This window comes from Streptomyces sp. H39-C1 (assembly GCF_027158125.1).
Taxonomy (GTDB): Bacteria; Actinomycetota; Actinomycetes; order Streptomycetales; family Streptomycetaceae; genus Actinacidiphila; species Actinacidiphila fildesensis.
In genome coordinates this window covers 162,593-217,596 of sequence record NZ_JAPVLS010000002.1, presented here as the reverse complement: position 1 = coordinate 217,596, position 55,004 = coordinate 162,593, and the positions used below count along the sequence as shown (strand labels likewise).

At 70.0% G+C, this 55,004-nt stretch carries 57 protein-coding genes and 3 pseudogenes (1 of these 60 cut by a window edge); 38 read left to right on the top strand and 22 right to left on the bottom strand.

All coding sequences use genetic code 11. The annotated features are described in order from the left end of the window. On the bottom strand, window positions 1-143 hold the 5' end (the start) of the coding sequence (locus O3W51_RS02475) for a hydrogenase maturation nickel metallochaperone HypA/HybF (RefSeq protein ID WP_138351534.1). It extends 187 nt beyond the left edge of the window; the window shows 143 of its 330 coding nt (coding positions 1-143); it begins with the start codon at window positions 141-143; the stop codon falls past the left edge of the window. Between the two features lie 276 nt (window positions 144-419). Between O3W51_RS02475 and O3W51_RS02470 the strand changes: the two genes are divergently transcribed. From O3W51_RS02470 to O3W51_RS02410, 14 genes are all read left to right on the top strand, one after another. Then, window positions 420-1,475 (top strand): hydrogenase expression protein HypE, encoded by a 1,056-nt coding sequence (locus O3W51_RS02470; protein ID WP_138351533.1) that lies wholly within the window; start codon window positions 420-422, stop codon window positions 1,473-1,475. Window positions 1,476-1,509: 34 nt separating this feature from the next. After that, window positions 1,510-3,303: a nickel-dependent hydrogenase large subunit gene (locus O3W51_RS02465; protein ID WP_138351532.1), complete on the top strand. Its 1,794-nt coding sequence runs from the start codon at window positions 1,510-1,512 to the stop codon at window positions 3,301-3,303. Between the two features lies 1 nt (window position 3,304). After that, window positions 3,305-4,294, top strand: coding sequence for a NifU family protein (locus O3W51_RS02460; protein ID WP_198357854.1), 990 nt, complete (start codon window positions 3,305-3,307; stop codon window positions 4,292-4,294). A gap of 44 nt (window positions 4,295-4,338) precedes the next feature. Then, the gene (locus O3W51_RS02455) at window positions 4,339-4,944 is read left to right on the top strand and encodes a DUF5947 family protein (protein ID WP_269283376.1); all 606 of its coding nucleotides are present in this window, start codon (window positions 4,339-4,341) and stop codon (window positions 4,942-4,944) included. Next, window positions 4,941-5,582, top strand: coding sequence for a DUF6084 family protein (locus tag O3W51_RS02450; RefSeq protein ID WP_138351530.1), 642 nt, complete (start codon window positions 4,941-4,943; stop codon window positions 5,580-5,582). The genes O3W51_RS02455 and O3W51_RS02450 overlap by 4 nt, the downstream gene beginning before the upstream one ends. Then, window positions 5,579-7,012: a hypothetical protein gene (locus O3W51_RS02445; protein ID WP_232485356.1), complete on the top strand. Its 1,434-nt coding sequence runs from the start codon at window positions 5,579-5,581 to the stop codon at window positions 7,010-7,012. Before O3W51_RS02450 ends, O3W51_RS02445 begins: the two co-directional genes overlap by 4 nt. After that, window positions 7,009-7,128 (top strand): DUF6893 family small protein, encoded by a 120-nt coding sequence (locus O3W51_RS48740; RefSeq protein ID WP_399658072.1) that lies wholly within the window; start codon window positions 7,009-7,011, stop codon window positions 7,126-7,128. Before O3W51_RS02445 ends, O3W51_RS48740 begins: the two co-directional genes overlap by 4 nt. Continuing rightward, window positions 7,125-7,661 carry a hydrogenase maturation protease gene (locus tag O3W51_RS02440; protein WP_244808965.1) on the top strand — a complete coding sequence of 179 codons (537 nt, stop codon included), beginning with the start codon at window positions 7,125-7,127 and terminating at the stop codon, window positions 7,659-7,661. Before O3W51_RS48740 ends, O3W51_RS02440 begins: the two co-directional genes overlap by 4 nt. A gap of 2 nt (window positions 7,662-7,663) precedes the next feature. Further along, window positions 7,664-10,216, top strand: a complete 2,553-nt coding sequence (gene hypF, locus O3W51_RS02435) for a carbamoyltransferase HypF (protein ID WP_269283370.1) — start codon at window positions 7,664-7,666, stop codon at window positions 10,214-10,216. An 83-nt stretch (window positions 10,217-10,299) separates the two neighbouring features. Continuing rightward, window positions 10,300-10,596, top strand: a complete 297-nt coding sequence (locus tag O3W51_RS02430) for a HypC/HybG/HupF family hydrogenase formation chaperone (protein ID WP_138351528.1) — start codon at window positions 10,300-10,302, stop codon at window positions 10,594-10,596. Beyond that, window positions 10,593-11,696, top strand: coding sequence for a hydrogenase formation protein HypD (gene hypD, locus O3W51_RS02425; protein ID WP_138351527.1), 1,104 nt, complete (start codon window positions 10,593-10,595; stop codon window positions 11,694-11,696). Before O3W51_RS02430 ends, hypD begins: the two co-directional genes overlap by 4 nt. Before the next feature lie 8 nt (window positions 11,697-11,704). After that, window positions 11,705-12,769 carry a hydrogenase expression/formation protein HypE gene (gene hypE / locus O3W51_RS02420; RefSeq protein ID WP_198357857.1) on the top strand — a complete coding sequence of 355 codons (1,065 nt, stop codon included), beginning with the start codon at window positions 11,705-11,707 and terminating at the stop codon, window positions 12,767-12,769. Then, window positions 12,770-13,486, top strand: a complete 717-nt coding sequence (locus O3W51_RS02415; RefSeq protein ID WP_164292585.1) for a DUF6390 family protein — start codon at window positions 12,770-12,772, stop codon at window positions 13,484-13,486. Between the two features lie 138 nt (window positions 13,487-13,624). Further along, a complete protein-coding gene (locus O3W51_RS02410) occupies window positions 13,625-15,286 on the top strand; it encodes a hydrogenase maturation protein (protein WP_138351524.1) in 1,662 nt (553 codons plus the stop codon). A gap of 6 nt (window positions 15,287-15,292) precedes the next feature. Here O3W51_RS02410 and O3W51_RS02405 read toward each other — a convergent pair whose 3' ends face one another. Next, window positions 15,293-16,219, bottom strand: a complete 927-nt coding sequence (locus tag O3W51_RS02405; RefSeq protein WP_138351523.1) for an oxidoreductase — start codon at window positions 16,217-16,219, stop codon at window positions 15,293-15,295. A gap of 57 nt (window positions 16,220-16,276) precedes the next feature. On the opposite strand from O3W51_RS02405, the gene O3W51_RS02400 reads away from it, so the two are divergent. Then, window positions 16,277-17,275, top strand: a complete 999-nt coding sequence (locus O3W51_RS02400) for an ArsR/SmtB family transcription factor (protein ID WP_239069444.1) — start codon at window positions 16,277-16,279, stop codon at window positions 17,273-17,275. Window positions 17,276-17,351: 76 nt separating this feature from the next. On the opposite strand, the gene O3W51_RS02395 is transcribed toward O3W51_RS02400, so the two are convergent. Next, the gene (locus O3W51_RS02395) at window positions 17,352-17,834 is read right to left on the bottom strand and encodes an RrF2 family transcriptional regulator (RefSeq protein ID WP_138351522.1); all 483 of its coding nucleotides are present in this window, start codon (window positions 17,832-17,834) and stop codon (window positions 17,352-17,354) included. A gap of 11 nt (window positions 17,835-17,845) precedes the next feature. Between O3W51_RS02395 and O3W51_RS02390 the strand changes: the two are divergent. Next, window positions 17,846-17,923 (top strand): annotated as a pseudogene (locus tag O3W51_RS02390) (LysR family transcriptional regulator); the annotation flags it as partial. On the opposite strand, the gene O3W51_RS02385 reads toward O3W51_RS02390, so the two are convergent. Both O3W51_RS02385 and O3W51_RS02380 read right to left on the bottom strand, forming a co-directional pair. After that, window positions 17,902-18,825, bottom strand: a complete 924-nt coding sequence (locus O3W51_RS02385; RefSeq protein ID WP_269283350.1) for a haloalkane dehalogenase — start codon at window positions 18,823-18,825, stop codon at window positions 17,902-17,904. The pseudogene O3W51_RS02390 and the gene O3W51_RS02385 sit on opposite strands and share 22 nt — an antisense overlap. Window positions 18,826-18,957: 132 nt before the next feature. Further along, entirely contained in the window at window positions 18,958-21,207 is a 2,250-nt protein-coding gene (locus O3W51_RS02380) for a glycoside hydrolase family 3 N-terminal domain-containing protein (RefSeq protein ID WP_198357859.1), read from the bottom strand. Between the two features lie 309 nt (window positions 21,208-21,516). Here O3W51_RS02380 and O3W51_RS02375 point away from each other — a divergent pair, with 309 nt between their 5' ends. Continuing rightward, complete coding sequence (locus O3W51_RS02375) at window positions 21,517-22,758, top strand: PP2C family protein-serine/threonine phosphatase (protein WP_198357860.1); 1,242 nt, start codon at window positions 21,517-21,519, stop codon at window positions 22,756-22,758. Between the two features lie 90 nt (window positions 22,759-22,848). Here the strand turns inward: O3W51_RS02375 and O3W51_RS02370 are convergent, their stop codons facing one another. After that, window positions 22,849-23,544 carry a hypothetical protein gene (locus O3W51_RS02370; protein ID WP_138351518.1) on the bottom strand — a complete coding sequence of 232 codons (696 nt, stop codon included), beginning with the start codon at window positions 23,542-23,544 and terminating at the stop codon, window positions 22,849-22,851. 101 nt (window positions 23,545-23,645) lie between these two features. Beyond that, a complete protein-coding gene (locus O3W51_RS02365; RefSeq protein WP_269283343.1) occupies window positions 23,646-24,236 on the bottom strand; it encodes a TIGR03086 family metal-binding protein in 591 nt (196 codons plus the stop codon). A gap of 161 nt (window positions 24,237-24,397) precedes the next feature. Between O3W51_RS02365 and O3W51_RS02360 the strand changes: the two genes are divergently transcribed. Continuing rightward, a complete protein-coding gene (locus tag O3W51_RS02360; protein ID WP_269283340.1) occupies window positions 24,398-25,177 on the top strand; it encodes a GNAT family N-acetyltransferase in 780 nt (259 codons plus the stop codon). Between the two features lie 46 nt (window positions 25,178-25,223). On the opposite strand, the gene O3W51_RS02355 is transcribed toward O3W51_RS02360, so the two are convergent. Beyond that, window positions 25,224-25,844 (bottom strand): MBL fold metallo-hydrolase, encoded by a 621-nt coding sequence (locus O3W51_RS02355; protein WP_138351515.1) that lies wholly within the window; start codon window positions 25,842-25,844, stop codon window positions 25,224-25,226. A 91-nt stretch (window positions 25,845-25,935) separates the two neighbouring features. Here O3W51_RS02355 and O3W51_RS02350 point away from each other — a divergent pair, with 91 nt between their 5' ends. After that, window positions 25,936-26,160 (top strand): hypothetical protein, encoded by a 225-nt coding sequence (locus O3W51_RS02350; RefSeq protein ID WP_203671839.1) that lies wholly within the window; start codon window positions 25,936-25,938, stop codon window positions 26,158-26,160. Here the strand turns inward: O3W51_RS02350 and O3W51_RS02345 are convergent. Continuing rightward, entirely contained in the window at window positions 26,157-27,110 is a 954-nt protein-coding gene (locus O3W51_RS02345; protein ID WP_269283334.1) for an IS481 family transposase, read from the bottom strand. The genes O3W51_RS02350 and O3W51_RS02345 overlap by 4 nt on opposite strands. A 263-nt stretch (window positions 27,111-27,373) precedes the next feature. On the opposite strand from O3W51_RS02345, the gene O3W51_RS02340 reads away from it, so the two are divergent. Then, window positions 27,374-27,511 carry a hypothetical protein gene (locus O3W51_RS02340; RefSeq protein WP_187144722.1) on the top strand — a complete coding sequence of 46 codons (138 nt, stop codon included), beginning with the start codon at window positions 27,374-27,376 and terminating at the stop codon, window positions 27,509-27,511. 84 nt (window positions 27,512-27,595) lie between these two features. On the opposite strand, the gene O3W51_RS02335 is transcribed toward O3W51_RS02340, so the two are convergent. Then, window positions 27,596-28,282 (bottom strand): formylglycine-generating enzyme family protein, encoded by a 687-nt coding sequence (locus O3W51_RS02335; protein WP_138351513.1) that lies wholly within the window; start codon window positions 28,280-28,282, stop codon window positions 27,596-27,598. A 155-nt stretch (window positions 28,283-28,437) separates the two neighbouring features. Here O3W51_RS02335 and O3W51_RS02330 point away from each other — a divergent pair, with 155 nt between their 5' ends. Beyond that, window positions 28,438-29,442 (top strand): trypsin-like serine peptidase, encoded by a 1,005-nt coding sequence (locus tag O3W51_RS02330; protein WP_269283329.1) that lies wholly within the window; start codon window positions 28,438-28,440, stop codon window positions 29,440-29,442. Window positions 29,443-29,446: 4 nt separating this feature from the next. On the opposite strand, the gene O3W51_RS02325 is transcribed toward O3W51_RS02330, so the two are convergent. The 3 genes and pseudogenes from O3W51_RS02325 to O3W51_RS02315 all read right to left on the bottom strand — a co-directional run. Then, entirely contained in the window at window positions 29,447-30,094 is a 648-nt protein-coding gene (locus O3W51_RS02325; protein ID WP_269283326.1) for a hypothetical protein, read from the bottom strand. Between the two features lie 192 nt (window positions 30,095-30,286). Further along, the gene (locus O3W51_RS02320; protein ID WP_138351620.1) at window positions 30,287-31,282 is read right to left on the bottom strand and encodes a pyridoxal-phosphate dependent enzyme; all 996 of its coding nucleotides are present in this window, start codon (window positions 31,280-31,282) and stop codon (window positions 30,287-30,289) included. Between the two features lie 186 nt (window positions 31,283-31,468). After that, a pseudogene (locus O3W51_RS02315) lies at window positions 31,469-31,870 on the bottom strand (MFS transporter); the annotation flags it as partial. Between the two features lie 42 nt (window positions 31,871-31,912). Between O3W51_RS02315 and O3W51_RS02310 the strand changes: the two are divergent. Beyond that, complete coding sequence (locus O3W51_RS02310) at window positions 31,913-32,476, top strand: GNAT family N-acetyltransferase (RefSeq protein WP_198357907.1); 564 nt, start codon at window positions 31,913-31,915, stop codon at window positions 32,474-32,476. Window positions 32,477-32,541: 65 nt separating this feature from the next. Here O3W51_RS02310 and O3W51_RS02305 read toward each other — a convergent pair whose 3' ends face one another. Then, window positions 32,542-33,621 (bottom strand): alpha/beta hydrolase, encoded by a 1,080-nt coding sequence (locus O3W51_RS02305; protein ID WP_198357906.1) that lies wholly within the window; start codon window positions 33,619-33,621, stop codon window positions 32,542-32,544. A 223-nt stretch (window positions 33,622-33,844) separates the two neighbouring features. Continuing rightward, window positions 33,845-34,441, bottom strand: a complete 597-nt coding sequence (locus tag O3W51_RS02300) for a dihydrofolate reductase family protein (RefSeq protein WP_138351509.1) — start codon at window positions 34,439-34,441, stop codon at window positions 33,845-33,847. A 192-nt stretch (window positions 34,442-34,633) separates the two neighbouring features. Here O3W51_RS02300 and O3W51_RS02295 point away from each other — a divergent pair, with 192 nt between their 5' ends. From O3W51_RS02295 to O3W51_RS02280, 4 genes are all read left to right on the top strand, one after another. Beyond that, window positions 34,634-35,359 (top strand): spermidine synthase, encoded by a 726-nt coding sequence (locus tag O3W51_RS02295; RefSeq protein ID WP_138351508.1) that lies wholly within the window; start codon window positions 34,634-34,636, stop codon window positions 35,357-35,359. Between the two features lie 119 nt (window positions 35,360-35,478). Beyond that, on the top strand, window positions 35,479-36,159 hold the full coding sequence (locus O3W51_RS02290; RefSeq protein WP_187144723.1) for a hypothetical protein: 681 nt from the start codon (window positions 35,479-35,481) through the stop codon (window positions 36,157-36,159). Further along, complete coding sequence (locus O3W51_RS02285) at window positions 36,159-37,445, top strand: nucleotidyl transferase AbiEii/AbiGii toxin family protein (protein ID WP_138351507.1); 1,287 nt, start codon at window positions 36,159-36,161, stop codon at window positions 37,443-37,445. Before O3W51_RS02290 ends, O3W51_RS02285 begins: the two co-directional genes overlap by 1 nt. 224 nt (window positions 37,446-37,669) lie before the next feature. Further along, entirely contained in the window at window positions 37,670-38,089 is a 420-nt protein-coding gene (locus O3W51_RS02280; RefSeq protein ID WP_138351506.1) for a nuclear transport factor 2 family protein, read from the top strand. A gap of 76 nt (window positions 38,090-38,165) precedes the next feature. Here O3W51_RS02280 and O3W51_RS02275 read toward each other — a convergent pair whose 3' ends face one another. Continuing rightward, complete coding sequence (locus tag O3W51_RS02275) at window positions 38,166-38,738, bottom strand: TetR/AcrR family transcriptional regulator (RefSeq protein ID WP_138351619.1); 573 nt, start codon at window positions 38,736-38,738, stop codon at window positions 38,166-38,168. Between the two features lie 383 nt (window positions 38,739-39,121). On the opposite strand from O3W51_RS02275, the gene O3W51_RS02270 reads away from it, so the two are divergent. From O3W51_RS02270 to O3W51_RS02260, 3 genes are all read left to right on the top strand, one after another. Beyond that, a complete protein-coding gene (locus O3W51_RS02270; RefSeq protein WP_232485381.1) occupies window positions 39,122-39,871 on the top strand; it encodes a tRNA-dependent cyclodipeptide synthase in 750 nt (249 codons plus the stop codon). After that, window positions 39,861-41,069, top strand: a complete 1,209-nt coding sequence (locus tag O3W51_RS02265; protein ID WP_138351504.1) for a cytochrome P450 — start codon at window positions 39,861-39,863, stop codon at window positions 41,067-41,069. Before O3W51_RS02270 ends, O3W51_RS02265 begins: the two co-directional genes overlap by 11 nt. Before the next feature lie 142 nt (window positions 41,070-41,211). Beyond that, window positions 41,212-43,755: a discoidin domain-containing protein gene (locus O3W51_RS02260; protein ID WP_244808968.1), complete on the top strand. Its 2,544-nt coding sequence runs from the start codon at window positions 41,212-41,214 to the stop codon at window positions 43,753-43,755. 49 nt (window positions 43,756-43,804) lie between these two features. Here O3W51_RS02260 and O3W51_RS02255 read toward each other — a convergent pair whose 3' ends face one another. Continuing rightward, a complete protein-coding gene (locus O3W51_RS02255) occupies window positions 43,805-44,767 on the bottom strand; it encodes a helix-turn-helix domain-containing protein (protein ID WP_138351503.1) in 963 nt (320 codons plus the stop codon). 206 nt (window positions 44,768-44,973) lie between these two features. On the opposite strand from O3W51_RS02255, the gene O3W51_RS02250 reads away from it, so the two are divergent. Then, window positions 44,974-45,546, top strand: coding sequence for an ATP-binding protein (locus O3W51_RS02250; RefSeq protein WP_164292601.1), 573 nt, complete (start codon window positions 44,974-44,976; stop codon window positions 45,544-45,546). Here the strand turns inward: O3W51_RS02250 and O3W51_RS02245 are convergent. Beyond that, window positions 45,457-46,407, bottom strand: a complete 951-nt coding sequence (locus tag O3W51_RS02245; protein WP_138351501.1) for a GlxA family transcriptional regulator — start codon at window positions 46,405-46,407, stop codon at window positions 45,457-45,459. The two genes, O3W51_RS02250 and O3W51_RS02245, sit on opposite strands and share 90 nt — an antisense overlap. A 212-nt stretch (window positions 46,408-46,619) precedes the next feature. On the opposite strand from O3W51_RS02245, the pseudogene O3W51_RS02240 reads away from it, so the two are divergent. The 5 genes and pseudogenes from O3W51_RS02240 to O3W51_RS02220 form a co-directional block, all read left to right on the top strand. Continuing rightward, window positions 46,620-47,036, top strand: a pseudogene (locus tag O3W51_RS02240) (DJ-1/PfpI family protein); the annotation flags it as partial. Further along, window positions 47,033-47,371 carry a hypothetical protein gene (locus O3W51_RS02235; protein WP_138351500.1) on the top strand — a complete coding sequence of 113 codons (339 nt, stop codon included), beginning with the start codon at window positions 47,033-47,035 and terminating at the stop codon, window positions 47,369-47,371. The pseudogene O3W51_RS02240 and the gene O3W51_RS02235, both read left to right, overlap by 4 nt. Next, complete coding sequence (locus tag O3W51_RS02230; protein WP_138351499.1) at window positions 47,368-47,835, top strand: DUF2269 family protein; 468 nt, start codon at window positions 47,368-47,370, stop codon at window positions 47,833-47,835. Before O3W51_RS02235 ends, O3W51_RS02230 begins: the two co-directional genes overlap by 4 nt. Before the next feature lie 2 nt (window positions 47,836-47,837). Beyond that, window positions 47,838-48,149, top strand: coding sequence for a DUF3817 domain-containing protein (locus O3W51_RS02225; RefSeq protein ID WP_138351498.1), 312 nt, complete (start codon window positions 47,838-47,840; stop codon window positions 48,147-48,149). Window positions 48,150-48,233: 84 nt separating this feature from the next. Continuing rightward, window positions 48,234-49,202 (top strand): pyridoxamine 5'-phosphate oxidase family protein, encoded by a 969-nt coding sequence (locus O3W51_RS02220; RefSeq protein WP_138351497.1) that lies wholly within the window; start codon window positions 48,234-48,236, stop codon window positions 49,200-49,202. On the opposite strand, the gene O3W51_RS02215 is transcribed toward O3W51_RS02220, so the two are convergent. Further along, complete coding sequence (locus O3W51_RS02215; RefSeq protein ID WP_138351496.1) at window positions 49,192-49,605, bottom strand: hypothetical protein; 414 nt, start codon at window positions 49,603-49,605, stop codon at window positions 49,192-49,194. The genes O3W51_RS02220 and O3W51_RS02215 overlap by 11 nt on opposite strands. Before the next feature lie 10 nt (window positions 49,606-49,615). Here O3W51_RS02215 and O3W51_RS02210 point away from each other — a divergent pair, with 10 nt between their 5' ends. Beyond that, window positions 49,616-50,395, top strand: coding sequence for a hypothetical protein (locus tag O3W51_RS02210; protein WP_244808969.1), 780 nt, complete (start codon window positions 49,616-49,618; stop codon window positions 50,393-50,395). Here O3W51_RS02210 and O3W51_RS02205 read toward each other — a convergent pair. Continuing rightward, window positions 50,390-50,938 (bottom strand): DoxX family protein, encoded by a 549-nt coding sequence (locus O3W51_RS02205; protein ID WP_138351495.1) that lies wholly within the window; start codon window positions 50,936-50,938, stop codon window positions 50,390-50,392. The genes O3W51_RS02210 and O3W51_RS02205 overlap by 6 nt on opposite strands. Before the next feature lie 106 nt (window positions 50,939-51,044). Then, complete coding sequence (locus tag O3W51_RS02200; protein WP_269283297.1) at window positions 51,045-51,629, bottom strand: helix-turn-helix domain-containing protein; 585 nt, start codon at window positions 51,627-51,629, stop codon at window positions 51,045-51,047. Window positions 51,630-51,707: 78 nt separating this feature from the next. Between O3W51_RS02200 and O3W51_RS02195 the strand changes: the two genes are divergently transcribed. Both O3W51_RS02195 and O3W51_RS02190 read left to right on the top strand, forming a co-directional pair. Beyond that, window positions 51,708-52,640: a class I SAM-dependent methyltransferase gene (locus tag O3W51_RS02195; protein ID WP_138351493.1), complete on the top strand. Its 933-nt coding sequence runs from the start codon at window positions 51,708-51,710 to the stop codon at window positions 52,638-52,640. Window positions 52,641-52,705: 65 nt separating this feature from the next. Beyond that, window positions 52,706-54,166, top strand: coding sequence for an MFS transporter (locus O3W51_RS02190; protein WP_198357901.1), 1,461 nt, complete (start codon window positions 52,706-52,708; stop codon window positions 54,164-54,166). Here O3W51_RS02190 and O3W51_RS02185 read toward each other — a convergent pair. Continuing rightward, window positions 54,159-55,004 (bottom strand): UbiA family prenyltransferase (locus O3W51_RS02185; RefSeq protein ID WP_269283288.1); only part of this gene is annotated, 846 nt, incomplete at its 5' end. The two genes, O3W51_RS02190 and O3W51_RS02185, sit on opposite strands and share 8 nt — an antisense overlap.

The following is a 55,004-nucleotide window of genomic DNA, read 5'->3' as shown; positions in this document are numbered from 1 at the left end:
ACCAGATCGAAGCAGAAACGCATCGCGTCGGCCACCACCGCGGTCAGCATTCCCACCCGGACGGTCACCACCCGTACCGGCCGCCCGGCAGCGCGTTCACATACCGCGTCGACGACGCTCTGCGTGATCGACAATTCATGCATCAGCGCCTCGCTCCAGCGTCACCGTCTAATGGCACATTCCGTGACCGGCCGGATCGCATACGACCGGTGGCCTCTCGCGCGTGAATCACTCGTTCGGCCCAATACGAGCCACGGATGATTGTCGATAAGCCCGCGGCCATCGAGCGGATTCCCGTGTTGACAGCGCGCTCTAACGGAGTCTAGATGGTACCAATGTGAGCGACACCACACGTTCGAGCCGAAGGCGATCCCCGTAGCACGGCGGATCTGCCTCCGGCCCCGGAAGGCGGCGGCATTATGCCGACAGAGGCTGCAATAAAAGCGGAAGAAACATTGATCCATGTTCTGTGGATCAATGCGGGTCTCAGCTGTGACGGCGATTCAGTGGCACTGACCGCCGCCACCCAGCCCAGCATCGAGGAGATCGCCCTCGGCGCCCTGCCCGGCCTCCCCCAGGTGGCCGTGCACTGGCCGCTCATCGATTTCGAATGCGGCCCCACCGGCGGCGCCGACGACTTCCTCGAGTGGTTCTTCAAGGCCGACAGAGGCGAACTGGAACCGTTCGTGCTGGTCGTCGAGGGGTCGATCCCCAACGAACAGCTGCACGACGAGGGCTACTGGTCGGGCTTCGGCAACGATCCCGCCACCGGTCAGCCGATGACCACCAGTGAGTGGCTCGACCGGCTGGCCCCGAAGGCCACCGCCATCGTCGCGGTCGGCACCTGCGCGACCTACGGCGGCATCCACGCCATGGCGGGCAATCCGACCGGGGCCATGGGAGTGCCGGACTATCTGGGCTGGGACTGGAAGTCCAAGGCCGGAATCCCGATCGTGTGTGTCCCCGGCTGCCCCATCCAGCCGGACAACCTTTCGGAAACCCTGACGTATCTGCTGTACATGGCCACCGACCAGGCCCCGATGATTCCCCTCGACGACGCACTGCGTCCGGCCTGGCTGTTCGGCCAGACCGTGCACGAGGGCTGCGACCGGGCCGGCTACTACGAGCAGGGCGACTTCGCGACCGAATACGGTTCGCCGAAATGCATCGTCAAGCTCGGCTGCTGGGGCCCCACCGTGAAATGCAACGTGCCGAAGCGCGGCTGGATGAACGGTATCGGCGGCTGCCCCAACGTCGGTGGAATCTGTATCGGCTGCACCATGCCGGGATTCCCGGACAAGTTCATGCCGTTCATGGACGAGCCCCCCGGCGGAAAGCTCTCCACGAACACCGTCGGACTGTACGGCGCGACCATGCGGCGGCTGCGCCACATCACGACGCACACGCTCGACCGGGAGCCCAAGTGGCGCAAGCCCGGAAAAGACCTCACGACCGGTGCCACCCGCACTTGGTGACCCACCGCAACAGACAGAAAGATGAGGCGGCGCAATGACCGCGACGCAACGCAAGGGTGGCAGCGGGACCCAGGGCAAGGACGGCCTGGTGGAGATGGCGTGGGACCCCATCACCCGCATCGTCGGCAGCCTGGGCATCTACACGAAGATCGACTTCAAGCAGCGCGTGGTCGCGGAATGCCACAGCACGAGCTCCATCTTCCGCGGCTACTCGGTCTTCATGAAGGGCAAGGACCCTCGCGACGCGCACTTCATCACCAGCCGGATCTGCGGGATCTGCGGTGACAACCACGCCACGTGTTCCTGTTACGCGCAGAACATGGCGTACGGGGTGAAGCCGCCGCACCTCGGCGAATGGATCGTCAACCTCGGCGAAGCCGCGGAGTACATGTTCGACCACAACATCTTCCAGGAGAACCTGGTGGGGGTCGACTACTGCGAGAAGATGGTCGCCGAGACCAACCCCGGAGTGCTGGAGAAGGCCAATCGGACCGACTCCCCGCACGCGGAAGCCCATGGGTACAAGACCATCGGCGACATCATGCGCTCGCTCAACCCGTTCACCGGTGAGTTCTACCGTGAGGCACTCCAGGTGAGCCGGATGACCCGGGAGATGTTCTGTCTGATGGAGGGCCGCCACGTGCACCCCTCCACGCTCTATCCCGGCGGTGTGGGCACCGTCGCGACGATCCAGCTGATGACCGACTACATCACCCGGCTCCAGCGGTACGTCGAGTTCATGAAGAAGGTCGTGCCCATGCACGACGATCTCTTCGACTTCTTCTACGAGGCGCTGCCCGGGTACGAGATGGTCGGCAACCGCCGCATCCTGCTCGGCTGCTGGGGCTCCTTCCAGGATCCCGAACACTGCAACTTCGAGTACAAGGACATGACCGACTGGGGCCGGAAGATGTACGTGACCCCGGGCGTCGTCGTCGACGGCAAACTGGTCACCACCGACCTGGTCGAGATCAACCTCGGCATCCGCATCCTGCTCGGCTCGTCGTACTACAACGACTGGGAAGAGCAGGAGATGTTCGTGACCCACGACCCGCTCGGCAATCCGGTCGACCGCCGGCACCCGTGGAACCAGCACACCAACCCGCAGCCGCAGAAGCGGGACCTGGGCGACAAGTACAGCTGGGTGATGTCACCGCGGTGGTTCGACGGCAAGGACTATCTCGCCCTCGACACCGGTGGCGGACCGCTGGCCCGGCTGTGGACCACGGCGCTGGCCGGGCTGGTCGACATCGGCTACATCAAGGCCACCGGCCACAGCGTGCAGATCAATCTCCCCAAGACCGCGCTCAAGGGTCCGGTGGAGCTGGAATGGCGCATCCCGCAGTGGAGCAACACCATCGAGCGCAACCGGGCGCGCACCTACTTCCAGGCGTACGCGGCCGCCTGCGCGCTGCACTTCGCGGAGAAGGCGCTCGTGGAGATCCGCGCGGGACGCACCAAGACCTGGGAGAAGTTCGAGGTCCCGGAAGAGGCGGTCGGCTGCGGGTTCACCGAGGCGGTGCGCGGCGTCCTCTCGCATCACCTGGTGATCCGCGACGGCAAGATCGCCAACTACCACCCGTACCCGCCGACTCCGTGGAACGCGAGCCCGCGCGACTCCTACGGCACACCGGGACCCTACGAGGACGCGGTGCAGGGCCAGCCGATCTTCGAGGAGAACGACCGGGAGAACTTCAAGGGCATCGACATCATGCGCACGGTGCGCAGCTTCGACCCCTGTCTGCCGTGCGGCGTGCACATGTACCTCGGCGAGGGCAAGAAGATCGAGCGGCTGCACTCCCCCACCCAGTCCGCGGGCAGTGAATGACGTGGCGGAGCACAGCGCGTCCCCCGCGCCCGAAGTGACAACGGCCGGCTCCGCGCCGTCCGCCTCCGCGCCGTCCGACTGGCGGGTGACCGGTGAGCGCATCGACACCCTGATCGCCGCCAGTGCGTCCGGGGGTGCCATCGCGCGCGAACGCAGCGAGGAACTGGTCCGGCTCGTCACCGATTTCTACGGTGCCGGGCTGGAACGGCTGCTCGACCTGCTGTACGAGCAGGGTCGTCTCAGCGGCGACGTCCTGGCCTCCTTCGCCGCGGACGAGCTGGTGACGAGTCTGCTGCTCGTGCACGGCCTGCACCCGTACAGCGTGGAGACGCGCGTCGAGCAGGCGCTGGAGAGCGTACGGCCCTATCTGGGCTCGCACGGCGGCGACGTGGAGCTGCTCGGTGTGTCCGACGACGGCGTGGTCCGGCTGCGGCTGCTCGGCAGCTGCGACGGCTGCCCGTCCTCCTCGGCCACCCTCAAGCTCGCCGTGCAGGGCGCCGTCGAGGCGGCAGCTCCGGAGATCATCACGATCGAGGTCGAGACCACCACGGACGGGGAGTCCGGAGCCTCCGGGCCGATGGTCCCGGTCGAGGCGCTGTTCTCCCGCCTCCACGAGACGGTTCCCGCTCCTGACGACTCCGGCTCGTCCTGGGAGCTCGTCCCCGAACTGGCCGGCCTCGAACCCGGTGCCGTCACCCGGTTCACCGCCGGGCTCGTCCCGGTGCTGGCCTGCCGTATCGGCTCGGACCTCTTCGCCTTCCGGGACCGCTGTGCCCGGTGCGACCGGCCGCTGGAGGGCGCCGTACTGGCCCGGCGGCTGGGCGGCGCCTCCGATGACGGGGTGCTGCGGTGCCCCGCCTGCCTTGCGCACTACGACGTGCGGCGGGCCGGTGCCTGCGTCGAGGCGGCGGACCTGCACCTGGACCCGCTGCCGCTGCTCGCGGACGGCGCGACCGTCTCGCTCGCCGTACCCACCCCGGCGGCGACATGATCAGCGGAAGCCGCTCGACGTCACCCGTGGCCTCCCTGCTCCGGGTGACGCGCAACCGCCCGCAACCGGTTGCCGGGGAACGCTGCGAGATGTGCGCGGAGTCGATCGACCCGGGTCACTCGCATGTGGTGAACCTGGAGAGCCGGGCCCTGATGTGCAGTTGCCGGGCCTGCTACCTGCTGTTCAGCGATCAGGACGCGCATCTGCGCTATCGCGCGGTCCCCGAGCGGTATCTGTCCTTCGATGGTCCGACCGTCGACGAGCGGACCTGGGACACCCTGCAGATCCCGGTCGGGCTGGCCTTCCTGTTCCGCAATTCCGTCCAGGGCCGCACCATCGCGTTCTATCCGGGCCCCGCGGGCGCCACCGAGTCCGAACTGCCGCTGGACGCCTGGGACACCATTGTCGAGGCCAACCCCGAACTGGACGTCCTGCTCCCCGATGTGGAGGCACTGCTGGTGCGCCGCGGGGACGGCTCCGGCGGGTCCTGTCATCTGGTGCCCATCGACGCCTGTTACGAACTGGTCGGCAGGCTGCGGACCCTGTGGCGCGGCTTCGACGGCGGCCGCGAGGCGCACGACGCGATGGACGCGTTCTTCGCCCACGTGGCGGAGCGCAGCCGGCCCGCGACCCTGGACGACCGGTCGTGACCGGCCTCGGCTTCTCCGTGCTCGACGTCGTCGCCGAGCCGTACGCCGTCGCGCCGCAACTCACCGCGCGGCTGCGGATCGAGGAGGACAGCGGCGAGCGGATCCACGCGATCGTGCTGCGCTGCCAGGTCCGCATCGAGCCGCAGCGACGGCATTACGACGCCACCGAACAGGACGGGCTGCGCGGGCTGTTCGGCGATCGGGAGCGCTGGTCCGACACCCTCAAGCCCTTCCTCTGGATGCAGTGCAACACGACGGTGCAGGGGTTCACCGGTACCACCGAGGTCGACCTCGCCCTGCCCTGCACGTACGACTTCGACGTGATCGGCTCCCGCTATCTGCACGCCCTCGGCGAGGGCTCGGTGCCGCTGACGCTGCTCTTCTCCGGCACGGTGTTCACCAAGGGGACCGCAGGGTTCGGCGTACGGCAGGTGCCCTGGGACTGCGAGGCCCGCCATCAGATGCCGGTCACGGTGTGGCGGCAGATGATCGCGTCCTACTTCCCGAACTCCGGCTGGATCAGATTGGACCAGGACGTGCTCGACCGCATCGCCGACTTCCGCGCCCGGCGCGGGCTGATCAGTTGGGACGAGACCGTGCACACCCTGCTGGCCGACATCGGCGAGGTGGTCCTGTGAACGCGCTGAGCCCCGCCGGCCCGGTGAGCCTCGACCACGTCCGCACGATCGCCGACGCGGTGCTCTACGAGGGATATCTGCTCTACCCGTACCGGGCGAGTTCGCACAAGAACCGGTCACGCTGGCAGTTCGGAGTCCTCGGGCCGCCGTCCGCGTCCGCGGCGAGCTTCAGTGAGGACCCGGGCATGGAGATGCAGTGCCTCCTCACGGCCCCGCACGAGCCGCCCGGTGGCGTCACGATCCATCTGCGCTTCCTCCAGCTGCAGGTCCGCGAGGTGCAACGGCGCGACGAGGACGGCGGCTACACCCCGGTCGAGCAGCTCACCGTGGACGGCGTGTCGGTGCTGAGCTGGGACGAGGCGGTGGAGCGGGAAGTCATCCTGCCCGCACTCGCCTGGAACGAGGAACTCGATCAACTGCACCGCATCACCGGCGGATCGGAGACCGAACCGCTGACGGATCCGAACGGCGCCGAGGTGGGCCGCATCGTGCGACGCCGCGAACCACTGGCGGCCCGGATCCGTACCCGCTGGACGGCCGACGACGGGTTCGTACGGCTGTCGGTGTCGGTGGACAACGAGCACCCGGACACGGCCGCCGACAAGGACGCCGCGATCCGCGCGTCACTGATCGGCTCGCATCTGCTCCTGCAGGCGCACGGGGCCGGGTTCGTCTCGCTGCTCGAACCCCCCGACGAGGCGGCCGGTGCGGCCGGCCGCTGTCAGCAGCGGCGGTGCTGGCCGGTGCTGGCGGGACCGAGCGGGACCACCGACACCGTGCTGGGCGCGCCCATCATCCTGTACGACCACCCTGAGGTGGCGGAACAGAGCGCGGGCGCCCTGTTCGACTCCACCGAGATCGACGAGATCCTGACGCTGCGCGTGATGACCATGACGGACGAGGAGAAGGCGGAGGCCCGGGCCACCGACCCCCGGGCGCGGGAGATCATCGATCGTTGCGACGGCATGTCGCCCGCGGACCTGCAACAGCTCCACGGCCTGCTCCGCGATCCGCATGCGCCGCAGGCGGGTCCCGCCGGTCCTTCTCCTGCCGACACGCCGAGACCCTTCGACGCCGATCCCTTCGACACCGGTGGCGTCCCGTGGTGGGATCCCGCGACCGACGCCGCGGTGCAGCCCGAGTCCGACGCGGTCGTCATCAACGGCGTCCGGGTGGCCAAGGGCAGCCTCGTCCGGGTGCACCCGTCCCGCCGCGCGGACGCGCAGGACCTGTTCTTCGCCGGCCAGGTGGCGCGGGTGACCGCGGTGCTCTCGGATGTCGACGGAGCGGTGCATGTCGCCCTGGTCCTCGTGGACGATCCGGCGTCGGACCTGCACGACTGGTACGGCCGTTACTTCTACTTCGCCCCCGACGAGCTGGAGCCCCTGGCCGTCGAGAGCTCCAAGGAACACCGAGAGGAGACCCCATGAGAACCCTGGGCGTGATCACCACAGGCGTGGCCGCGGCCGTGGCGCTGGTCGCCGTGGCTGTGGGAGTGAAGTCGATCCCCGACATCCGCCGGTATCTGAGAATGCGTTCGATGTGAGCGAGGGAGCAGGTCCTGACGTGGCCGGCGGTGTGCTGGTCGCGGGCGTCGGCAATCTCTTTCTCGGCGATGACGGCTTCGGACCCGAGGTGGTGCGCCGACTGGCCGGACCCGGCGGCCTCCCGTCACGGGTCCAGGTGGTCGACTACGGGATCCGCGGTATGCATCTCGCCTATGACCTGCTCAACGGGTACGACGCCCTGGTGCTGGTCGACACCTACCCCGGGGGCGGTCCTCCCGGGGAGGTGACGGTGCTGGAGATCACCGCGGAGCACCTCGGTACGGGTGAATTCGACGCGCATGGCATGAATCCGGTGTCAGTTCTGGCAAATCTGGATCAATTGGGCGGTACTCTTCCCGTCACCTACCTCGTGGGCTGCACTCCCGCCGGAATCGACGAAGGCATCGGGCTCAGTGAGGCTGTCTGCGCCGCGGTACCCGACGCGATCGAGGCGGTGCATCAGCTGATCCGTCGTCTGCTGCCGCCCGAACCCACCGAGACCGTCCCGTCCGCCGTTCCCCGGAGGTCCTGATCATGTGCCTTGGCATTCCTGGTCAAGTGGTGGAGATCGTGGACGGGTTTGCCGGGCAGCTCGCACTGGTCGATGTGGAGGGCGCACAGCGGCGGATCAACATCGGCATGCTCGACGAAGCCCCCGACCCCGGCGACTGGGTCCTGCTGCACATGGGCTTCGCGATGGAGATCATCGACCAGGACAAGGCCCGCGAGGCGCTCTCGGGTCTGGAGATGATGGGGCAGGCCCGCACCCGCCGGGTCCGGCGCAGGTTCGAGGTGCGCGGTGTCGTCCAGGGTGTGGGGTTCCGGCCCTTCGTCTACGTCACCGCCTCGGAGCTGGCCCTCGCCGGCTCGGTGGCGAACACCAGCGCCGGCGTGGTCGTCGAGGTCGAGGGCGACGCGGAGGCGGTGGCGGAGTTCGGGCGGCGGCTGTGCACGGACGCCCCTCCGCTCGCCATCGTGGAGAGCGTGCGGGATTCCGAGCGGCCGACACGTGGCGGTACGGAGTTCACCATCGAGGACTCCAGCGACGGCGGCCGCGCCCGTACGCTCGTCTCCCCCGATGTCGCCACCTGCCAGGAGTGCCTGACCGAGCTCAGTGACCCGGCGAATCGCCGGTACCGCCATCCGTTCATCACGTGCACCCACTGCGGCCCCCGGTTCACGATCGTCACCGGTACCCCGTACGACCGGGCCGCCACGACCATGGCGGCGTTCGACATGTGCGATGACTGCCGGGCGGAGTACGACGATCCGGCGGACCGCCGGTTCCACGCCCAGCCGATCGCCTGTCACACCTGCGGACCCCGGCTCGAACTGGTCCGCAAGGACGACGGTCGCCCGGAGCACGGCGAGGACGCCCTGCGCGCCGCACGGGAACTGCTCGCCGACGGCAGGATCCTCGCGATCAAGGGGCTCGGCGGCTACCACCTCGCGTGCGACGCCCGCAACGACGCGGCCGTCGCCGAGCTGCGACGCCGTAAGCAGCGCGGTGGCAAGCCGTTCGCGGTCATGGTCGCCGGTCCCGGGGTCGCCGAACAGCTGGTGACGATGACCGGGGAGGAGCGGGAGCTGCTCTCCGGCATCCGTAAGCCGATCGTGCTCCTGCCGCGGCTCCGGGCGGAGCCGGCGGCCGGCGTGTCCGACGCTGTGGCGCCGGGCAACCCCGACCTCGGACTGCTGCTGCCCTACACCCCGTTGCACGTTCTGCTCTTCGGGGTCGGGGACGACCGGCCGGGCCCGGACGCGCTGGTGATGACCTCCGCGAATCTGTCCGGCGAGCCCATCGTCACCGACGACGCGGAAGCCCTCGCCACCCTGGCTCCGCTGGTCGACGGCTGGCTGCGGCACGACCGGGCCATCCATGTCCCGTGCGACGACTCGGTCAGCCGGTTCGTCGCGGGTGCGGAGCTCCCGATCCGCAGATCCCGCGGCTACGCGCCGCTGCCCCTCGCCCTGCCGTTCGACGTACCGCCGACACTCGCGGTCGGCGCGGACCTGAAGAACACCTGCGCGCTCGGGGAAGGCCGCTACGCCTGGGTCAGTCAGCACATCGGCGACATGGACGACCTGTCCACCGTCGAAGCACTGACCAGGACCGAGAGACACCTCGAACGCCTCACCGGCGTCGAGCCCCGTCAGCTGGTGGCCGACCGGCATCCCGACTACCGGTCCGGCGTCTGGGCCCGCACCCACGCGAACGGCAGGCCGGTGCGGACGGTGCAGCACCACCACGCGCACATCGCGTCCGTGATGGGCGAGCACGGGCTCGGCGCCGGCGAAAGCGTGATCGGGGTCGCCTTCGACGGCACCGGCCACGGAACCGACGGGGCCGTCTGGGGCGGCGAGGTACTGATCGCCGACTACACGTCGTTCCGCAGGGCGGCGCACCTCGGCTACGTGCCCCTGGCGGGCGGCGACGCCAGTGTGCTGCGCCCCTACCGGATGGCGCTCGCCCACCTCCGCGCCGCCGGGGTCGCCTGGGACGACGACCTGCCGGCCGTCGCCGCCTGCCCCGCCAGGGAGCGCGACGTCCTGGCTCACCAGTTGGAGAGCGGGTTCGGCTGTGTGCCCACCTCGAGCATGGGCCGGCTCTTCGACGCCGTCGCCTCGCTGGCCGGTGTCCGGCATCAGGTGGAGTACGAGGCCGAAGCCGCCATCGAGCTGGAGGGCCTGGCCCGCGCCTCAGCGGCGGACGGCGACGGGACGGCGAGCCGCTACGCCTTCGCCGTCCGGTCCGCGAACGCCACGTATCCAGCCGTCGCCGACCCGGGGCCGGTGATCCGCGCGGTGGTGCACGACGTACGCGCCGGGATCTCCCCGGAACACATCGCCGCCCGCTTCCACGCCTCCGTCGCCGTACTCGTCGTCGACCTCGCGGAGATCTGCCGTGCGCAGTCCGGCCTGGAGGTGGTGGCGCTCGGTGGCGGTGTCTTCCAGAACGCCGTGCTGCTGGAGGAGGCGCAGCGCATGCTGACCGGCCGGGGGTTCACCGTCCTGCGGCCCCGGCTGCTCCCCCCGAACGACGGTGGCATCGCCCTCGGCCAGCTGCTGATCGCCGCGTCGGGCTGACCCCCGGGGCCCGGACGCATCCACCGGGCTCCCCACGGATACCCAGGGATTCAGGAATTCAGGATTCACAGAGAAGAGGGACCATGTGTCTGGCAGTTCCGGGGCGTGTCCTCAGTACCGCCGAAGTCGACGGCACCTTGATGGCCCAGGTCGATTTCGGCGGGGTGCGCAAAGAGGTGTGCCTGCAGTACGTCCCCGACGTGACGATCGGTGAGTACGTCGTCGTGCATGTCGGGTTCGCCATCCAGCGCCTCGACGAACGGTCGGCGCAGGACACGCTGGCCAACTTCGAGCGGCTCGGAATCCTGGCGGAGGAATTCGGCGACGGGTTCGAACTCGCGGCCAAGCACAAGGAAACCCCAGAAGGAGCCGGCAGATGAAGTATCTCGACGAGTTCAGCGACCCTGACCTGGCGAAGAAACTCCTGGACCAGATCCATGCCGCCACCACCCGGCAGTGGGCCATGATGGAGGTCTGCGGGGGCCAGACCCATTCGATCATCCGGCACGGCATCGACCAACTGCTGCCCGAGGGCGTCGAGTTGATCCATGGGCCGGGTTGCCCCGTCTGTGTGACACCGCTGGAGATCATCGACCGCGCTCTGGCCATCGCCGCCCGCCCGGGAGTCATCTTCTGCTCCTTCGGCGACATGCTGCGCGTGCCGGGCAGCAGCCAGGACCTGTTCTCCGTCAAGAGCGCCGGCGGCGACGTCCGGGTCGTCTACTCGCCGCTGGACGCGCTGAAACTGGCCCGCGAGAACCCGGACCGGGAAGTCGTCTTCTTCGGGATCGGCTTCGAGACGACCGCGCCGGCCAACGCGATGACCGTGTACCAGGCCAAGCGACTGGGGGTGCGGAACTTCTCCCTGCTGGTCTCCCATGTCCTGGTGCCGCCGGCCATCGCGGCCATCATGGAGTCCTCCACCTGCCGGGTGCAGGCCTTCCTCGCCGCCGGGCATGTGTGCAGCGTGATGGGCACCTCCGAATACCCGCCGCTGGCGGAGAAGTACCAGGTCCCCATCGTGGTCACCGGCTTCGAGCCGCTGGACATCCTCGAAGGCATCCGCCGGACGGTCATCCAGCTCGAAGCGGGCCGCCACGAACTGGAGAACGCCTACCCCCGCGCGGTACGCGACGAGGGCAACCTCCCCGCCATGGAGATGCTGCGCGATGTGTTCGAGGTGACCGACCGGACCTGGCGGGGCATCGGGATGATCCCGCAGAGCGGCTGGAAACTCTCCGGGAAGTACCGCGAGTTCGATGCCGAGCTCCGGTTCGACGTGACCGGCATCCATACCGCCGAGTCGGCACTGTGCAGGTCGGGCGAGGTCCTGCAGGGCCTGATCAAGCCGCACGAGTGCGCGGCGTTCGGCAAGGAGTGCACCCCGCGCAACCCGCTGGGCGCGACGATGGTGTCGTCCGAGGGCGCCTGTGCCGCGTACTACACCTACCGCCGACTGGAACTGGTCGATGCCAAGTGACTGATGCGATGCAACGCGTGGGCGACCTCGATTTCGAGAGCTGGGTCTGCCCCGTCCCGCTGCGGGACACCCCGACCGTCGTGATGGGGCACGGGGGCGGCGGGGTGATGTCCGGGGAACTGATCGAGCATCTGTTCCTACCCGCATACGGCACGGCGGCGGCAGCGGAGCTGGGTGACTCGGCCGTCCTGTCCATCGGCGGCACCCGGCTCGCCTTCTCCACGGACTCGTTCGTGGTGAAGCCGATGTTCTTCCCCGGCGGGTCGATCGGTGACCTGGCGGTGAACGGAACCGTCAACGACCTGGCGATGGCGGGCGCGACGCCGCTGTTCCTCTCCACCGCCTTCATCCTCCAGGAGGGCACCGAACTGAGCGAACTCGGCCGGATCGCCGAGGCGATGGGCACGGCCGCGCGGGCCGCGGGCGTCCGCCTGGTCACCGGGGACACCAAGGTCGTCGACAGCGCCAGCGGTGACGGCGTCTACATCAACACCGCGGGTATCGGGGTGATCGCCGACGGGGTCGACATCGACCCGCGTCGCGCGCGGCCCGGCGACGCCGTGCTCATCAGCGGCGACATCGGGGTGCACGGCGTGGCGGTGATGAGCTGCCGCGAGGGCCTGGAGTTCGGCACCACCGTCGAAAGCGACACCGCCCCCCTGCACGGCCTGGTCGCCGGCATGATCGCCACGGGCGCGGATCTGCACGTCCTGCGTGATCCGACCCGCGGCGGGGTCGCGGCCTCGCTGAACGAGATCGCCCGTGCGTCGGAGGTCGGCATCGACCTCGTGGAACGGGACCTGCCCGTCCCGCAGACGGTGCGGGACGCCTGCAGTCTCCTCGGGCTCGATCCGCTGCAGGTGGCGAACGAGGGCAAGCTGCTCGCCATCGTGCCCGCCGAATGGGCGGATCAGGTGCTGGAGGCGCTGCGGGCACACCCGCTGGGCCGGTCGGCGCGCCGGATCGGCACCTGTGTACCGGATCACCCCGGGATGGTGGTCGCCAGGACCGGACTGGGCGGAACCCGGGTGATCGGCCTTCCCATCGGCGAGCAGCTCCCGAGGATCTGCTGAATGAGCGCCCGGGGCGCGCTCCTCTTCGCGCGATACGCCTACCCGCCCAACGAGCTCGGCTACTGCGGTCCGGCCGATGCGTCCGCCCTGCTCGATTCCGGCGCGACCGCCGGAATCGAGCGGCGGGCGCGGCAGTTCGAGGGCGCCTGGTGCTACCTCGAATTCCTCGCGGAAGCGGCAGGAATTCCTGACCCGCTCGACGAGCGGGTGGTCGAGGCCTACTGGATCGGCAACGACCTGCTGGAGCAGGCCGGTTCCGCGGCACTGGTGGACCGCATGCTGGACCGGTTCCGTGGCCAGATCGGCGGCACCTGGCGCGAGGCGGCACACCGCGCCCTCGCCCACCACAGCTTCCAGGTCTTCGACGTCTACCCGTGGGCGCATCTGCTCCGCACGACCGACAACCTGACCGCTCTGACCGTTCTCGATCAATGCCGCATCCGCACCGGGGTCGTCCTGGACGTCGCCGGTGAGTCGGCGACCGTCACGTCCAGCCCGCTGAGCTGGAGCGGGACGGCGGTGGAGACCGGGCCGCAGCGGCAGGAGGTGGTCCGCTGGTCGACCGGCGGCAGGACGCTGCTCGACGGGCTCTCCCCCGGCGACCGGGTCGCCCTGCACTGGGACTGGGTGTGCGACGTGCTCACCGAGGACCAGGTCGCCCGCGTCGAGTCCCTGGAAGCCCGGCAACGCAACGCGCACAGCAGCATGGCGCGGTGAGGGGAACCGGGCGGGTGACGGGGCCATATGGCGCCGTCGTTCGGGTGACCTTACGGACGCGCGTCGGTCGTGAGTGCGGGCCGGCGCGCAAGGATTTCCGGTCAGGGTCCCTCCCCCCGGGACTCGCTGGAGGTCACCATGAACATCCTGCTGCTCGCCAGTGCGTTCAACAGCTTGACGCAGCGCGTGTACGTCGAACTGTCGGACCGGGGCCACACCGTGGCGGTGGAACTCTCCTGCGAGGAAGAGGTTCTGCTCGATGCGCTGGAACGGCACCGGCCCGCGCTGATCGTGGCGCCGATGCTCAGGGAGGCGATCCCGGAGCAGGTGTGGTCCGCGCACACCTGCCTGATCGTGCACCCGGGCCCGCTGGGCGACCGTGGGCCGTCCTCGCTCGACTGGGCCGTGCAGGAAGGCCTCGACCAGTGGGGCGTGACCGTTCTGCGCGCCAACGCCGAGATGGACGCCGGGGACGTATGGGCTTCGGTGTCCTGTTCGCTTCCCGCGGTGGGCAAGAGCGATCTGTACCGCAACGAGGTCTCCGACGCGGCGCTCGAAGCCGTGCTGCTGGCCGTGGAACGCTTCGCCTCGGGCACGTTCGTCCCCCGCTCGCAGAACAGCCCGGACGAGCGGATCACCGTCACCGCCCGGCCCTACCTGCGCCAGGAGACCCGGCGTATCGACTGGGACGCGGACAGCACCGAGACGGTGGCCCGCAAGCTGCGGTCGGCCGACTCGCAGCCAGGGGTCCTCGATGATCTCCTCGGCGCTCAGTGGTTCCTGCACGGCGGCCACCCCGAGGACGCCCTGACAGGCGCCCCCGGCGAGGTACTGGCCACCCGCGCGGGCGCGATCTGCCGCGGGACCCGCGACGGCGCCGTGTGGATCCCGCGGCTGCGACCTCGCCGTGTTCCGGGGCAGCCGCCGACGTTCTCGCTCCCCGCGGCCACCGCTCTGGGGGAACGGCTGCCGCCGGTGCCGGAACTGCCCTTCCCCCTCGACGGCGCACCCGACGGCAGCCGCACCTGGACCGACATCCACTACCGCGAGGACGGGGAGGCCGGATTCCTCGGATTCTCGTTCCCCGGCGGCGCGATGAGCACGACCCACTGTGAACGTCTGCTCGCCGCCTACCGCTACGCGTGCACACGGCCGACGTCGGTGCTGGTCCTGGGGGGCGGCCGGGACTTCTTCTCCAACGGCATCCATCTCAACGTCATCGAGGCCGCACCCGATCCGGCCGCGGAGTCCTGGGCCAACATCAACGCGATCGACGACGTGGTCCAGGCGATCCTGACCACCACGGACCGTTTGGTGATCTCCGCGCTGGGCGGCAACGCGGCGGCGGGCGGGGTGATGCTGGCCCTGGCCGCGGACGAGGTCTGGTGCAGGACCGGCGTCGTACTCAACCCGCACTACCGGCGGATGGGACTGTACGGCTCGGAGTACTGGACGTACTCCCTGCCGCGCCGGGTCGGCGCCTCGGTCGCCGAGCAGCTCACCGAGCGGGCGGTGCCGGTCAGCGCCGCGACCGGGCAGCGGCTCGGGCTGGTGGACCGGCTGTTCGACACCGGCCCGGGGGAATTCGCCGGGCAGGTCGGCGAATTCGCCGTGCGGCTGGCCTCCATGCCCTCGACCCCTGGCCGGATCGCGGTGAAGAAGGCGGAGCGCGAGGCCTCGGAGGCCGCCAAGCCGCTGGCCGCGTATCGCGAGGAAGAGCTCAGCCGGATGCGGCAGATCTTCGACGACCCCGGCCGGCCGTACCACGCCCTCCGCCGGGCCTTCGTCCACAAGACGTAACGCCGCCTACGCCCCGCCCTGGTGGAAGACGTCCAGGGCGGCCAGCTCGTCCTCGGACAGGCGCAGCGCGCCCGCGGCCACGTTCTCGGCGACGTGGTCCGGGTTTCCGGTGCCCGGGATGGCCAGCACATGCGGACCGCGGTGCAGCGTCCACGCGAGCCGGACCTGCGCCGCGCTCGCCCCGTGGGCGCGCGCCACGGCGAGCACCGCCTCGCCGTCGGCGCCGCTCGCACCGGCCTCGCGCCCGGCGCCGGCGATCGAGTAGAACGGCACGAACGCGACGCCCTGCTCACCGCACACCCGCACGAACTCGTCCTGGTCGGGCCGTACACCGAGGCCGTACAGGTTCTGTACGCACACCACCGGCGCGATGGCCTGGGCCTCGGCGAGGTGTTCGGGGCGCACGTTGGACAGGCCCAGGTGACGGATGAGCCCGGCGTCGCGCAGCCGGGCCAGTGCGCCGAAGCGATCGGCGATGGAATCCGTGCCGACGATCCGCAGGTTCACCACGTCGAGGTGGTCACGGCCGAGCTGGCGCAGGTTCTCCTCGACCTGGCCGCGGAGTCGCTCAGGTGTGGCGTGCGGCTGCCACACACCCGACGCGTCCCGGCTCGGTCCGACCTTGGTGGTGATGACGAGATCGTCCGGATAGGGGGCCAGCGCCTGGTTGATCAGCTCGTTGGCAGAGCGCAACGGCGAGAAGTAGAACGCGGCGGTGTCGATGTGGTTCACCCCGAGCTCAACCGCGCGGCGCAGCACGCCGATCGCGCGGCCGCGATCGCTGGGGGCGGCACCGGCCTCGAACGCCGCACCGTTCTGCGTCAGACGCATCGCGCCGAAGCCGATCCGGTTGACGGTGAGGTCACCGAGCTCCCACGTGCCCCCGGCCGTTGGCGGCGTCATGGTCGTTGCGGTCATCGTCTGTGAGGTCATGCCGGGATGATGACCGCCCGGTAAGCTGCCGACCACTGATTAAGGTATGTCTGAATCATGGGAGCGGCCGTGTTGGCGGAGCTGGCGTTTTCCGCGAGCGATCTGGCGCAGATGCGCTTCTCCATCTCACCGATGTGGGAGGCCGGAACGAGCTTCCGGCTGCTGCGCACCGGCTCCACGCATCCGGTGCACCAGCCCTGGATCGACCAGGTCAGGCCCCGGGTGGCGGCCGCCGGACTGGACCGGGGCTGGCTCGCCGAGCTGATCCAGCCCACTGGCTACGTTCCCGACTTCCTCAACCCGGCACCTGTAGGACCGGCCCCCACGCTGGCGGAGGAGCTGGCCGGCGTCCTGGCCGCACCGGTCGACCGGGTGCGCCAGGAAATTGAGCGCATCCAGGATGACCAGGGGTCCCTCGGCCCCCGGCTGCGGGCCCTGTACGCCGAACCGCAGGCCCGCATGGTCCGGGTCGCGGAAGAGATCGAGACCTATTGGGAAGTGGCGCTCGCCCCCTACTGGGCACGGATCCGGGCCGTGCTCGACGCCGATGTCTTCCACCGGGCCCGGCAGGTCGCCGAACACGGCGTGGGCCGTCTCTTCAACGATCTTCACACGTCCGTGAGTTGGGACGAGAACGCGCTACGACTGGCTCGCCGGCAGCGGACGCTGTCCCGGCAGACCGCCGGGGCGGGACTGCTACTGATTCCCTCGGCCTTCACCGGCCCCGGCCTGCTCACCCGGGTCACACCGCCGGAGCCGCCACAACTGGCCTACCCGGCGCGCGGCATCGGCTCGCTGTGGGAGTCCCGGCCCATCCCCCGGACCGACGCCCTCGCCGCCGTACTCGGCCGCTCGCGGACCCTGCTGCTGACCGAACTGGAGACTCCGGCCTCCACCACCGAACTGGCCCGCCGCACGGGGCTCACCGCACCCGCGGCGTCCCAGCACCTCACCGCCCTGCGCGACGCGGGACTGGTCAGCGCCCACCGGGCCGGCCGCTCGGTGCTCTACGCCCGCACGTCCGTGGCAGAAGCCGTCCTCGCCGCCGCCCCGTAGATCCGGAGCCCTCAGGCGACTGCCGCCCCGTGGATCCGGAGCACTCGGACGACCGGCACCCCGTAGATCCCGATCCTCAGGTGACCGGCGCGCTCAGCCACGCGCCGATGCCGGCCAACGCGCCGGGGCCGTAGTCGGAGCCGACGTCCTGGACCAGATCGGCGATCGAGACGTCCCGCAACGCCGCCCGCCAGGCCGCGTCCGCCCCGGCCATCGCGCGGGCGATCGCGCAGGGCGCGGTGCACTGCTCGGCCAGGGTGGGCAGCGGACCCCGCTGGCGGATCTCCGTGCAGGTGAAGGCCTGCTCAGGACCGTCCACGGCTTCGACCACATCGAGCACGGTGATCGAGGCGGGTTCCCGGGTGAGCACGTAGCCGCCCGCCTTGCCCTGTACGGAACGTACGAGACCGGCACGGGAAAGTGCCTGCAGCTGCTTGGCCAGATAGCTCGCCGACACGTCGTGCAGCTCCGCCAGCCGGGTCGCGGGCACGGGCTCCTCGGCCGTCGTGAGCACGACGCAGCAATGCAGGGCCCACTCGACTCCGCCGGACATCTTCATTCGGCCACCCTGGCGCCGTCAAGGGCGATGTCCTCACCGACAAGGACGCCCATCTCGCCCCCACCCGCTACGCCGACCGGCTCTCCTGAGCCACTCGCGCCCTCCCCTGCTCGCGGCCGGTGTCGTTCGAGGTCAGCCCGTGCGCGTCCAGCCAGCGGCCGATCGCCCTGCCGATCGCGTCGGGCTGGTCCTCGGGGGCGTGGTGCCCGGCCGGGCCGCAGTGCTCGATCTCCAGGGCGGCGATGTTCTCCCGGCTCCAGGCGATCATGTCCTCGCCGATCAGCAGGGTGGGTGAGGAGTCGAAGGTCAGGAGCAGCTTGGGGACGTCGGCGCTGTCGGCGAGCCAGATGTCGTAGTCGGCGATGCGGGCCACGACATCGGCCGGTCCGCCGTCGATCGGCATCATGCGCGGCCAGGCCAGCAGGGGGCGGCGGCTGCGCGGGGTCGGGTAGGGCGCCCGATAGGGCTGGACGTCCGCCTCACTGAGCGGGTTCAGGACGCCGCCCTTGAAGGCGGTCTCGATGAAGATGTTCTCCTCGAGCACCAGTTGCTCGCCGACTCCGGGAGTGCGGAACGCCTCGAACCGGGAGCGCGCGGGGGGCGGCATCTCCTCGGAGGACAGCGGCTTGAGCATGGTCTCCAGCAGGGCGACACCGCGCACCCGTGCCGGGTGCCGGGCGGCCCGGTCCAGGGCCAGGGCGCCGCCCCAGTCGTGGCCGACCAGAACGACCTCGCGCAGATCCAGCGCCTCGAACCAGGCGTCCAGGTAGCGGGCCTGGTCGGCGAAGCTGTAGTCGATGTCGGGCTTGCCCGAGGCGCCCATGCCGATCAGGTCCGGCGCCAGGGCACGGGCCTGCCCGGCGATGTGCGGGGTCACGTTGCGCCACAGGTGCGAGGAGGTCGGGTTGCCGTGCAGGAACACCACGGGCAGGCCGCCTTCGCCGCTTTCGGCGTAGGCGATGTGGGAATCGATGACGTTGACGGTGGCCATGGGACGACGCTATACCGTTAGTGCCACTAACGTAAAGGGGAGGAGAAGTGGCCCCGAACGGTGCGGGCACGGTGACCGGCCGCGAAAAGCGGTCGGTCACCGGTGCCCAGGTCATACGGCCGGACGGCCTCGTCAGTGCGCGAACTGGAACCAGTTCAGATTGACCAGGTCACCGGCGCCACTGGTGGTGAACGTGACGTAGACGGCGTGGACCCCCGTCGCCGACCCGGTCAGGGCGGTCGTTCTGCTCGTCCAGTTCTGCCACCCGCCCGTGCTGCTGACCGGCACGCTCGCGATCACCGGACCCGTCGTGCTGTCGAGCCGGTACTGCACCGTGCCCGTGACTCCCGCACCCGAGGCCAGCCGTGTGGTGACGGAGGCCGCGCCGGTCGCGCCGAAGTCGAGACTGCCGTAGTTGATCCAGTCGCCGGCCGCGATGTAGCCGACATCGGTGCCGCCACCGGTGTCGGTGCAGGCCTCGCTCTGCGTACCCGACTGGGAGGCGAAAGCCTCCGCCTGCGTCAGCTGGTACGCGCTCGGCGCCGGAACGGCACCGTAGGTGAGACCGAAGCCGTACGGGAACAGCGCGGGCTTGCCATCACCGTCGTTGATCGGCTGCTGGCTCGCGGACTGCATCCAGGTGTCGGGCAGCTTGCCGGTGGGCGCGTAGTCGCCGAAGAGCACATCCGAGACGCCGTTGCCCTCGGTTCCCGGCAGCCATGCCTCGACGAGCGCGTTCCAGTTCGGCAGCTGGCCCGCGAGATCCATCGGCCGTCCCGAGACGATCACGACGACGACCGGGACTCCCGTCGCCCGCAGTTTGGCGATGGTGTTCAGGTCGGCGGTGCTCAGGCCCATGCCACCCGGGCGGTCACCGGCCCCCTCGGCGTACGGGGTCTCGCCGACGACGGCGATCGCGACCTTGTACGAGCTGTCGATCCCGGTACCGGCCTGGTTGTAGGTGACGGTGCTGCCGGTGCCCGCCTGGGCACGGATGCCCTGCAGGATCGTCGTACCCGTCGTCGTCGCACCGCTTGCGCCCTGCCATGAGATCGTCCAGCCGCCGCTCTGGTTGCCGATGTTGTCGGCGTTCGAGCCGGCCACGAAGATCTTGTTGTTCGTCCTCGCCAGGGGGAGGACGTTGCCGGCGTTCTTCAGCAGCACCTGGGACTCACGGACGGCCTGGCGGGCGGTGGCCCGGTGCGCCGCGTTGCCGACGGTCGAGGTGTAGCCGCGATCGGTCAGCGGGTGCTCGAACAGACCCAGCTCGAACTTCTTGGTCAGGATGCGGCGGTTCGCGTCGTCGATTCTCGACATGGGCACGCGCCCGGCCTGCACCTCGCCGCGCAGCATGCTGATGAACGACTTCCAGGCGGTGGGCACCATGACCATGTCGATCCCGGCGTTGACCGCCTGGGCGACCTCTGCCGCGGTGAACCCCGCCTGGCCGTCGATCTGGTCGATGCCGTTCCAGTCCGACACGACGAACCCGGAGAAGCCCAGCTCGCCCTTGAGCAACGTCGTGATCAGGTACTGGTTGCCGTGGTCCTTGACCCCGTTCCAGCTGTTGTACGAGATCATGACCGAGCCGACACCCTTCTGCACCGCGGCCTGGAACGGCGGCAGGTGGATCGCCCGCAGCTCGGCCTCGCTGATCTGGGTGTTGCCCTGGTCGGTGCCGTTGGTCGTACCGCCGTCGCCGATGAAGTGCTTCGCCGTTGCGAGCACCGACGCCGCGCCGCCGAGCGTGCCACCCTGCAGACCGGTGATGTAGGTGCTCATGGACGTGGCGATCTCCGGCTTCTCGCCGAACGATTCGTAGGTGCGGCCCCACCGGTCGTTACGCGCCACGCAGAGGCAGGGTGAGAAGTCCCAGTCGATGCCGGTGCCCGAGACCTCCTCGGCCGTCGCACGGCCGATCTGCTGCACGAGAGCCGGGTCGCGGGTCGCGCCCAGTCCGATGTTGTGCGGGAAGATCGTGGCGCCGGCCACGTTGTTGTGACCGTGCACCGCGTCCACGCCGTAGATCAGCGGGATGCCGAGGCGGCTGGCCACCGACGCGTTCTGGAAGCCGTCGTACATGTCGGCCCAGCTCGTCGCGTTGTTCGGCGACGGGGCCGAGCCACCGCCGGACAGCAGCGAGCCGAGGGAGTAGTTGGTGATGTCGGCGTTGCTGACGCTCGCCCGCTCGGCCTGGGTCATCTGGCCGATCTTCTCGTCCAGCGTCATCGTCGCCAGCAGTTTGCTGACGCGGGTCGCGACGGGAAGGGAAGGGTCCGGGTAGGGCTCATGCGCCGAGGCGCCTTGCGGAACGGCGAGGATGGTGGCCACCAGCGCGAACGTGACCGCGACCGGAACCCGGTGACGCAGCGCCGACATCATCCTGGATCTGCGTAACCCGCCCGTTGCATACGTCAATTCGGGTCTTCCTCCACTTTTGCCGTTCACCATACGGATCGTGGTTCAGCTGCCCGTAAGCCGCCCGCAACAGAATTGCGTCTGCGAGGAACGCGGTCAATGGTTCAGACCTTGAAGTGCGGAGCGGAATCAGGCCATTCGGACGACGCCAGGAGCCACCGGACGCGACCCGCGGTCGCGCCTCAGGGTCACGGGGCCGCTCCGGCGTCTACGCTACGGTCGGCGGATTCACGTACAGCGGCAGTGCACCGCGGAAAGAGGGCGAGGACTGCGATGCCGGTCGGCAGATCCGACGGTCTGGGCAGAGCGCTGGAGGCAGCGGAGGCCGCGCCTCCGGTGGAGTCCGTCGATGTCATCGCCTCGGCACTGCGCGAGCAGCTCGGCGCCCGTTCGGTCTCCTTCCTGATCACCGACTTCACGGGCGGTTCCGTGGTGCGGCTCGGGGCCGTGGACAGCATCGACGTCGACCGTCCCGCCGATCCGATCGCCGTGCCGGGCACCGTGTACGAAGAGGTGATCAGGACCCAGCGCCCACGTGTGGAGCAGCTGGGCGACGGAACCTGGACCCGGGTGATCGCGCCGGTGACCAACCGGGGAGACGCCATCGGCCTCCTGGAGCTGCACCTTCCCGGTCACCCGGGCTCCGAGGTCATACAGGAGATCAGCCAGAGCGCGCACGCCCTCGCCTACATCATCATCGCGAACCGTCCGTTCACCGACCTGTACCAGTGGGGCCGGCGCACCACCCCGCTGAGCCTGGCCGCCGAGATCCAGCACCGGCTCCTTCCCGCGTCACTGGCGTGCGAGGCAGCGCAGTTCTCCGTGGCCGGCGCCCTGGAACCGGCCGAGTTCGTCGGCGGGGACACCTTCGACTACGTCATGGACCGCGACTACGTGCAGCTGTCGGTCACCGACGCGATGGGCCACGACGTACAGGCGGCACTGCTGGCCACCCTCCTGGTCGGCGCCCTGCGCCGGGCCCGCCGACAGGGCGCGGACCTTGCCGAGCAGGCGCGACAGGCCGACCGGGCCGTGGTCGAGCACAGCGGCGGCCGCTACGTCACCGGACAACTGCTGCGCATCAGTCTGCTCGACGGGCGCAACGAGTTCATCAACGCCGGCCACCCCTGGCCACTGCGCCTGCGCAACGGCAAGGTCGAACAGCTGCAGCCGGTCGTGGACATGCCTTTCGGGTTCCAGAACCCTCACACCTACACCATGCAGTCCCTGGACATCCGGGCGGGCGACCGGCTGGTGATGCTCACCGACGGGGTGATGGAACGCAGTGCCACCGACATCGACCTCCCCGAGCTCATCGAACGTACCCAGGACCTCCACCCCCGCGAGGCCGCCCGCATCCTGATCGAACACGTCATCCACGCCCACGATGGGCATCTGGAGGACGACGCGACGGTCATGTGCCTGGACTGGCGCGGCATCGGCGACACCCTGCGCGACGCCGATCACGGCGCCGACCTCGGCGAGGCCTCCCCGGTCGCCGGCCCGTCCCGCTAGCCCCCAGGAGCTGGGGCACTGACGGGAAAGCCATCGGGAGCGTGGCCGGTCGTGTACCCCGCACGGCCGGCACGCTGCCTCCGGCCGCCCTCAGGGCGATCGCAGGTGTCTGCCCTGGCTCAGGTAGGTGTAGATCTCCCACGACGCCGTGGTGGCGACGGAGAGGGTGAACGAGAGGGGCAGGCCGAACGGTGTGACATCGGCGGGACGGACGGCGCTCAACCGGCTGGCGTCGAGGGCCTGCTCGTCCATTGAGTTCTCACCGCTGCGCAGGATCTGGGTGCGGACTTCCTCCACCGCCGCCAGGGCATGGCTCCCGATGGGTACGTCGTCCTGCTGTTCACCGTCCGACGGCGCGATGAGCCGGCTCGACGGGATCGACAGGGCCGCGCGCAACCGGCCGAGCATGGGTTCCTGGCAGAGCTGGTGAACGGTGTCCGCGTCGAGTGGCGGTTTTTTGCTCACCAGCCGGTCCAGAAGCGTGATGCTCAGTACCGCGTACGCACTGGCGTAGCGCCAGATGAGGGCTTCCACCTGGCGCTCGTACTCCAGCGCGGCCTCGCCGAGCTCGTTCAGGGCGCGCGGGTGGTACTGAAAGCCCATCCCCCTGACGTAGTCCTCGACGACGGCGGCCGACTCGCGCAGATGCAGGACATGGGACAACGCCGAACCCCGCTCACGCTCCAGATGGGTACAAGCGTTGTGCAGTGAGCGCAAGGCCTCCGCCTCGGTCTCGCTCAGCGGTGACAATTTCGTCCCGGATAATCCGGTCAATGGGAAATGCATGAAGCCCCCCTGCTCCCGCGGTCCCGACGACACCACGGTACCCGCGGTCCGGGCAGCGCGGCATCGTCGGATCCCTCGAGGACCACGGGTACGGCCGGGAACTACACCGCCGGGGCCCACTCGGGGTCGCGGCCGGTGAACGCGAGCAACTTCTGCGCGGCGGTCGCCCCCTCCGGGGCCGGAAGGGCGGGCCCGAACTTGTGGAAGTTGTCCCGGATGAAATCGACGATCAGATCGGCGATCACCTGCAGTCCCTCTGCCAGGTCAGCCGTGAGCGGCAGGTCCTGGCCCGTGGCCTTGGCGATGTCCCAGGCGTGAACAGCGGCATCCAGTGCGGCCGTCCCGGTTCCCTGCCACGCGGGGATCGGGCCGAAGGGTGTCGGTACGTTCTCGGCGTCCCGACCGACCGAGACCCAGGCGGCGGTCGCCGCGGCCAGCACCTCGTCGAGCTGCCCGACCGGGTCGGCGCCGAGCGCGTCCTCCGGCTCGAAGGGGTCTGCCGGCGGGCCCACTTCGGCGATCTGCATGACGAGCGCCTGCTGGTCGAGCCGTGCGTGGTTGAGGACCTGACGAACCGTCCATTCGGCGCAGGGAGTCGGGTTCCCCCAGGCGTCCTCCGGCACTCCGAGCACGTCCGTGCGCAGGTAACTGTGTGCCTCGGCAAGCAGCTTGAATCCGTCGACGGAAGTCATGTCATGCCCCTTCGGATCAGCATTGGGATCTAGGGATCGCACACTAGCCGGGCCGGGCCGACGTGTCAGGAGACTTCGTTCGACCGCGCGGCGCGCACCGGGAGCCGGATCCCGGAGAATCGCGGTTGCCGCCTTTGTCCGTTCGATGATGGACTGAGCCGATGGATCACGAAGCGGTACTCGCCCTGTTCGACCGGCAGATGCGACGGGACGCGCGGCCGGACGATCCCGCTGCGCGGATCGAGCGGACCGGCGACGTGGTGCGACAGGTCGGCGCCGGGAACGAGGACTGGAACGGCGTCGTCTGGTCCGATCTCGACGGGACCACGGCGGACGAGGCGATCGCGGCACAGGTCCGGCACTTCACCACGCTGGGGCGCGAGTTCGAATGGAAACTGTACGGCCATGACCGACCCGGTGACCTTCCCGGGCGGCTGCTGGCTGCGGGGTTCTCCCCCGAGTCCGAGGAGACCGTGATGGTCGCCCGGACCGACGACCTCTCCACCGTCGTCGCACTACCGGAGGGGATCCGGTTGCGGCCGGTCACCGATGCGCCCGGCGTGGATCTCGCGGCAGACGTCCACGAACAGGCCTTCGGGACGAGCGCCGACCGGCTTCGGCACCGCCTGCACTCCCAGCTGGCGGGAAGGCCCGAGACCTTCAGCATGGTCCTCGCGATGGCCGGTGACCTGCCGGTGTGCGCCGCGCGGATGGAACTGCATCCGGGCACCGACTGCGCCGGGCTCTGGGGCGGGGGCACGGTGGCCGCGTGGCGGGGCCGGGGCATCTACCGGGCGCTGGTCGCCCATCGGGCCCACATCGCCGCCGAGCTCGGCTATCGCTATCTGCAGGTCGATGCCTCCGACCAGAGCCGCCCGATCCTGCGGAACCTCGGGTTCACGGCCCTGACCACCACCACGCCGTACGTGTACCAGCCTTAGCGGTCACCGGATCGCGGTCCCGCGCCGGACTACGGAGGCCGACGGACTACGGGAGGTCGACGGACTCCCCCAGCGGGATGCGCGCATAGTCGGTCCCGCCCTTCGTGGCCATCCACCAGTCGAAGCTCTCCAGGCCGATGGCGCTCAGATGGGCTTCGTGGATGGGGAACGCGCGCGCCGGCGCCACCGCCCGGGCGAACTCGACGGCCTCGGCGAGTTTCACCCACGGGCCGGAAATCGGCACCAGCAGGGTGTCGACCGCTTCCGCGGGGACGAACATCGAGTCCCCCGGGTGGTAGAGGCCGTCGACGATGAAGCCGATGTTGGTGCAGCCGGGCAGACCGTCGACGATCTCGGCGTGCTCGCCGCCGACGGCGCGCACACTGAATCCGGCCGCGGTGAAGGTGTCCCCGACGGCGACTCCGGTCACGCCGGCCCCGAGGCTCGCGGCCAGGGCGGCGTGGGTGTGGACGGTCAGCTCAGGGTTGCTCTCACGGGCCGCTTTGAGCTTGTCGACGTCGATGTGGTCCTCGTGCTCATGGGTGATGAGCACGGCCGTGGCGCCGGTCAGTGCCTCCCCCTCGGACAAGGTGCCCGGGTCGATCACGAGCACTCGGTCACCGATTTCGAGGCGCACACAGGCGTGGCCGTATTTCGTCAGACGCATCTGATCAACTTACTGGCAGGTGGGGCGCGGGATCCAGGGACTTCCGGACGCCCGAGGTGCGCATCGCCCGGCGAAGGCGCAGCCTGGATGCATGGACCCGGGCGCGCGGCTCGCGACGCCGTCGGTCATCGTGTGGGATGTCCACCATGCCGACAGGCCCTTCCGTCGTGTCTGGATCAACAAGGTGAACGTCGGCAAGGCGTACTCCGTCGCGGATGTCGTCGAGTTCGCCCGGCGCGCGGGTTTCGACGACCTGGACACCGCGGACGAGTCACAGGTGAGCTGGCGCGGGGGCGGCTCGGAGGAGTGGGGCTAGGTGTATTGACCCGCAGGGTTGTTTGCGCGGGTGATGGGTGGGTTTCCGCCGAGTGCGGTGTGGCCGCGGTGGTGGTTGTAGGTGTGGAGGAAGTCTGGCAGAGCGGCTGTTCGCTCGTCGTTGCTGGTGTAGGGCCGTAGGTAGGCCCATTCGTCGGCGAGGGTGCGGTTGAAGCGCTCGACTTTGCCGTTGGTCTGAGGTCGGTAGGGGCGGGTGAGTTTTCCGGTCGCGCCGAGGTCGGCCAGGACGGCCTTCCAGGCCAGGCCCTTGCGGTAGGACCAGGCGTTGTCGGTCAGAACCCGTTCGATCCGGTCGATGCCGTGCTGGTGGAAGAACGCGGCCGCGCGGGCCAGAAAGCCCGCGCAGGTCGCGACTTTCTCGTCGGGGTGGATCTCGCTGTAAGCCAGGCGTGAGTGGTCGTCCACGGCGGAGTGGACGTAGTCGAAGCCCATGCCGCGGATGGGTCGCCCAGCCTCACGGCCCCGGACCTTGTGACCGCCGCCGTCGGGAATCCGGCCGAGCTTCTTGACATCGATGTGGATGAGTTCGCCGGGCCGTTCGCGTTCGTAGCGGCGGATGAGGGTGCCGGTGGGCCGGTCGAGCCACGCGAGGCGGTGCAGGTGGTGACGGGTCAGGATCCGGTGGACGGTCGAGGCGGGCAGGCCCAGGATCGGTCCGATCCGGGCCGGTCCCAGCTTGCGGGCCTGCCGCAGTGCACACACCCTCGCCTCGACCGCGGCCGGCGTGCGGTGCGGGGTCGTGTGCGGGCGGCTGGAGCGGTCGTGCAGCACCGCCTCGCCCTCCGCGCGCCACCGGCGGACCCACTTGTGGGCCGTGGCCCGCGAGATCCCCATCTCCGCCGCGACATGAGCGACCGGACGGCCGGATACGACACGTTCGATGAGAAGCCGTCTGCCATGAACGGTCAGCCGGGCATTACGGTGGGACACGAAGACCTCCGAGTGGTGCAGTCCTAGACAGCTCCACCACACCGGAGGTCTTCGCCATGTTCAAGACCCACCACTGTCAACAACGCTCGTGATCAATACAGCTAGGTCCTGTCCGGCCTTGGTGCTGCACCGTAGGCCGGAGGGTTGGGGCGCGCCTACGGAGTGGCTGAGTATTCGGACCGATGTCCGATTTCCGTCCGTGTTCCTCTCCCACGTGCCCTGACCGGGTGTTCCTCCGCAGACGGCCCACGGACTCAACCCGCGTGCACCCGTTCCGCGGACAGTCCCGAACGCGCCGTGCATCGGCGAACCATGCCCCGGCGATGCTCACCGACCCGGTGGCCCGCGCCGCGTCCACCACCGCGACCGCCGCTGCCGTCACCGCCTGCGCCGCCGCCTGACCCTCCGCCGCATCAGGTGGTCGAACCGTGTCGGTCGCCGTCGCCAACGCGCGGCTGCGACCGACACGGCACCATTTCAGGCGGTCACGCCGGAAGCGCGTGCACGCCGGAACGGGCGACGCGGAACCCCACGTCGTCGACCTGGAAGGTCGGGTGGCTGCGGCGGCGCGCGGAGGCGCGGCAGCTCCAGTGCTCGTCGAACCAGCCACCGCCGCGAAGCACGCGGTACGTGCCGTAGACCTCGGGGTCGTAGACGTCCCAGCACCAGTCCCAGACATTGCCGAGCATGTCGTGGAGTCCCCACGGGTTGGGCTGTTTACCGCCCACGTCATGGACCCGCTCGTCCGAGTTGCCGCGGTACCAGGCGATCTCGTCGAACGGACCGTAACGGGGTCCTTCCGTACCCGCGCGGCAGGCGTGTTCCCACTCGGCCTCGGTCGGCAGCCGGTAACCGTCGGCGGATGCGTCCCATTCGATGCCCTCGCCGTCGGCGTGGAGGTGGTAGGCGGGGGTGAAACCGTCGCGCTGGGACAGGGCGTTGCAGAACCGGACCGCGTCCCACCAGGAGACGCTCTCGACGGGCAGCCGGTCACCCTGGGCGGCGCTCGGACGCCGGTCGGTGATCTCTGCGTACAGCGCCTGGGTGACGGGGAACGCCGCCAGCTCGTACGGCGCGACCTCCACCGACCAACTGCGCTGTGTCCGCCGGTCCGACAGCGTCACCCGTCCCGGCGGGATGGCGACCAACTCGGTTCCTGCACTCGGGTCCATGGTCAGGTGATCTTACGGGACGCCGTCCTCGCCGATCGGACGGCACCGGCTCCGGGCCGACCTGATCACCTCCCGCTGTTCAGGTCGAAGAGCGGGACGCCGCCGCACGCCGTCTGGCGCACAGCCCCATAGGCGCGCTTATGGTGAGCCGTCATATGCGTACGACCGGAGGGGAACTGATGGTGCGTAGGACCCGAGTCATCCGAAACGCCGCCGCGTCCGTGGCAGCGCTGCTGCTCTGCGGCGGGCTGGCCCCGTCGGCGTCCGCCACGGGCGGCCCGGCACGGCCGAACCCGGCCGCCGTCCAGCTCGACCCGTACTGGAGCCCGGCCCGGATGGCGGACGCGCTGCGCGGCGAACCGGGCAACGGTCCCGGGACCGGCTCGTCGACCCATAGCGTCTCCCCCACCGTGGACGGGCCCCGGCCGGGTGAGTACATTCCGCCCAGCCGGAGCTTCGACGGCATTCCCCAGGCGGGCACCTTCTTCTGGACCGACGCCACCGGTACCGGACGTACCTGCAGCGGATCCGTGGTGCGCAGTCCCGGGCGTGACCTGGTACTCAGTGCCGGACACTGTCTGAAGGGCTACTCCGGCACCTCCCCCCGGCGCAACCTGGCCTTCGTGCCGCAGTACCACGACGGGCTCAAGCCGTTCGGTGTCTTCCCCGTCGCGAGCAACGGCGTCTACGTCGCGCAGCAGTACTACGACCTGGGCGAGCACGCGGGAGCCGCGTACGACTTCGGCTTCGCGGTCACCGAGCCCAACCAGGACGGGACGCGACTGCAGGACGCGGTGGGCGGGGTGCGGCTGCTCACCGGGACCGGGTACTACCACGCCCCGGTACGGATGATCGGGTATCCGGCGGGTGCGACCAAGCCGCTGCAGTGCTGGAGCTGGACCACCAAGTGGGTCAGCGATGATCCGGCCGACCCCGGTACCTTCCCGCGCATCGCGTGCGACGCGTTCGTGGGCGGAACCAGCGGCGGGCCGATGCTGGTGCCGTGGCCGGGCGGCTGGGCGGTGATCGGGGTCATCGGCGGTTACCACACCGGCGGCAACACCCCCAAGGTCTCCTACAGCGCCTACTTCGGCGCCGCGACCCAGGACCTCTACCGCGCGGCGATCACCGGCACCCCGCCCGCCGGCCCGGCCTCCTGAGGACTCAGCGCTTCAGCGCCGGGAGATGACGGCACAGGGCCTCGGGAAAGGCCGGGCTCATCCGCAGAACGCCCGCGCATCCGGCTGCATCGGAAGTGCCCAGGGCGTGCCATCCGTCGGGCGCGGCCCGGAAGGACCACCGGGTGGTCAGCGCACTCTCGGTGCAGCCCGAGGACACGTCACCGCAGGCGGGTCCCATACGGGTGGAGAGTTCGAGGACGAGCCAGTGGCCGTCGCAGCCGAGGTCGTCCCAGTAGGTGTGCTGCGGGGTGTCGGCGGTGAGCATCGCCTGCTGGTACGAGGCGCTCGTGCAGCCGGTGGGTGCCGGATCGCAGCCGAGCTTGCCGCACTTGCGCAGGGCCGGGCGGGTGGCGCCGGACAGGGTGAAGACGTCGGAGCTGTTGACCATGACCCGGTGCCCGACGACGGACACCGGCAGCCGAACGGACGTCAGCGCCCGCTCGTCGTGCGTACATCCCGAGCGACGGTCCATGCTGCTGGACTCGAAGATCACCTTCACATAGATGACGCCGTTCTCCACGGTGTCGACGGCGGCCTTGAGCCCGCGGGTGCAGTTCGTCCCGGCCGGCACCTGGACATCCAGCTGGAGGGTACGGTCGTCGGCGGCGACGCTCACCCCGTTCACGGCCATCGGGGCCGCCAGCGTCCAGGAAATGGGGGATTCCGCGGTGGAAGGTTCTCGTGTGCTGGTCGCGCCGCCGTCAGCGCGCATCGTGCCGCAGCCACTCAGCAACCAGCACATCACTATGAGGACCCCTGCGAGAGCGATGCTCGAGGGCCCTGTCGACGACCAACTCGACGGCCTGCCGCGCGACACTCGTCCTCATCCGCTGATCGTTCCGATGGTCAGTGCGGCCGCTGCTCTGTCGAGCGTCTGCGGATGGCCGTAGAGGCCCGGCAGGCCGCCCGAGTGCAGGAAGACCGTGCGGTGTCCGGGGACGATGTCGCCGTCCCGGACCGCCGCGATCAGGCCGGCCATCGCCCGTCCCGTGTAGATGGGATCGAGCACCATGCCTTCGGTCCTGGCGGCCAGCAGCAGGGCTTCCATGACCTCATCGGTCAGTGTGCCGTAGCCGTCGCCGACCTGGTCGAGCCGTACCCGCAGGGTCCCCGGCGCACAGCGTTCCCCGCTCAGTCCTGAGACGAGCTCGGCCACGGTGCCGGACGGATCCGCGACGGCGCCGCAGTGGACGCCCAGCACTCGCGCGGAGCCCAGGGAATCGACGAGGCCGGCCATCGTGCCGCCGGAGCCGAGTGCGGTGACGACGGTCGACAGGTCGGGGGCCTGTGCGAGGAGTTCGCGCCCGCATTCGACGTAGCCGCGCGCACCCACCACGCTGGAACCCCCGAAGGGGATGAGTGCCGGAACGGCGCCCCTCCCCCGCAATTTCTCGGCCACCTGCTCGGCCGCGGCCTTGAGCGCCTCGGCGCCGACATCACCGGCCCATACGACGGTCGCGCCGAACAGGGCGTCGAGTACGAGGTTGCCGGACCCCGGCGATCGGGGTGTGCCGACGAGGACGAGGACGGCGTCGAGCCCCAGCCTGGCGGCGGCAGCCGCGGTCAGCCGCGCGTGGTTGCTCTGCGGAGCGCCCGTGGTCACCAGCACCGTCGCCCCGGCGTCGTGTGCCGCGCCGCAGAGCCACTCCAGCTTGCGCACCTTGTTCCCGCCGCCGCCCAGGCCGATGAGATCGTCCCGTTTGACCCACAGGTCGTCCGGGCCGAGGCCCAGTGCGGCGGCCAGCCGCGGCATGGGTTCGAGCGGGGTGGGCCACGTAGCCAGCACGGCCCGCGAGGCGTTACCGCTGCCCGATGTCATCATGCTGTCCTTCGTTCGCGGTGCCGTCCTGCGCTCGTGCCGGACATCCTGCCACGGCGACGATCACCCCGTCCGAACGGCGGTAGCCGGGCCGCCGGCGGAGCACCCCGAGCTGCCGGCCCGCCTCACGAACTGAGCGCTCCACCGACGAACGGTGGCGCGCCGGAACGTGGTTCGGTGCTGCCACATGTGGAAGGTCGGTGCCGCGTTCTCGTCCTGGGCGGGGACGCCCCGGCGGTAGAGGAGCACGCTGATGAGCAGCCCGGCGGCGAAGAAGCCCGCCGACCACCAGTAGGCGGTGGAGTAGCTCTCCAGCAAGGCCTGTCCGCGCACTGCCGGGTCGGCGGGGTTCCTGCCGGCGAGGTAGCCGGTGGCGGCGCTGGCGGCGAGGGTGTTGAGCAATGCGGTACCGATAGAGCCGCCGATCTGCTGCATGGCGTTGACGGCGGCGGAGGCGACTCCGGCATCGTGTGCGGCGACACCCGAGGTGGCAAGACTCATCGCCGGTGCCATCACCAGACCGATGCCGAGCCCGAGGACGACGAGCGGGGGCAGGATGTGGGCGGCGTAGGTGCTGTCCATGCTCAGAGGGCCCGGTGGCTGGCTAGGCTGCCTGCTATGAATACGGCCATGACCGACGACGGGGCCGCCGAGCCCGTCGTCCTCGACGTGACGGAACTGGCGTCCGATCCGGAGCGGGACGCCCGGTTCGCCGAGTCGGCCCATCGGATTCTGGCCGATCTCGTCCGTGGAGGTGCCGCACTCGGCTGGGTCGAACCTCCGTCGCGCGACGAAGTGGCCGAACTCCTCCATCACGTGGTCGCCGCGGTGCACGCCGGTGACGGGGCACTGCGTGCGGCCTATCTCGGCCATCGGCTCGTCGGGTTGGGGTACTGGCTGCGCTACGCGCGACCGACCCACCGGCCGCACGCCGACCTGGAGAAGCTCGCGGTGGATGCAGCCGCCCACGGCCGTGGCGTCGGCCGGACGCTGACCGCCGCCCTGATCTCCGACGCCCGGCGGGCGGGAATCGAGGTCCTCACCCTGGACGCCCGCGGCGACAACAGCGGTGCCCTGCACCTCTACCGGTCGCTGGGCTTCACGGAGTACGGCCGCCTCCCTGGCTTCGTCGCCGTCGGTGAACGCCGCTACGACAAGGTCTTCTACATGCTGGACCTCCGCCACCGCAGCTGAGGCTCCTGCCCGCTCGACCTGTCATGCGCCGGGGTGGCGCCGCCTGTGTCGCTCGCGGCTACCGGCTATTTCTTCGGCGACGGAGCCTGTTGCGGGCCGGCCAGTTGCTGGCTGAGCCAGCCGATCGCTGCCGGGTACTCGCTGATCCAGGTGCCGTAGTTGTGACCACCGGTCGCGAGCAGCATGGTCTTCACCCGCACCTTGCTGCCCTGAGCCGCACGGACGAACTGCTCGATGGAGGCCGGCGGGCTGTCGCGGTCCTGCGCCGAGGTCGCGAGGAAGATCCCCACGTCCGCTCCGGAGCCCGCGACCAGGTGGGTCGGGCTGTTGCGCTCCCGCAGGGCCGGGTCGGGCAGGACGGACGGGTCGCCGGTCAGCGGGTCGGGATCGAGCGCGGCGCCGGCGCCGAACACCCGTGGGTACTGCAGCGGGAGCTTCGCGGCGCAGTAACCGCCGGTGGAGAACCCCATCACCCCCCAGCCGTGGGGACCGGGCACCGTACGGAACTTCTCCCGCAGCAACTCAGGGACGTCCGCCGCGAGCCAGGTGGCGACCTTGCGGTCCGGCGCATCGCTGCAGTCCGTATCGACGCTGCCCGGGTTGATCACCGGCATGGCCAGGATGAACGGATGTGACTGGTGGGCGTCCACCATCTTCTGGAAGGCGTCGGGCATACCGCCGTGCTCCAGCCACGACTGAGGTGATCCCGGCACTCCGTGCAGCAGCATCAGGACGGGGAAGCGGGTGGAGCGGAACGTGGGATCGTCGTACTGCGGAGGGGTCCAGACGATGACCTGCCCGGAGAGTTTGGAGTGCGTTCCATGGAAGTAGGTGTCCAGAATCCCGTTGTCGCTGCGGTTGAACTGGGCGCGGGTCACGGGCGGGCCGGGCATCGCGATGGTGTTGCTGTTGTCGGGGGTGCCGAGCAGGTCGTCCCAGGACGAGTAGAGGCCGTAGCTGTTGTTCATCCATACGGCCACCACCGAGATCGCGGTGAGCTGGCACAGCAGAATCATGACCAGCCGGGTGAGTGCCCGCACCAGGCGCGGTCCGGGAATCCTCGCCCACAGGAGCATCGTGCCGATGACCATCAGCAGCGTCACGATGATGAGCACGACCCAGAACGATGTCCCCGTCAGACTCACGTCAAGCCCTCCTGCCCTGGTGCGCCGGCGCGATGCTGCAACCGCCGGTCCGGTCCCCCTGATCCGGGTTCCGGTGCTCGTTGTCAACGTCTCACACGCATCCGGCAGACGGCTGTGCGGCATGCCCGAACCTGGCCGGGCATACCGCACTTGGGGGCGCGCTCGCGCCGTCGCTCGCCTGTCCGACCAGATCCGAGCCTGGCCGATCCGAGCCGACCTTGCGCTACCGCCCGGCAACCGGCCGGTAGGTGCACACGTGCACGCCCGCGTCACTGATGGCGGTGGACACCAACTCGAGCGTGCGCAGTACACCGTCGTCAAGGAAGATCTTCTTACCTCCGCCGAGAAGCACCGGCATGATCATGAGGCGGAGTTCGTCGATCAGGCCCTCACCCAGAAGGGTGCGCGCGAGCGTCGGGCTCCCCATGACCAGCAGGTCGCCACCCTCGGCGTCCCGCAGCTCCCGGATACGGGAGACCGCCTGATCGCCGGGGATGAGTGTGGTGTTGCTCCATGTCAGGTCGTCGTCCTTGAGCGTCCCGGACACGACGTGCTTCGGAATGGCATTCATCTGATCGGCGAACGGGTCGCCCGCCCGCTCGGGCCACGCCGCGGCCATGGTCTGCCACGTGCTGCGCCCGAACAGCAGCGCCTCAGCCTTGGTCAACGCGTCGGAGAAGGCACCCCCCACCACCTCCGGATCGAAGAACGGGTGCGACCAGCCGCCGTGCGCGAACCCGCCGTCGGTGTCCTCCTCGGGACCGCCGGGCGCCTGTACGACGCCGTCCAGGCTCATGAACTCACTGATGACGATGCGCATGGGACTCGCTCCTCTTCCTCGCTCCGGGTGTACGGCAATGAAGACTGCGGCGCCGCTCCGGAATCATCGCTCCCATCGGGACCATGTTGATCCCTCGCCACACGACAGAGTCAGGTCCCTTGCCATGAGAGAGTGGGCGTTTCGGATTTGCCGGGCATTCTCCCGCCAGCCCGGCACCAGAAGGGCGAACGGATGAGCGCGCGTTTCGAGGAGATCGACTGGCAGCCCACGCCGATGGGCGACATCAGTCTGCGGCGCCGACGTGACCCTGTGTCCGGCGAGGAGGTGTACGAGGTGAAGCTCGGCGACGAGTTCCTGATGTCCAGCCTCTTCACCGCGGGCGAGATCGCGCTCACCCGGCTCGGACTCGCACCCCTTCCGGACGACGCCCAACTGGATGTCGTCGTGGGCGGCCTCGGCCTCGGGTACACCGCTCGGGCGGCGCTGGACGACCCGCGGGTGCGTTCACTCATCGTCGTCGACACGCTCGGCGAGGTGATCGACTGGCACCGGCGCGGCTTGGTCCCGCTGGGTGCCGGGCTGGCATCCGACCCCCGCTGCCGTCTGGTCCAGGGCGACTTCTTCGCGATGGTCGGCGACTCCACCGGCCTGGACCCCCGCACACCGGACCGCCGCTTCCACGCCATCCTGCTGGACGTCGACCACTCACCGCGCCACGTCCTGCACCCGCGGCACGCGGCGCTCTACCGGCCTGCCGGACTGCGTTCCCTCGCCAATCGGCTCCACCCCGACGGTGTCTTCGCCCTCTGGTCGAACGACCCGCCGGACGAGGAGTTCAACTCCGTCCTCGCGGAGGTCTTCGCGGAACCGGAGGCCCACGTCGTCCACTTCGACAATCCGCTGCAGGAAGGAACGGCGACCAACACCATCTACGTGGCGAGGAAAGCGCAGCAGTAGACCGAAGGGGTCGAAGGTTCGCGTCGGTGGGACTGCCGGCAGTCCCGCGGGGCGGACCGAAGTGCGTGCCGCGCCGATATCGGCTGGCTGTCCGGACACCGGCCTGTCATCGTCCAGGGATGTCCGGTCAGCAGCATCACCAAGCCGTGGCGTCGGTTCCCTACGTCCGCGGCGCCCTGGAGACACACATCACGGTGGCATGCCCGGCTGCCGGGACCGGGATCGCCCGGCTGGCGGACTGGGCCGCGTACCGCGGATTGAGTTTCGCCCATATCGTGCTCGCCCGTGGCCGGACCCGCTCCCAGCCCATGCTGAACCTCCGGGGCGAGGGATCGGCCACGGAACACGTGGAGAACGCCACCGGCGTCGCGTCCGAACTGGCGGCGGACGGCTACCGGGCCGTCCGGATCAAGACGGAGGCCGTCCCCTGGGCCGCCGGGGTGCCGCAGGACGACGTCGCGGCCGCCGCTCTCGAACCCGACCTGTACTTCGAGCACCATGTGAAGTTGCTGCTTCCCACCCGGCACGACCGGCTGCTGCTGGAGCGGCTGGCCCGCCCCCACATCGCGCACGTCTCATGGAACGCCCGACGTGTTCGCGAGGACGGCCTGGAGGAGCGCTTCATCACTCAGCGGTGCCGGGGCGTCGGTCGAGGCACTGCCGAACGGCGGCTGACCGCGCTGCTCCACGATCTGAACGCAGCCGACTCCCATGTGCTCGAGGTGGAGCGGGAGTTCGTCCTGCACGACACCAACCTCTCTCTGGACGACGGTTGGATATCTCAGGAGGTCTCACGTTGATGTCACCGACGGACAGCGCCGACGACTGGGCACAGCTGCGGGGCAGCCCTGTCGATATTCCGCACTCCCCTCTCGACGAGGAGACCCGGCTCCGCGGGGACTTCCCCCGAACCTTGCTGGCGTCGCCCGACGGAATGAGCCAGTCGTTGGTCTTCGAGCCCGCTCTGAAGCAGTTCTCCAACGCGTACCGGGCGGGCGAGCCGCGGTTCGCGGACGAGGAGGCGGGGCGGATCTGGCATCAGGCGCGCAGGACCGTGCTCGATGTCGTGCTCGCCTCGATCGCGAACGGTCCCTGGACACAGCATCTGGTGCTGCGCGGCAGCGTGTTGATGGCCACGTGGTTCAAGGAAGCGGCCCGCGACCCGGGCGACCTGGACTTCGTCGTCGTCCCTCAGGACTGGCGGCTGGACGAACCGCGCACCACGGAACTGTTCTTCGGAATCGCGCGGGACGCGGCGGCCGCCGGCGCCGACAGCGCCGTCCGCATCCATGCGGACAGCATGATCACCGAGGAGATCTGGACCTACGACCGGGTGCCCGGTCGTCGCATGCTCCTGCCCTGGACGGCGCCCGGATGCGCCGGCGGGACCGTTCAGCTCGACCTGGTGTTCAACGAGACCCTGCCGGCCCCGGCGGAGCTCACCGAGCTCCTGCCGCTGGGAGACGGTCCCGGCTGCCGTCTCTGGGCCGCGTCGCCGGCTCTGTCACTTGCGTGGAAGCTCCTGTGGCTCATCACCGACCTCCACCCGCAGGGCAAGGACCTGTACGACGCCGTGTTGCTGGCCGAGAGCGCTCCTCCGCCGTACGAACTGGTTCGGAACACCTTCGTCCTGACCGGCGTCGAGGGATTGCGGCCTCCCAGCTCCTCGTGGACCGAGACACTGGCCGTCGAGCAGGGCTGGGAGCACTTCACGGCCGAGTATGCACAGGTGGCGGGAACCGCCGCGGAGTACCGGGACCGGCTCCTGCGGGCTCTGACGCCGTTGCTCACCGCCTCGGAACCACCCGGCGAGGACACGTACGACCGATGGGTCCGCTGGCTGGGACCACTGATCGAGTCGACCCGTGCGACCGCCGGCAACGACCCTGCGCCGGCCCTCGGGCACCTCGCGGGAGGCGGCTGGGACGGCCTGATGGCGGCTGTCGTGATCGTGCGGGAGGTCGCCGGGCGGCAGGCACTCGACCTTGAAGGGGCCCTGCATGCGGTCCTGGACAGTGGTGACAGCTGGCGGACCTGGCGGGAGAGGCCCGAATGGTGGCCCGACGTTCTCGACCGACTGAGCTGAGCGCGCCGGCCGCGGCGGGGTCGCCGAGCACCAGCGCCACGGGTTCGGCGCGGTCCGCCTGACCATGGAGGGTGACCGTTTCGCCCCCGCGCGGCGCCGGCGACGATAGGCGCCCAGGCCGGGCGAACCGTTCGCCAACCAGGCCGGACCTTGCGCGAGAACCAGCGTTCTCCTAAGCTGCGAAGTGAGGAGAACGCTGGTTCTCCCATGGGAAGGGATACATCATGTCCGAGCAGAGGCCGCCACTGCCGCCGTTCACCGCCGAGAGCGCCCAGCAGAAAGTAAGGGCCGCCGAGGACGCCTGGAACAGCCGTGATCCGGAGCGGGTCTCGCTCGGGTACACCGAGGATTCCGAGTGGCGCAATCGCGACGTGTTCATCACCGGCCGGGCCGAGATCGTGGAGTTCCTGCGCGCCAAGTGGGAGCGGGAGCTGGACTACCGGCTCCGCAAGGAACTCTGGGCCTACACCGACCACCGCATCGCGGTGCGCTTCGAGTACGAATGGCACACCGACCAGGGCCAGTGGTACCGCAGTTACGGCAATGAGAACTGGGACTTCGACGAGAACGGCCTGATGCGGCGCCGCTACGCGAGCATCAACGACCTCGCCATCACCGCCGACGAGCGCCGCATCTCTCTCTGACGCCGCCCGCCCGGACGGCCTTCACCGTCCGAGGAGGGCCCCGCCGAGCCCCGGCGGGGCCACTCGCCGTCGCCGGTCAGGCGGGGCGGGGGCCGCCGGTGGATTCGAGGATGATGCGCACCGCGTCCTTTGCCTGGCGGGCGGGCTGGGGAGAGCCGGAGATCGCGGCCGTGGTGATGGCGCCCTCGGCCAGCAGGGCGACGTGATCGGCGACCCAGGCCGGTTCGCCGGCGGCGGCCACGAGATCGGCGAGATACCGCCGGAAGGCGTCCTTGTGGGCGCGGGCGATGGCGGCCACTTCCGGCGAGGTCGCGCCGAGTTCACCGAACGAGTTGATGAAGGCGCAACCGCGGAAGTCCGGCTCGTCGAACCAGTCGTGGAGCCAGTCGAAGACCGCCAGCAGGCTCTCGCGCGGCGACGGCCGGGCATCGGCGTACTCGGCCAGCCGGCGCCGCCAGGCCTCGTCCCGCCGCCGCAGGTACGCCTCGACCAGGTCCCCCTTGGAGGGGTACAGCTGATACAGGCGCTTCAGGGAGACACCGGAGGTGGACCGGATCTCGTCCATCCCCACCAGCTGGATCCCGCGGTCGTAGAACAGCGCCTCGGCCGCGTCCAGGACACGCGCCTCGGCCAGCTCGGGACTCAGCACTTCCACCCATCTCCCCGCATATCGAGAACCATCGTTCTCCTATGGTAGCAACAACCCGGGAGACCTCCGGAAATACCGGCAGGCGGCGCAATCCGTTCCCGCCCCGCCCTCCCGTGGCCGGGAATCGACAGGGTCACGTCATTGAACGACCGCCATGGCCCGACCACCCCGGAGGTGACGCCCCATCAATCGGAGAATCCTCAGCAATTCACCGCCCCTCATGGTGTGTTGATACAAGGCGACGTCATGTCCCATTCATGTTCATCTCGCGAACCGGATCCCCCGTTGACACTCTCCGTGGCCGGGCACTAACTTCTCGCATTGTCGCCACACCAGGAGCACAAGGCTCCCCGGGACTAGCGACACCGAAGGACGCTCTCCAGTTGACGACAGCGACCGAAATCTTCGAGATTCAGTCCTGCACACCGGTTGCGACAGCGGCCGAAGTCTTCGAGGTGCAGCCCTACACCTCCCACTGCCAGGTGATCCGCGCCGAGGGCGACCATGCCGTTATCGGTGTGTCGCCGGGAAACAGTTACTTCTCTGCGCAGCGCATCACGGATCTCGCCCGATGGGGCATCGACAACTTCCGGCAGGTCGATTTCGTCTATACCGACCTCCATGTCGCCGAGATGTACGAGGCATCCGGCTATACGCCCGATGATGCCCGGCGCAAAGCCGTCAAGAATCTGCGCGGCGTGCGGGCCAAGGTGACCAATGCCGTGGAAGCCGCCTCCTACGGGGGGAGGCTCAGAGCCCACGCCATGTCGGATTTCCTGGACATCCCGGCCTACCGGAGAATCCACGACCGCCTCTGGGCTCTTCTGGACACCGATCCGGAGTTCCGCAGGACCTGCGACACGCTCGTGGACTCGTTCCTCACGTCCAAAGTCCTGGACGGGAAGGCCAGCACCGAGCGGCAGCGCGAAGTATGCCTCAAGTACGTATGCGCGGAGGCCCCCTTGTTCCTGGACACCCCCGCCATCCTGGAGGTTCCCTCCTCCCTCAACTGCTACCACCAGCTCCTGCCGATGGCCGAACTTCTCTACTCGCGCGGATTCGGACTGCGAGCCTCCCGCAACCAGGGCCATGCCATCGTCACACCCGCACAAGGAGACCCCGATGTCCGTTGAGACGCTGCTCGACCCGCAGGCCGGGACGCTGCTCGACTTCCCGTTCTCCTGGCGCGGCGATCAACTGCCGCACGAGATCGACGCCTTGCGCAAGGAGCCCGTCAAGCGGGTCCGGACGATCGCCGGCGACGAGGCGTGGCTGGTCTCCTCCCATGCCCTGTGCAAGCAGGTGCTGGAGGACACCCGGTTCAGCCTCAAGGACACCTCGATGCCGGGTGCGCCGAGGCAGTACGCCCTGACGATCCCGCCCGAGGTCGTCAACAACATGGGCAACATCACGGGGGCGGGGCTTCGCAAAGCGGTGCTCAAGGCCATCAACCCGAAGGCCGACGGCCTGCTGGACTGGATGCGTTCGCACGCGGCCGGGCTGGTCGACGGGCTGCGGGCGCAGGGCGCTCCGGTGGATCTGCGGGCGCAGTTCTCCAATCCGTACTCGGAGGCGATGCACTGCCGCATCCTGGGCATTCCGCAGGCCGACGCTCCCCGGCTGGCCGCGAGTCTGGACATCGCGTTCATGAACTCCGCCTGCCCCGTCAGCGGTGCGAAGCTCAACTGGGACCGCGACATGGCGTACATGGTGGAGCGCCTGGACGACCCGGCGACGACCGGGCTGATGGCCGATATCGCCGCGCTGCGCAAGGACCCGGAGTACGACCACCTCACGGACGAGATGCTCGCCACGGTCGGCGTGACGATGTTCGGCGCGGGGGTGATCTCGACCTCGGCGTTCCTGACGATGGCGGTGTTCTCCCTCATCCAGCACCCCGAGACCTGGGCCGAACTGCGCGAGGACCCCAGCAGGATCCCTGCGGCGGTCGACGAGTTGCTGCGGATCAACCTGTCGATCGGTGACGGTCTGCCGCGGCTGGCCCTCGAGGACGTCCTGCTCGGGGATGTGGAGGTCAAGAAGGGCGAACTGGTCCTGGTGCTCGTCGAAGGCGCCAACTTCGACCCCGAGGTGTTCGCCGATCCGCACCGACTGGATCTCGGCCGTGAGAACACCGCGGCGCATCTGTCGTTCGGCGGCGGCCAGCACTACTGCCCGGCCACCGCGCTGGGCAAGAAGCACACCGAGATCGCCCTGGAAGTCCTGCTGGAGCGGATGCCGGACCTGCAGCTCGCCGTCCCCGTCGAACAGCTCGTATGGCGGACCGGGTTCATGAAGCGGATGCCCGAGCGGCTCCCCGTCATGTGGTAGCAGCCGACGGTCCTCGCCCGTCCTGGAAGAGCCGGGGCGGGCGAGAACCTCTTTACAGTGGCGCTCCTTACTGACACGGTCGGGCCATCGCCGGGTTCAATTGGGGGGCACGGCGGTCGCTGACGTGTCTGGGGGGACCGTTGTGCCGTTTCTGACCTCGCGTTTGCCGTGGCTGCTCCGCCGGCGCTCGCGGTGGCTGATCCTGACGTCGCTCACCGCGGTCGCCGCCGCGTTCGTGCCGTTCCTGGCGGCGGGCGGGCCTGCCGTCGCGGACGGCCGTCCCGCCGTCCCCGTGGTGGGCGGTACGGCTCCGCCACCCGCTCCGCACCACGGTGTCGCACCGGCGTCCGCCATGGTGCCGATCGCTCCGGTCCTGTCCAGGGCCGGCTGGACGGCGGCCGCGAGCGACGAGGAGACGGTCGGGGAGAACGGGCGGGCGGCCAACGTCCTGGACGGCGACGCCGCCACGTTGTGGCACAGCAAGTGGACGGCGCCCGCCACCGCGCTGCCGCACAGCCTCACCATCGACATGCACCGCACCGCCGTGGTGTCCGCACTCGTCTACCGGCCGCGCAGCAGCGGTGCCAACGGCCGGGTCGGGGTCTATGCCATCGCGCTCAGCGCGGACGGGCTGACGTGGACGCGGCCCGTGGCCACCGGCACCCTGCCCGACGACGGCACCATCAAGACGCTGAACTTCGCCGCCCAGGGAACCAGGTTCGTCCGGCTGACCGCCTCGACGGAGGCCGGAAACCGTGGCCCGTGGACCTCGGCCTCCGAGATCAACCTGCTGGGCGATCCCGGTCTGCCCGCCTCCGTCGTCGAACTTCCCGTCACGGGCTGGACGGCCACGGCCAGCGACGAGGAGACCGCCGCGCAGAACAACCGCGCCGGCAACGTCCTGGACGGCGACGCCACCACCCTGTGGCACAGCAAGTGGTCCGGCACTCCGACCGCGCTGCCGCACTCCATCACGCTGGACATGCACGCCAACCAGCGGGTCTCCGCACTGAGTTACACGCCGCGCGTCTCGGGGGCCAACGGCCGGATCGGCGCCTACACCGTGACCGCCGGTCTCGACGGGGTCACCTTCGGGGCTCCGCTGGCCACCGGGACGTGGAAGGACGACGACACGGTCAAGAGCGCCACCTTCACGGCGCCGACCACCGCCAGGTTCGTGCGTCTGACCGCCACCAGCGAGGCGGGCGGCCGCGGACCGTGGTCCTCCGCGGCCGAGATCCGCCTCAGCGGGCCCGCGGACCCGGCCGTCGCGGGCCTGTGGAGCCCGGTCACCGGCTTCCCGCTCGTACCGGTGGCCACCGCGCTGCTGCCGAACAACAAGCTGCTCGCCTGGTCGGCGTACGCCACCGACCGCTTCGGCGGCAGCAACGGCTACACCCAGACCGCCATCATGGATCTCACCACCGGCCAGGTCACCCAGCGGCGCGTCGACAACACCGGTCACGACATGTTCTGCCCCGGCATCGCGATGCTCGCCGACGGCCGGGTGATGGTCACCGGTGGCAGCAACGCCGCCCGCGCCAGCATCTACGACCCCCGCACCGATACCTGGAACGCGACCGCGGACATGAACATCCCCCGCGGCTACCAGGCCATGACGCTGCTCTCCAACGGCGACGCCTTCGTCATCGGCGGATCCTGGAACGGCGGCCAGGGAGGCAAGGACGGCGAGGTCTGGTCCGCCGCGACCGGCAGCTGGCGCAAACTCCCCGGCGTACCGGTCACGACCACGATGACGGCGGACCCCGCCGGGCCCTACCGGGCCGACAACCACCAGTGGCTGTACGGCACGTCCAACGGCCGGGTGCTCCAGCTCGGGCCCGGCAAGCAGCTCAACTGGATCGACACCACCGGCAAAGGCACCATCACCCCGGCCGGCGTGCGCGCCGACAGCCCGGACGCGATGAACGGCAACGCCGTCGCCTACGACATCGGCAAGCTCCTCACGCTCGGCGGTGCCACCGCGTACGAGAACGTCAACGCCACCAACCGCGCCTACACCGTAGATCTCACCGCCGGCCCGCAGCCCGTCAGCGCCCGCACCGGCGACATGGCCTTCGCCCGCTCCTTCAGCAACAGCGTCGTCATGCCGGACGGCAAGGTCGCCGTCTTCGGCGGCCAGTCCCGGCCCGTTCCCTTCTCCGACGCCACCTCGGCCATGACCCCGGAGATCTGGAACCCGGCCACCGGCGCCTTCACCCGCATGGCGACGATGGCCGTACCCCGCAACTACCACAGCGTCGCTAACCTGCTCCCCGACGGCCGGATCTTCTCCGGCGGCGGCGGACTGTGCGGCGACTGCGCCACCAACCACTTCGACGGGGCGATCTTCACCCCGCCGTATCTCCTCAACCCCGACGGCACGCAACGGCCGCGGCCGGCCATCACCAACACCCCGCCCGCGACAGCCGGCTACGGCGCCATGCTGACCGTCACGACCAGCACGCCGGTCACGGCCTTCGCCCTCGTCCGCACCGGAGCGGCCACCCACTCCACGGACAACGACCAACGACGTGTGCCACTGACGTCCCATCAGGTATCGGCAGGGCTCTACGAACTGTCCGTCCCCACCGACCCCGGCGTGGCACTGCCCGGCACCTATCTGCTGTTCGCCCTGAACGCCGCCGGAGTACCCAGCATCGCCAAGACCATCACCATCGGCTGACGGGACCGGACCGACCGCTGGGGGCACCCGGCGGCCGGCCCCGTGCCGGCTACAACCAGCCGCGCTTGGCCGCCTGCAGGCCGGCCTGGAAGCGGGTCTTCGCGTCCAGTGCGTCCATCAGGTGGGCCACGCGGCGGGTCATCGTCCGCTGGGTGATGCCGAGCGCGCGGGTGATCGTGGCGTCCTTCATGCCGGCCGCCAGCATGGACAGCAGCTCGTGGTCCGCGGGAGCCAGTCCCCCTGCCGCGCCCTTCTTGTCGACCGCCAGCGGGGTCGCCCGTTCCCACAGCAGGTCGAAACAGGTGACCAGGGCCGTCAGGAGCGGAGAGGGGTGGACGAACAGGGCCGCCATCGACTCGGTCGCCTCGAAGTTCAGCGGGATCATCGCGGCGCGCCGGTCCGCGATGAGCATCTTCATCCGCACCGCCGGCAGGCTCCGGGCCTGCTCACCCGCGTCGATGCAGTCCTGGACGAAGTGCATGCGCCCTTCGAGCGACACCGAGTCGTAGATCACCCGGCAGCTGATCCCGCGCCGCAGCAGCTGGAATTCGATCGGGTTGAACGTCGGGCTGCTGAAGTACGGAGGGCAGTCGATGACCTGCATCTCCTCCGCCGAGCCGAGCTGCATCTGCTCGACGCGGTTCAGCTGCGCCTCACGGCCCTCCACCAGTTCGACCAGCTCGCTGGGGTGGCCCGCGTCGGCGCCCTGGAACCGCAGGGCGAGCGAGCGGACGTGCGCGCGGAGCTCTTCCAGTTCCTGCTGCCGACGGGAAGCGAGTGAGCCGACGGCCGCTTCGGGAGGTGACGCGACGTAGCGCACGGGTGAGCCCGTCAGCCGGGTGATCAGGCCGGCGTCCGCCAGGCGGCCCAGGGCCGGACGGATGCGGGCCGCGGTCGAGCCGTCCAGTACGGCCAGCTGTGCGGCGGTGCTGCGGGGTGCGGAGAGAAGATGCAGGTAGAGGGCGCTTTCGACCTCGCCGAGCCCCACGGGCGCCAGGAAACCGTCGGACACCGGACCCCCAAATGGGTGCGTCTACTTATGGTCAATGTCTACTATCCGGCATTCCCCTCAGGAAGAGGTCGGTTTACGGTGGGTTTCAGCCAGTCCGTTCGAACCACTGGACCGGCCTCCCCAGCGGCAACATTCCGAAACGGCCCCGCTCGGCCTACGGACACGTCACCCGGGTTCGATGCCGCCCCACCGGAAGGATCCGCGCTGTGCCGGTCTCCATCCAGTCCCAGCTCCGCCAACGCATCTTCACCGTGCCCACCGTCGCGCTGTCGGTGCCCACCGCCCGGCGCCGCGCCCGGGCGCACTTCGCAGCGTGGGATCTGGACGTGGAGCACCCGGTGGTGGAGACGGCCCTGTTCATCCTGACCGAACTGCTCACCAACAGCGTTCAGCACACCGCGCACCGGTCGCCGACCGCCGACATCATCCTGGCGCTGGGCCCGCGCAGTCTCATCGTCGCCGTGCACGACCGCCATCCCCACTGCCCCCGCCCGACTCCCGAACCACATGCCGACGGAAGCGGCGGCTGGGGACTGCGGCTGGTGGCGGAGCTCGCCGCCGAGGCTCTGGGCAGTACCCACACGCACACCGACGCCGACGAGCAGGGGAAGACGCTCCTCGTCCGGCTGCCCCGCCCCGACCGGACCCTGCCGTGCACCCGTGACGTCCGCGTCGACGTTGCCGTCGGTTCAGGCGGCGGAACGGCGGAACGAGGACCGGTAGCCGTACGGAGTCACGCCGACGACCCGTTTGAATCGCTCGCGGAACGCGGTCGGTGACCCGAAACCCGCTTGCGTCGCGATCCGTTCCACCGCGTAGTCGGTGGTCTCCAGCAGGAACTGTGCCCGGCGCACGCGTGCTCGCAGCAGCCACTGCAGCGGCGTGGTGCCGGTCTGCTCCCGGAACCGCCGGCTGAAGGTCCGCTCACTCATCCCACCGCATGCCGCCATGGCTTCCAGGGTGATGTCCTGTCCGAGGTTGTCCTCGATCCAGGAGAGCACCGGTTCCAGGAGCGATCCCCGCGGTACGGGTGGCTGCTCGTGGACGATGAACTGGGCCTGACCGCCTTCCCGTTCCAGCGGCACGACCGCCAGCCGGGCGGCGTCGGCCGCCACGGCGGAACCCAGGTCCCGGCGGATCATGTACAGGCACAGGTCCAGGCCGGCCGCCGCTCCGGCGGAGGTGAGGAGCCGGCCGTTGTCGACGTACAGGACATCGGGCTGCACGTCGACGAGAGGAAACAGCTCGGCGAACCGGTCCGCCGCCACCCAGTGGGTCGTCGCGCGCAGTCCGTCCAGCAGGCCTGTCGCCGCGAGGATGAAAGCGCCGCTGCAGATCGAGGCGATGCGGGTGCCCGCAGCGGCCGCGGCGCGCAGCGCGTCGAGAACCTCGGGCCCCGGCGGCGGGGCGTCTTCCGAGCAGCCCGGGACGATGATCGTGTCCGCGTCCGCCAGCGCCTCCAGACCCCAGGGAACGCGCAGGGTGAACGTCTCGCTGGCCACCTCCGGCGTGGCGCCGCAGACCCGCACGCGGTACGGGCGGCGCCCGTCGGGAAGGCGGGTACGCCCGAACACCTCGATGGGCGTCGCCATGTCGAACGGCACCACCTGATCCAGGACAAGGACTGCGACCGTATGCATGCAGTACACGATAGATGAGTTCTCGCCACAGGATTCAAGCAGTGGTCAAGTTCTTCTACCGTGGGATTGAGCATGTCAGGAGCGTGGCGAGAACCCGTTGGCATTTGTCGTTCCAGCCCATGGGAAGCCTCCGGCGGTCCGCCTAGCGTGTGGTGCGGCACCGCTGAGAAGGACGAAGGAGAGACCGCCCGTGCTTGCCCAGATCGTGTTGTTCGCTGCAGACCGGCCTGCCCGGTCCGATGGAGGAGGCACTGCGTCGCGAGGACACCATCGTCGCGACGGTCTGCGGCGGTTCGCTGATCCTGGCCCTGGCCGGCCTGATCGAAGGCCGTCACGCGACCACCCACCATCTGGGCCTCGAACTGCTGGAGGCCACCGGAACCCGGCCCGTACAGACCCGGGTCGTCGACGACGGAGACCTCGTCACCGGGGCCGGCGTCACGTCCGGTCTCGATCTCGCCCTGTACCTCCTCGATCGCGAGATCGACCCGCGCGTCGCCCACAGCGTGGAGCGGCTCTTCGCCCACGAGCGACGCGGCGTCGTCTGGTCCACCCGCGGACAGGCCCCCGCTCTCGCCCTCCGAACCACCCTTTCCCACTCCGCGACCGAAAGCGCATCTGCAACGTGACTGCCGAAGGCATCGGGAATCCGACGATCGACACCCCACTGGGCAAACAACATGTCAGGACGGAAGGGGTCCTGCGGCCGGACGGGTCCTGGCACGGAACGGCCCGCGACCGGCGATCCGGCGAAGAGGTACCGCTGACCGACATCGCCGTCGACGGCGGCAGGTTGACGTGGAAGCAATCCATCCCCAAGCCCTTGCGGCTCCACCTCGTGTACGCCCTTGTCGTCGACGGCGACCGGCTCACCGGCAAGGCCAAGGCAGGACGTCTGCCCGCCGCCACGGTGACCGGTGAGCGGGCGGACGCAGCAGAGCCGGAGCCCGGCGTCCTGTCATGACGAAATTCCTCCTCGCCGTCCACGTCCTGGTCGCCATCGTTGCGATCGGTCCGGTGACCGTCGCCGCCAGCATGCTGCCCGCCGCGGCTCGCCGTGCCCAGGCGGCGGGCCCGGACGCGCCGTCCATCGCCACGGTCCGGCTCCTGCACCGCATCTGCCGCGTGTACGCCGCGATCGCGCTGGCGGTCCCGGTCTTCGGGTTCGCCACCGCCAGCAGCATGGGTGTCCTCGGCGACACCTGGCTCATCGTCTCCATCGTGCTCACCGCGGTGGCCGCCGGCGTCCTGGCGCTCCTGGTGCTGCCGCGCCAGGACGCCCTGCTGACCCAGCTCGACGAGGGGTCGCCACCCGTCGACCGCAGCGCGACAGCGCGGCTGGCGATGTTCACCGGGATCTTCAACCTGCTGTGGGCCGCGGTGACCGTCCTGATGATCGTCCGCCCCGGTTCCACCACAGGAGCATGACCATGAACCGCACCCGGCAGCCGCTGCGCGTCTCCGCCGCCGTCGAACTGGCCTCCCTCGTGATCCTGTTGGCCAATCTGTTCACCGCGCACCTGCCCGCGATCTCGTCGCTGGCCGGCCCTGTCCACGGCTGCGCCTATCTGTTCACCATCGTCGCCGGCGCCCGTGACCCGGACAGAACCCCGCGCACCACGGCCCTGACACTGATCCCCGGCATCGGCGGCCTCCTCGCCCTGCGCCGGCTGGGCATCCGGCCCACGCGCCCGACCCCTTCCGAGCTAACGGATACAAGCCCATCCAGCCATTTGCCATGAGCGGGCATCCGTGGCATTGTACTAATGGATGGAGCTTTTTCTATCCATTAGTACCGGTGAGTGCTCCCACGGAAGGCGTTCACGATGTCCCAGCTCCCGCAGACCGGCGCAGCCGCCAGGACAACTCCCACGACCGCCCCCACCGGATTCCACGACGGAGAACTCGCGGTCCAGCGCCGCGCCGGATCGCTCGGCGCGGCCGCCCGGCTGTCGGGCATGCTCGCGCCACCGGACCTCACCGGGGGTGCGAGCCGCTTCCTGGAAGCGCGTGACCTGGCCGTCCTCACCGCCCGGGACCACGACGGAACGCTGTGGACCTCACCCCTGCGCGGCGCCCCGGGCTTTCTCGACGGCCACGACACGACCCTGCGGGTCCACGCGCTGCCCTCGCCGGGCGATCCGCTGGCCGCACCGGGGCCGGCACCCGCGCAGCCGGTCGGCCTCGTCGCGATCGACTTCGCGAACCGTCGCAGGCTGCGCGTCAACGGCACCCTGGACGCCCTCGACGACACCGGCTTCACCGTGTCGGTCGACCAGGCGTACGGCAACTGCCCGCAGTACATCCAGCAGCGCCGTCTCCGCCCTGGATCCGGAGCGGGCTCCGGGGCGGGGACGGGCACGGACGGACGCCACACGACCCTGGACGCCGACGACCTGCGGTTGATCGAACGGGCCGACACGTTCTTCCTGGGCACCACCCATCCGACCCGCGGTGCGGACGCCTCCCACCGCGGTGGCTCGCCCGGCTTCGTCCGTGTCCGGCCCGACGGACTGTGGTGGCCGGACTACCCGGGCAACAACATGTTCAACAGCCTGGGCAACCTCGCCGTCGACGACACCGCCGCCCTGCTGTTCGTGGACTTCGCCACCGGCGCCACCCTTCACCTCTCCGGCTCGGCCGAGGTCCGGTGGGCGGAACCGGGCACTCCCGGAGACGACGGCGGGACCGGACGCCGGGTGCAGTTCACCCCGCACCACATCGTGACCGGCGAAGCCCCGCTGCGGGCCGACGCCTTCAGCGCCTATCCGCGCAATCCGCGGCTCACCGCCTGACCTGCGCCGTGGCAACCCGCTGCAGAGCCTCCTCGGGCGGATACTGGTCGCGCCCTGACGCCGCCTCGTCCGAGGAGCCGCAAATGGCCACGCCTCCCGCCCGCCCCGCTGCCGGTCCTGTCGGACGCCGGTCGCTGTTGTGGGGCGCGTCGTCCGTACTGGTGTGGGCGACGGGGTGTTCGAACGGCACGACGGCGCCGTCGTCCACCGGCACCTCGCGCAGCTCCGGGCCGCAGACACCGTCCACCACAGCCACACCGTCCACCTCGACCACATCGACCACCGCGACCGCCGCGACCGCCGCACCCGCGTCGTCCGCCGCGACGTCCGTACGTCCCAGCGCGACGCTGCCCGTAGCCGCGCCCTGGCGGCCGGGTCCGGGCGAGATCGAACCCGCGGCCAAACGGAGTGCCGTGGCGCTGATCGAGGCGCTCGGATCGTGGCGGGCCGGGCAGGCCGGGGAGCGCCGGGCCGCGGCGCGGGCCGCCGCGCTGGGCATTCCCGCCGCGCTCGCGGGCCAACTCGCGTCGCAGGCCGGCAGCCTGCTGGGATCGGGGGACGAAGCGAGTCTGCAGGTGATCGACGCGCAGTACGGCGGCCTCCTGGCCGACACCGCGAGCGTCCTGGTGGTGTGCCGCCAGTGGAGCAGGAACGGCACCGGAGCCGTCATCAACGGCGGCACCACGGTGGACGTACGGCTGAGCCGGACGGGCTCCGGCTGGAGCGTCACCGCGCTGCACCCGGCGGTCGCGGAGCCTGCCGCCACGTCACCGAGCGCGGCGACGCGCGCGGTGCTGGCCCGCTCGACCATCGAACTGCCGCCCGCGTCGGCCGCTGACATCCGCAGCGGCACCGTGCACGACAGCGTGCTCCAGGCGATGCTGCGGCTGGCCGACACCTACCGGATGTCGGTGAGCGTGGTGCGGTCCGGCCATCCGCTGGACGTGTTCGGCACCAGCCGTCCCAGTGACCATCCGGTCGGCAGGGCCTTCGACGTCTGGCGCATCGACGGCCACCCGGTGGTCGACCCGGCCACCCCACGCGCACTGATCACCGCGTTCATGCGGGCCGCCGCGGCGGCGGGCTCGTACAACGTCGGCGGGCCCGTGCTGCTGTCGGGAGGTGTGACGTCGAATCAGTTCTTCTCCGACGACACGCATCACGACCATGTGCACATCGGCTTCTCGTCATGACGTTTCACCGTCGTCCTGTGCGAAGTCGTCGCCCTCGTCCGCCTGCGCGTTGGCCCGCTTCGTGACGACGGCGGCGGCCATCAGCACACTGCCGACGAAGGCCACCGCGACCACCCACGGCCGGTCGAAACGGTGGCCGGTGGCGTGGTCCAGGGCGTAACGGCCCGCCCCCGCGATACCTACCGTGGCGGCGGTGAACCCGAGGAACGCGGGGTATTCGAACCCGCCGCCCTGGGCGAAGAATCCGGCCGGCGCGTGGACCGCCACGGCACCCGCCATGGCACCCGCCGCTGCCGCCCCGGCGGCGGGGGTGCCCAGGCCCAGTGCGAGCAGCGCTCCACCGCCCGCCTCACCGAGACCGGCGGCGAGCGCGCTCTCCCGGCCGGGCGTGAACCCCATGTGCTCCATCGCGGCCGCGGTCCCGTCCAGGCCCCCTCCGCCGAACCAGCCGAACAGCTTCTGCGTCCCGTGGGCCATCAGCACCGCCCCGGTGCCGACCCGGAGGGTGAGCAGACCGAGGTCCCGTCGGTTGATGCACGTCATCGCTGTCTCCAGGTGGGTGGCTGCGCTCGAACGGCTACGGACATACGTCTCCACTGTCCGTGTCACGAGCCGTGTCCGCCCACGGCCATGGGCCATCCGGGCTCCGTCATGCGCTGGGCTTGGCGCGGACGTGCATGCGCTCCCCCTGCCTCCCGAAGAGGCTGAGGATCTCCACGGGCCGCCCGTCCGCGCTGCCGAACCAGTGGGGCAGCCGGGTGTCCCACTCGGCGACCTCGCCGGGGCCGAGGACCAGATCGTGCTCGGCGAGGACGAGCCGTAGCCGGCCGTCCAGCACATACAGCCACTCATAGCCCTCGTGCGTACGGAGAACCGGCTCGGCACCCCGGTCGGGGATGACCATCTTGTACGCCTGAAGGCGGCCCGGACTCCGGGACAGGGCTACGGACGTACCGCCGTTGGGCAAGGCACGGGGGGTCAACCGCACCCGGGGATCACCCACTTCGGGAGCGCCGACCAGCTCGTCCAGAGCCACGTGGTAGGCGCCGGCGAGCGGCAGCAGCAGTTCCAGGCTGGGGCGGCGCTGTCCGGACTCCAGCCGGGAAAGGGTGCTCTTGGAGATGCCGGTCGCCTCGGCGAGCGCGGCCAGGGTCAGGCCGTTCTCGGCGCGCAGCCGTCTGAGCCGGGGTGCGACCTCGTCGAGGACCGCTTGGTGGGGCGGCGGGGTGTCCATGCGGGCATTCCATCCCGCTGTCCCGGAATTGGCAACAAGAGTTGCCGCTGCGTTCCCGGCAGGTGCACGCTCCTCGCCATGAACCCACACAGCGCCTCCGGCCACACACACGCCCACGCCCACGGGCACCACCACACCGACATCGACTGGGAGGTCATGGCCGCCCAGCTGGAGACCAGCGGCGAGTTGCAGCTCCCGGTCCTCCGGCGGATCGCGGCCGTTCTGAGCGAGCGGCTCGGGCCGGAGAAGGAGGTCCGGCGCGTCCTCGACATCGGCAGCGGACCGGGCGTGATGACCTGTGTGCTCGCCGAGACCTTCGCGAACGCCGAGGTGGTCGCCGTGGACGGCACACCCGGGCTGCTGGACCGTGCCCTGGCCCGTGCCGGGCGGCTCGGCCTCGGCGGCCGGGTGGCCGTCCGGCACGCGGAGCTTCCCGAAGGTCTGGACGGTGGTGACGAGCACGGGGAGGGCGGACTCGGCACCGCGGACGTGATCTGGAGCAGCAAGGCCGTGCACCACCTCGGCGATCAGCAGGGCGCGCTGGACGCGCTTGCCGGGCTGCTGCGGCCCGGCGGGCTGCTCGCCGTGGCGGAGGGCGGCCTGCCGGCGCGTTTCCTCCCGCGCGACATCGGCATCGGCCGGCCGGGTCTCCAGGCCCGGCTCGACGCCGCCCAGGAGCAGTGGTTCGAGACGATGCGGGCCGAGTTGCCCGGCAGCATCTCCGTGGCCGAGGACTGGCCCGCGATGCTCGGCCGCGCCGGGCTCGTCCGCACCGGCGGTTTCACGTCGCTGCTCGACCTGCCGGCACCTCTCGGCGAGGCGGCCCGCACCTTCCTGCACACGCATCTGAACCGGCTGCGGGAATCGATGAGTGACCACCTGGACGCGGACGACCGCTCGACGCTCGACGTGCTGATCGATCCCCAGGCACCGGAAGGCATCCTGCGCCGGCCGGACGCCTTCCTGCTCTCCGCCACCACGGTCTTCACGGGCGTGCGCCCTGCTGCCTGACCTTGCCGGGCCTACCGAGTGCGCGAGTTCGCGAGTTCACGAGTCACCAGGAGACGGAGTTCACCGTGAAAATCATCAGTGCGGGACCAGACGCGACAGCGGCCGGGCATACGGTGCCGACGCCTTCGGTCAGGTGGGCGCTCGCCGGGCTCTCGCTGTCCATGTTGCTGTCCTCGCTCGGCACCAGCGTCGCCAATGTCGCCCTGCCGACACTGGCGCAGGCATTCACCGCCTCGTTCCAGCAGGTCCAGTGGATCGTCCTCGCGTATCTGCTGGCCATCACCACCGTGATCGTCAGCGTCGGACGGCTCGGTGACCTCATCGGCCGCCGACGGCTGCTGCTGGGCGGAATCCTCCTGTTCACGGCGGCCTCGGTGCTGTGCGGTCTCGCGCCCACGCTCTGGTCGCTGATCGCCGCCCGGGCGGCGCAGGGGCTCGGAGCGGCCATCATGATGGCGCTCACCATGGCGTTCGTCGGTGAGACGGTGCCGAAAGCACGAACCGGCAGCGCCATGGGGCTGCTCGGAACGATGTCCGCGGTCGGCACCGCCCTCGGTCCGTCGCTGGGCGGCGCTCTGATCGCGGGACCCGGCTGGCGGGCGATCTTCCTTGTCAACGCACCGCTGGGCATCCTGGCTCTCCTCCTCGCGCACCGTCATCTGCCCGTCGACCGGCAGAGACCCAGGACCGACCGGGCGGCCTTCGACCGGGTGGGAACGCTGCTGCTCGCGCTGACCCTCGCGGCCTATGCGCTCGCCATGACCATGGGGCGCGGAAGTTTCGGTTCGCTCAACGTGGCTCTGCTGGTGGCTGCCGCCATCGGTGTCGGTCTCTTCGTCCGCGCGGAGACCACGGCGGCATCACCTCTGATCCGCTTGGCGATGTTCCGCGATCCCGCGCTGAGCGCGAGCCTCGCCATGAGTACGCTCGTCTCGACGGTCATGATGGCCACGCTGGTGGTCGGGCCGTTCTATCTCGCCCGTGCGCTCGGGCTCCATGAGGCACTGGTCGGACTGGTGCTGTCCGTCGGTCCGCTGGTCGCCGCGCTCACCGGAGTACCCGCCGGCCGGATCGCGGACCGTTTCGGCGCCCACCGTATGACCGTCCTCGGACTCGTCGCCATGACGGCCGGCTCGTTGATCCTGTCCCTCACACCGGCGGGCCTCGGCATCGCCGGCTACCTCGTCCCCATCGTCGTCATCACCGCCGGCTACGCGGTGTTCCAGACGGCCAACAACACCGCCGTCATGACAGATGTCCCGCCGGACCGGCGGGGCGTCATCTCCGGCATGCTCAATCTCTCGCGCAATCTCGGTCTCATCACCGGCGCCTCCGTCATGGGCGCCGTGTTCGCCCTCGCGGCGGCGACGAACGACATCACCACAGCGGCCCCCGACGCCGTTGCCACCGGTATGCGGATCACGTTCGCGGTGGCGGCGGCCCTGATCGCCGGCGCACTCGTCATCGCAGTGGGAGGCCGCGCGCTCACCCGGCGGATCTCCCCCGCGGAGGACCCGGTCAGATGATCGCCGCACCGCGGCCCACGAGCAGGGCCACGTCCAGCGCCGCCACCACGACGGCCGCGGCGAAGGCCGCCCGCTCCCACTGACGGCCCACCACCGATCCGGCAACGGCGACGAGTACGGCGGCGAGAAGTGCCGCCGCGCTCCGAGCGCCGGGTGGACCGGGGGGTCCGAGGACCAGCAGCGCGGTCGCGGCCACCAACGGCAGCGGGAGCAACAGGCGGGTGGCGGAGGTGCCCAGTCGCTGCGGCCACCCCCGGACACCGGCCGCGAGGTCGTCGCGGATGTCCGGCAGTACATCGCCCAAGTGGGCGCCCACTCCCAACAGCGCTCCCGCGCAGACGAGCCACCAGGCCGGCCACGGGTGCCCCGGCAGGCTCAGCGCAACGAAGGCCGGCAGGCTCGCGAAGCCCGCCGCGTAGGGCAGCCAGGACCAGGCCGTCGACTTGAGGCGCAGGTCGTACGCCCAGGCTGCGGCGACCCCCGCCAGATGGACGGTCCCCGCGAGCGGACCGCAGGCGAGCGACAGCGGCACGCACAGGGCCAGGGCGCACCACGCGGCCGTCCACACGGTCCTGACGCCGACCGCGCCGGCCGCGATCGGCTTGTCGCGGCGGCCGGCGGCGATGTCACGGCGCGCGTCGAACGCGTCGTTGCACCAGCCCACCGACAACTGGCCGGTCAGGACGGCCGCGGCGATCAGCGCGGTGCTCACGGCGTTGTGGCCCGCGGCCCGGGCCAGGACGGTCAACAGCACCGTGACAGCCGCCGTCGGCCCGGGGTGGCAGGACCCCGCGAGGGCCCGCGCCCGGAACCACGTCGAGCCGGTGCCCCCTCCCCC

What these genes read in the sequence shown, in the direction of transcription:
- O3W51_RS02470 (WP_138351533.1), top strand. Translation starts at nt 420, where the DNA reads ATGCCGACAGAGGCTGCAATAAAAGCGGAAGAAACATTGATCCATGTT.
- O3W51_RS02465 (WP_138351532.1), top strand. Translation starts at nt 1,510, where the DNA reads ATGACCGCGACGCAACGCAAGGGTGGCAGCGGGACCCAGGGCAAGGAC.
- O3W51_RS48740 (WP_399658072.1), top strand. Translation starts at nt 7,009, where the DNA reads ATGAGAACCCTGGGCGTGATCACCACAGGCGTGGCCGCGGCCGTGGCG.
- hypF (WP_269283370.1), top strand. Translation starts at nt 7,664, where the DNA reads ATGTGCCTTGGCATTCCTGGTCAAGTGGTGGAGATCGTGGACGGGTTT.
- O3W51_RS02430 (WP_138351528.1), top strand. Translation starts at nt 10,300, where the DNA reads ATGTGTCTGGCAGTTCCGGGGCGTGTCCTCAGTACCGCCGAAGTCGAC.
- hypD (WP_138351527.1), top strand. Translation starts at nt 10,593, where the DNA reads ATGAAGTATCTCGACGAGTTCAGCGACCCTGACCTGGCGAAGAAACTC.
- hypE (WP_198357857.1), top strand. Translation starts at nt 11,705, where the DNA reads ATGCAACGCGTGGGCGACCTCGATTTCGAGAGCTGGGTCTGCCCCGTC.
- O3W51_RS02415 (WP_164292585.1), top strand. Translation starts at nt 12,770, where the DNA reads ATGAGCGCCCGGGGCGCGCTCCTCTTCGCGCGATACGCCTACCCGCCC.
- O3W51_RS02410 (WP_138351524.1), top strand. Translation starts at nt 13,625, where the DNA reads ATGAACATCCTGCTGCTCGCCAGTGCGTTCAACAGCTTGACGCAGCGC.
- O3W51_RS02405 (WP_138351523.1), bottom strand. Translation starts at nt 16,219, where the DNA reads ATGACCTCACAGACGATGACCGCAACGACCATGACGCCGCCAACGGCC.
- O3W51_RS02400 (WP_239069444.1), top strand. Translation starts at nt 16,277, where the DNA reads ATGGGAGCGGCCGTGTTGGCGGAGCTGGCGTTTTCCGCGAGCGATCTG.
- O3W51_RS02395 (WP_138351522.1), bottom strand. Translation starts at nt 17,834, where the DNA reads ATGAAGATGTCCGGCGGAGTCGAGTGGGCCCTGCATTGCTGCGTCGTG.
- O3W51_RS02385 (WP_269283350.1), bottom strand. Translation starts at nt 18,825, where the DNA reads ATGGCCACCGTCAACGTCATCGATTCCCACATCGCCTACGCCGAAAGC.
- O3W51_RS02380 (WP_198357859.1), bottom strand. Translation starts at nt 21,207, where the DNA reads ATGATGTCGGCGCTGCGTCACCGGGTTCCGGTCGCGGTCACGTTCGCG.
- O3W51_RS02375 (WP_198357860.1), top strand. Translation starts at nt 21,517, where the DNA reads ATGCCGGTCGGCAGATCCGACGGTCTGGGCAGAGCGCTGGAGGCAGCG.
- O3W51_RS02370 (WP_138351518.1), bottom strand. Translation starts at nt 23,544, where the DNA reads ATGCATTTCCCATTGACCGGATTATCCGGGACGAAATTGTCACCGCTG.
- O3W51_RS02365 (WP_269283343.1), bottom strand. Translation starts at nt 24,236, where the DNA reads ATGACTTCCGTCGACGGATTCAAGCTGCTTGCCGAGGCACACAGTTAC.
- O3W51_RS02360 (WP_269283340.1), top strand. Translation starts at nt 24,398, where the DNA reads ATGGATCACGAAGCGGTACTCGCCCTGTTCGACCGGCAGATGCGACGG.
- O3W51_RS02355 (WP_138351515.1), bottom strand. Translation starts at nt 25,844, where the DNA reads ATGCGTCTGACGAAATACGGCCACGCCTGTGTGCGCCTCGAAATCGGT.
- O3W51_RS02350 (WP_203671839.1), top strand. Translation starts at nt 25,936, where the DNA reads ATGGACCCGGGCGCGCGGCTCGCGACGCCGTCGGTCATCGTGTGGGAT.
- O3W51_RS02335 (WP_138351513.1), bottom strand. Translation starts at nt 28,282, where the DNA reads ATGGACCCGAGTGCAGGAACCGAGTTGGTCGCCATCCCGCCGGGACGG.
- O3W51_RS02330 (WP_269283329.1), top strand. Translation starts at nt 28,438, where the DNA reads ATGCGTACGACCGGAGGGGAACTGATGGTGCGTAGGACCCGAGTCATC.
- O3W51_RS02325 (WP_269283326.1), bottom strand. Translation starts at nt 30,094, where the DNA reads ATGGCCGTGAACGGGGTGAGCGTCGCCGCCGACGACCGTACCCTCCAG.
- O3W51_RS02320 (WP_138351620.1), bottom strand. Translation starts at nt 31,282, where the DNA reads ATGACATCGGGCAGCGGTAACGCCTCGCGGGCCGTGCTGGCTACGTGG.
- O3W51_RS02310 (WP_198357907.1), top strand. Translation starts at nt 31,913, where the DNA reads ATGACCGACGACGGGGCCGCCGAGCCCGTCGTCCTCGACGTGACGGAA.
- O3W51_RS02300 (WP_138351509.1), bottom strand. Translation starts at nt 34,441, where the DNA reads ATGCGCATCGTCATCAGTGAGTTCATGAGCCTGGACGGCGTCGTACAG.
- O3W51_RS02295 (WP_138351508.1), top strand. Translation starts at nt 34,634, where the DNA reads ATGAGCGCGCGTTTCGAGGAGATCGACTGGCAGCCCACGCCGATGGGC.
- O3W51_RS02290 (WP_187144723.1), top strand. Translation starts at nt 35,479, where the DNA reads ATGTCCGGTCAGCAGCATCACCAAGCCGTGGCGTCGGTTCCCTACGTC.
- O3W51_RS02285 (WP_138351507.1), top strand. Translation starts at nt 36,159, where the DNA reads ATGTCACCGACGGACAGCGCCGACGACTGGGCACAGCTGCGGGGCAGC.
- O3W51_RS02280 (WP_138351506.1), top strand. Translation starts at nt 37,670, where the DNA reads ATGTCCGAGCAGAGGCCGCCACTGCCGCCGTTCACCGCCGAGAGCGCC.
- O3W51_RS02265 (WP_138351504.1), top strand. Translation starts at nt 39,861, where the DNA reads ATGTCCGTTGAGACGCTGCTCGACCCGCAGGCCGGGACGCTGCTCGAC.
- O3W51_RS02245 (WP_138351501.1), bottom strand. Translation starts at nt 46,407, where the DNA reads ATGCATACGGTCGCAGTCCTTGTCCTGGATCAGGTGGTGCCGTTCGAC.
- O3W51_RS02230 (WP_138351499.1), top strand. Translation starts at nt 47,368, where the DNA reads ATGACGAAATTCCTCCTCGCCGTCCACGTCCTGGTCGCCATCGTTGCG.
- O3W51_RS02225 (WP_138351498.1), top strand. Translation starts at nt 47,838, where the DNA reads ATGAACCGCACCCGGCAGCCGCTGCGCGTCTCCGCCGCCGTCGAACTG.
- O3W51_RS02220 (WP_138351497.1), top strand. Translation starts at nt 48,234, where the DNA reads ATGTCCCAGCTCCCGCAGACCGGCGCAGCCGCCAGGACAACTCCCACG.
- O3W51_RS02205 (WP_138351495.1), bottom strand. Translation starts at nt 50,938, where the DNA reads ATGACGTGCATCAACCGACGGGACCTCGGTCTGCTCACCCTCCGGGTC.
- O3W51_RS02200 (WP_269283297.1), bottom strand. Translation starts at nt 51,629, where the DNA reads ATGGACACCCCGCCGCCCCACCAAGCGGTCCTCGACGAGGTCGCACCC.
- O3W51_RS02195 (WP_138351493.1), top strand. Translation starts at nt 51,708, where the DNA reads ATGAACCCACACAGCGCCTCCGGCCACACACACGCCCACGCCCACGGG.